The following is a 57,671-nucleotide window of genomic DNA, read 5'->3' as shown; positions in this document are numbered from 1 at the left end:
CCAAATAATGTATACTATTGTATATACAGGTGTTTTGCTTACTTTAATATATCATCCGAATTTTCAATAGTCAATATATTTAAAAGACAAAAAATAAGAGATTTTTTAGAAAATAATTTCTATTTCGACAATAGCCTGAAACTACCGACTTGTAATTAAGGAAAGTTACGTTTTATAATATGATATGTTAGAATGTTTTTTTGGAAAAAGACGGTTGTCCTTCGCTGAAAATGGCAGGTTTTATTATAACAGAAAGGAAAACAATATGATGAAAAAAGTTCTATTTCCAAGCCAGAATAAAGAAATCTTATGCCAGGAGAATGACACGGTCGCTGCTGCCTGTTCAGGCCTTGGATATCCACTTGATCTTGTATGCGGAGGAAAAGGTACATGTAAAAAATGCACAGTTGAAATAGAAAGGGACGGCATACGGCAGGAAGTATTGGCGTGTCAGGAACCAGTAAGCGACGGCTTGATCGTTTATCTTAAATATGAAGACTATAAACATGAAGCCTCAATTTTAACAGATCGTATTGAAACAGAGCTAAACATCGATCCGCCAGTTAAAAAGATCTTTATCGATAAGAAGTTTCTAAGAACTCCGTTCTATTACGGGGACTGGGAACATATTCAAGCCACGGTTCCATTCCGGATTAATACGCCAGCTTTATGCCTTCTGCAAAAATTATCACTGCTGATGCAGAAACAGGAAATGACAGGCATTACTTTGGTCTTAAGAGACGAACAGCTGCTTGATATTGAGCAGGGCGACACCTCAGCCAGCAATTATGGATTTGCCGTTGACCTTGGGAGTACCTCAGTTGTGGCCTACTTATATGACCTTAATAGCGGCAAAAAAGTAGGGGTATATTCCGGCTTAAACGGTCAGATTACGGAAGGTGCGGATGTTATATCCCGCATTATGGCGGCGATAAATAATCCTGAAGGGCTAAAAATTCTTCAGCGTAAAGTAGTAGAGACCATTAACACCCTGATTCTGGAAGCGATACAGCAAAACCAGATCAGCGCTGAAAATATCTATACGATGGTGATTTGCGGCAACAGTGCCATGCAGCACCTCTTTTTAGGTTTGTATCCTGGATCTCTTGGCAGGACGCCTTACACCAATACGATTTTAAGTGAAGTGTTAACAACAGCACGGGAGTTGAGCCTTAACATTCATCCCAATGCCATTATTGATTTTTTACCTTTGATCGGGGGCTTCGTCGGAGCGGACACTTTGGCTGTCCTACTGGCTTTGCCTGAAGGGGAACGTCAAGGGAACAGATTGATTATTGATCTTGGAACAAACGGCGAAATTTTATTGGGGAACGAGAAGAAGTGGCTAGCCACTTCAACTGCTGCCGGACCGGCCCTCGAAGGAGCAACGATCCGCTTTGGAATGCGTGGAACAAACGGAGCCATCGAACGGGTAAAACTGTCGGAAGGTAAAATTAAATTAAAAGTGATTGGCGGAGAACAGCCCAAAGGGATTTGTGGCTCCGGTATCGTTGATGCAGTTGCTGAAATGTTGAAAGCCGAGCTGATCAGTAAAGAAGGCAGACTGCTGCCTCCCGACAAATATTTAAAAATTTGCCGGCCGGAAAATCAAAGATTTGCTGATTATCTGGCAAAAATTGACGGGGTCAGCGTTTTCTACCTGATGGATGAGGGACAGTCCGGTGATAACGACCGAATTTACATCAGCCAAAAGGATATTCGTGCTGTACAGCTAGCCAAAAGCGCCATTTATACAGGATGTATGCTATTAATGAAAGAATATGGGCTGAAAGGAGAAGATCTCGAGGAAATTCTGATTGCCGGGGCCTTCGGCAACTATATTGACGCTCCAAGTGCTCAGGTACTCGGTCTGTTTCCCGATTTTTCGAATGTACCCATCCGGTCCATAGGCAATGCGGCAGGAGCCGGAGCATTGAATTTTCTACTGTCCAGAAATATACGGATGAATACTTTGATATTATTGGCAAAGGTAACCCATTTTGACCTGGCGGCAAATCCTGCTTTTCAACAGGAATATCTGCAGAATACAGGTTTTTGAAGAAAGTAAATAAGTTAGTGGCTTAAAAAATATTGATGGATTTATTAATCTGTTCCTATGTATAATATATGATAACTAAATAATTGCCGAGGAGTAAGAAGATGGAATTACCAATCTATCAACATATTATTGAAGAGATAAAGAAAAAAATCAAAGAGGGTGTTTTGAAGCCGGGAGATGCGATCCCTTCAGAAAATTCATTGTGTGATACCTATGGCGTGAGCCGGATGACGGTCCGCAAGGGTCTGGCAATCTTAGTGAATGAGGGATATATCACCTCTATCCCTGGCAAGGGTAGCTTTGTGAATGAACCGGATTCCAAGAAATACATCTTATATTACAACGAGATGGCAAATCTGATTAACACCATCGATACGACCAAGCTGATTGAAGTTAAAATTATCCTGCCGACACCAAGACTCATTGACAGTCTGAATATACCCCAAAGCAAAAAAATAATTATGGTTAAACGGATCCATTGCAGCAATGGAGAAGCAGTCGCGTATGATGAAAAATACCTGATTTACTACAAGGGAATGCCTATCGTTGAAAAAGAAATCAAATACAATACTTTCCCGGAAATTGTTTCTCGGTATACTTCTCTGTTTGCGATTAAGAAAGAATTAACAATTTCTGCCCAAATGCCTGATGAAAAAATATCAAAATACCTGTCCCTGTACAATGCTCTCCCACTTTTGGTTGTTGAGCAAAGACTGTTTAATACACAGGATAAGCCAATCGGGCTGGGTATTACTTATTATCGAGGAGACAGCTGCAAGCTATCCGCATCCTGGCCGTTTACCGATATGGAATAGACCATTTAACTTAATAAGACAGTTCGTCATCCATCCTGTCTCTAAACAAAACTAGGGAAGCTATCGTCTGGTAGTTTTAGGGCAGTTACATGCCCTTTTTATTTTTAACATCCATGGACGGCAAGGAGTGGCAAATCTTTGGGTCATTATTTATTATTAGGAGAAAAATAATGTTGCTTATTCTTTATTTAGCTGCCATCATTATTGCGAATATTATTACTGCAGCGCTGGCACCTTTGCAGATAGGACCGTTTTTAATTCCTTACGGAAGCTGGCTGATCGGGGTGACGTTGGTACTTAGGGACATTATTCAGCGCAAGTACGGGCGAAAAGCTGCTTATCTGGCGATTACCACGGCTCTTGTCCTATCGGCTGTTTCCTCCAAACTTCTTGGAGATACTTTGACCATTACCTTGGCTTCAGCCATTTCCTTTTTGATATCGGAATCGGCAGATACGGAAATTTATACGAGGCTTAAAGGCTCTTTCCTGCGTAAAGTGTTTGCGAGCGGGATTGTCAGCAGTTTTCTCGATAGTTTAGTCTTTATATTAATCGGTCTGTCCCCGCTTATTTCAGGCATCCTGATCTGGGATTTTGTACCGAATGCAGTACTCGGGCAGTTTGCTGTTAAGAGTCTGATGCAAGTGCTCGGAATAAGCATTCTGTTTATGATTAAGAACCGTTGGGAGGTTACCGTAAATGAAAAACAAGGAAACTGAGGACCTGTCACTTCTGGGATCGGGACAAACACGCTATGTTTTTGATTATGATCCGGACATACTGGAGAGTTTTGCAAACAAGTATCCCGATAATAATTATTTTGTCCGCTTAAATTGCCCTGAATTTACCAGCCTGTGTCCGATTACCGGCCAGCCGGATTTTGGAACGATGATTATCAATTACATTCCGGATCAAAAATTGGTAGAAAGCAAATCGTTGAAGCTATATCTTTTCAGTTTCCGCAACCATGGAGGTTTCCACGAAGATGTTGTCAACATCATCATGAAGGACCTGATCCGGCTACTTGAACCTAGATATATCGAAGTTATAGGAGAATTCAGCCCCAGAGGAGGGATCTCCATTCATCCTTACAGCAATTATGGACAGCCGGATAGCAAATGGGTAGAATTTGCCGTGAAGAGGCTGCTTAAGTACGGGAAATAGACGAGCGGGGACATGGGAGCGTTTCTTTTGTTCCCGCTGCTGTCCCAGAGAGCAGCGGTACAAAGCGGCAGTAGTCATCCCAGCTGTCAATATAGCCTTCCGGATTTGTATTGGTCTTTTGTCTGACCAGCAAACGCTGACAGGCTAGCCCTTCGCCGGCTTCAAGCGGGACAACGATTTTTCCGTCGACATCGAGCTGTTCAAGCCAGCAAGGTCCAATGACCGGTGTTGCTGCCGTTACGAGGATTCCCCGGTACGGTGCATTTGGTTCATAACCGTTTCGGCCGTCGGCAATGATACTGCAGATTGGATAGTTCAGCTGTTCAAATAATACTCGAACTTTAAGGGCGAGTGCTTCGATTCTTTCGATGGTTGTCACGGCCATACCCATCTCGGCCAGCAAAGCAGACTGATAGCCGGAACCCGTACCTATTTCAAGGACTTTGTCACCAGGTTCCAAAGCCAATAGCTCGGTCATTTTAGCGACAATAAAGGGCTGAGAGATCGTCTGCTTCTCTCCGATCGGAAGCGGTTCATCATCATAACTGTAGGGCCATAAATCTTCAGGAATGAACAAATGTCTGGGGATTTTTTTAATGGCGTCCAGGATGCGTTTGTCATGAACTCCTTGAGGAGCTACATGCTCATCAACGAGTATGGCTGCTTTTTCCTGCCAGTTTTGCATAGTCTGACACTTCTTTCCTCAGATAATTCTGGTTGCCGTGTTCATCTATTCAGCTTAATCGGGTACTGATTGGAACTATTTTGGCCTGTTTTCTCATTAATTATAGTATAATAAAATTATTTGCGAAAAGTATTCGGGCTTTGGCTCATTAATGAACTGGTTAATGGAGGAACACAAATGGTTCAAAAATATATTATTGCGCGATCAGGGGACAACAAGCTCACGGGCTGTCATTTTTAACCATGAAGGAATGATCGTAGGTAAAGCCCAAAAAGAGTTTGCCCAGATTTATCCGTTCCCGGGGTGGGTTGAACATGATCCTTTGGAAATCTGGGACACCCAGCTGGCTGCTATCAGAGAGGTTCTGGATCAGACGAACATAAATCCGGATGATATTGTTGGGCTAGGGATAGCAAATCAAAGGGAGACGACTGTGGTTTGGAACCGTTTTACCGGCAAACCTGTCTATCATGCGATTGTCTGGCAATGCCGTAGAACGACGGAACTTTGCGAGCAGATACTGAACGGTACCTTGAACGAGTATATTTCAGATGCGACCGGCCTTGTTGCGGATGCTTATTTTTCCGGAACGAAAATTCGCTGGATCCTGGATCATATCCCGGATGGTCAGGCGATGGCCGAAAAAGAGGATTTGCTTTTTGGCACAATTGACAGCTGGCTCGTCTGGAATCTTACCAAAGGCCGGCTGCATATTACGGATTACAGCAATGCCTCCCGGACCATGCTCTATAATATCAGGGAACTAGCGTGGGATGACAAAATATTATCTTATTTGGATATCCCCAGACCACTGCTGGCGGAAGTCTGTCCGAGCAGCCACTGTTACGGTGTAACAGATTCTTCGATATTTGGAGCTGAAATACCGATAGCTGGCATAGCCGGTGATCAGCAGGCCGCACTTTTTGGGCAGGCCTGCTTTACAGAAGGAATGGTCAAAAATACCTACGGTACGGGTTGTTTTATCCTGATGCATACCGGTAGAAATATGATCCGGTCTCAAAATAAATTGCTGACGACAATTGCCTGGGGAATTGACAACGAGGTGGAATATGCGCTGGAAGGCAGTGTGTTTATTGGCGGAGCAGTCATTCAGTGGCTTCGTGATGAACTTGGATTGCTGAAAACTTCTGCCGAAAGCGAGTATTATGCAACTCAGGTCAAAGATACGAACGATGTCTATATTGTTCCGGCCTTCGTCGGACTCGGCGCACCATACTGGGATATGCATGCCCGCGGCATAGTGACCGGACTTACCCGGGGCGCAAACCGTTTCCACCTTGTAAGAGCCGCGCTGGAGAGCATTGCTTATCAGACAAATGATGTTCTTACGGCAATGGCTAAGGATGCCGATATCCCTCTTAAGGCCTTGAAAGTAGACGGCGGTGCAGCTGATAATAATTTCCTGCTGCAGTTTCAGGCGGATCTCAGCGGTATTCCGGTTGAACGGTCAGAAATTTGTGAGGTTACGGCTTTGGGAGCAGCATATCTGGCAGGTTTGGCAACCGGATACTGGAAGGACAAGGAAGAGCTGAAAGACCTTAGTAAAGGGCGCCTTATTTTTGCTTCGAACATCACCGAATCTGAGCGCCAACAATACCTGAGCGGGTGGAAAGTGGCAGTCAGCCAGGCAACCTATCGGACGGTATGACGGGATTATGAACGAAAAATACAAATAAAAGATATATTCAGATAATATTTATTGGCGTAAAGGTTTCTTTTTTTCCCTTAATCGTAGTAAAATAGTCTTGCTCGATTTTTTGCACAGGGCAATATCATTATTTTCGGGAGTAAAGTGGAAGGCAAAATGGAATACCTTCGTATAGGCAAAAGGCAAATTGAATACGAGCTTCGAAAAAGCAGCAAAGCAAAAAGATTGATTGTTACCATCAAACATCAGAAGTTAAAGGTTTCTGTTCCTGCCGAAGTTACTTTCACCCAGGCCAGACGATATCTGGAAAACAATAAAGACCTGATATTGAAGTACATCGAAAAACAAAATTCAGCAGCAGGGGAAACTGCTGCGAAGGAATATGTTTCAGGTGAAAAACTACTGTACAGGGGCAGGCATTATCCTCTGCTGATCGAGGAAAAGGCCGGACCCGGAAGCTCCTCAGCATCGTTTATTGGAAGCAGGATCGTTGTAACCGTTCCACCGGGGTTATCAAAAGAGAAAAAAAGTCAATCAACCAAAAAGATACTGGAAGAATGGTATATCCGACAGGCCCAAAAGCTTCTTCCTGAACAGGTTGAGTATTATGCCAGACAGCTGGATATTATCTATCAAAAACTTAGAATTAAGGATCAAAAAACAAAATGGGGAAGCTGTTCAAGCAAAGGATACATCAACTTAAATTGGCGCATTATCATGGCACCGAACCAGGTTGCGGCTTATGTGATTATTCACGAATTAGCCCATCTTAAGTACATGAACCATTCCAAGGAATTTTGGGCATTCGTGGAACAAATTCTGCCGGACTATAAGAAGTGGAAAAACTGGTTGAAAGAACATTGTAATGAATTGATGGACGGATGGGACTAAAGCAGCTCCGATTTTCGAAATTCTACCAGGTTATGCCGATAGCGCTGGGGGACAAAATGGGATTGGAGCTTTTTATTTTTGCGGTTTTCGATGCTGATACGGGTAAAATATTTAGCCCAGAGCTCTTGGTAAAATTGTTCTGTCTCTGAATCAGGAATGGCTGCTTCCTCGGAGGAATCGGAAAGGTACCATTCTTTTTTATTGCAGATAATCGCAAGATTTCTTTTTTTGTCATGAATAATGAAACGTTCGCCTGCTAGCCTGTCAGCAAAATGGTCGGCCAGAAGAATTAATATATTATGATCCGGCTCCAGAACCGCATAAAGATAACTGCCGGTATCCGTAAAGCGAAGCAGCCCTAAAAAGCGTTCTGCTTCAAAAGATACTTTCTTGGCTGTTTGCCGGATCGGCAATACCTCGGGATGAGAATGAATGCTGTCAATTTTCGGACCTAATTGAAAGCCGAGCTGAAGGTATTTTAAGATAAGGTTTTCTTTGGCGGGATTGTTCGAGAGGTATACATAATAGATCTGCATTAAGGAGTAGACAGAAATTTTTCTGTCTATCGCATCATAAACCCTGGCAGCAAGCACAGGATCACTTTGGATAACAGTAGATGGCGTGAACATATTGAACTGATACGAAGCTTCAGGATAGATTCCATGGGCTTTTTGTTCATAATAGCTGTAATATATTGAAGTCAGTAAACCGTCAAAGCTTCCGTCATATAAATAATCCATTTTCAACAGTCCCTCATTCTTCGGAAGACTCCTAGAACCTTGTCAACCCTAAAATGATCATATATGTTTACAGGATAAATCAAAACAAACATAGCTGAACGGGTTTGGCCACAGGTGTCAGGGCCTGGCGCACCAAGGCACTTTCTGCAGGGATGCCTCCGTAATAACAGCCCTGACACGTGATAAAATATTTAGCGCGCTTAAGAACCACCCCCATTTTTTTAAGATGATTATAAGAAATATTACCCAGCCTGCGCTGCCGAATGATTCTCTGGGCGGAAGTCACGCCTACGCCAGGAATTCGAAGCAGCTCTTCATAAGAGGCTTGGTTGATTTCTAGAGGAAATAACTGCATGTTTCGAAGCGCCCAGGAAATTTTGGGATCAAAATCGGTATCCAAAAACGGACTCTGTTCATTGACGATTTCATCCGCTTTAAAGCTGTAAAATCTCAGCAGCCAGTCCGCCTGATAGAGCCGGTGTTCTCTAAGCAAAGGCGGAGAAGTGGAAAGAGCAGGAAGATTTGGGCCCTCATTAACGGGAACATAGGCCGAGTAATAGACTCTTTTCAACTGAAAACGGTTGTAAAGGGTTTCTGTGGCTTTAATAATGGAAAGGTCGCTGTCTTTGCTTGCCCCGACAATCATCTGGGTCGACTGTCCTGCTGGAACAAATTTTTGGACGTGCCGGAAAATCTTTCTTTCGGAAGCGTTTTGCGTCATCTGATGATGAATTTGATTCATCGGCGCAAATAGGACGGGCAGTGTCTTTTGCGGGGCCAGGAGTTTGAGGCTCTGCTCTGTAGGCTGTTCAATATTAATGCTCATCCTGTCGGCGAGCAATCCGGTCTTGTTGACCAGTGCCGGATCGGCGCCGGGAATCACTTTGACGTGTATATATCCGTAAAAGTGATATTCATGCCTCAGAATGTCAAGAACCTGATAAATCCTTTCCATGGTATGATTTGGACTGCGCTCAATACCCGAGCTCAAAAAAAGACCTTCAATATAATTCCGCCTGTAGAATTGAATCGTCAGGTCGGCAACTTCCCTTGGCGTGAAACTGGCTCGCGGGATATCATTCTGATTGCGGTTGACGCAGTAATTGCAGTTATAGATGCAGTAGTTGGTCAGGAGAATCTTTAAAAGCGAAACACAGCGGCCATCAGCAGACCAGGTATGGCAAATGCCAAATGATTTGGAGTTGCCGATACCGCCTTGATTATGCTTATTTACCCCGCTTGACGCACAAGAGACATCATACTTGGCTCCATCAGCGAGGACTGCAAGTTTTTCCAGAGTACCCATGCTCATCACCCAAATTAATTCTAGCACAGGATAATGAATAAAGCAAACATATGTTCGATAAAGTCGTGCTGTCCCCTTTTTTCGTATGAGAATCCCACATTCTCTAGATGATGGCTTAATGAACGAGATATTAACGACATGGTACTGTTCGCGCCAAGTGGAGCTCGGATGCGGAACGCGACTGTTTGTGCCATGGATGGCACAACAGCCGAAAAGAGGATGGCACCATGTCGTCAACCTTAGCCTAGCTCAAAAAATGCTGATAACAGTCAAAAACCATTAGCAGCATCATATTGGTTTAGAGTTACTCTTGTTTTGGGGTTCACCCCAACATTTGACATAGAGCCTAAAAAAATACTGCCAATAGCATAACACTATTAGCAGTATCCTATCGGTCATTTTTTTGTACAGAGATACAACTCAGCGGTCAAAACTGTTCCAGCCCTCTTCAAAAGCTTTCAGATTGACCTCAAGCAGTTTGGAGGGGACTGTTTCCCGGATAACATCAAGCCAAGTTTGCTTGTCGATCTTCAGGCATCTGGCCAGCAATCCCAGCAAAACAACGTTGACTGCTTTAGCGTTACCAGCTTCGACAGCCTTTTCGAGTCCGTTGATGATGAAAACTTCTTTACGTTCTTTTTTAATAATATCCAACACATCGGAAGGATATTGCGCTGCTCCGACGACTACCGGCATAGGATCGATCCTTTGGTCATTAATTAAGATGCTGCCATCCTTTTTCAGATAGGGCAGCCAGCGGAGAGCCTCCAGCTTCTCAAAAGCGAGTATAATATCCGCTTCACCTTCAGGAATGATCGGGGAGGCGACTTCTTTGCCGTATCTTACCTGGGTAACCACACTCCCGCCCCGCTGAGCCATCCCGTGAATCTCCGAGACCTTAACGTCCTGGCCGGTCATTTGGACGGCGCCCGCCAGTACTCTGCTTGCAAGGATTGTTCCCTGTCCCCCTACTCCAACAATAAGAATATTCGTGATATCAGTCATTGGCGCTACCTTCTTTCCTCATTGCTTCGCTGGGGCAGACGGTGGCACAAAGCCCGCAGCCTACACACTGGGCAAGATTGATCCTGACTTTTTTCCCTTCCTTGGCAATACAGGGACAGCCTAACTTAAGGCAGCGTAGACAGCCGGTACAAGCTCCCGGGGATACGCTATAAGGGTTATTCCTGCTTTTATCGATCAGGGCGCAATTCCGTTGGGTGATTATGACTGAAGGCTCTTCTGCAGCCAGTTCTTCTCCGACAATTTTTTCTAGCCCCTCCAGCTCAAACGGGTCAACAACCCGTACCCGTTCTACGCCGACGGCCTTGGCCAGAAGGACGAGATCAATTTCTTTGGTAGGCTCTCCTTTAACTGTAAACCCGGTCGTCGGGTTATGTTGGTGGCCGGTCATTGCCGTGATGCGGTTATCCAGAATAATTGTCGTTGTTGTTGCTTTATTGTAGACAACGTCAACAAGTGCAGTTATTCCCGAATGAATGAAAGTAGAATCTCCAATCACAGCGACCAGGCTGCGTGCAAAATCCTTACCTCTGGCTTTCTCCATACCAATAGCAGTACCGATGCTTGCTCCCATACAAATGGTCGTGTCAATGGCTTTAAGCGGAGCAAGGCAGCCAAGCGTATAACAACCGATGTCACCGGCGACAGTGACTTTAAGCTTATTAAGTACATAGAAAAGACCTCTGTGCGGACAGCCGGGACATAGGACAGGAGGACGCGGAGGAACTTCATATTGCAGTTGATCTGGTTCGGCCGTCTCGCGGGGAGAACAGTCCCCAAGCGTCTGTACCATTTTGGCGGCAATCGTTTCCGGCAGTAATTCTCCGATCAGCGGAAAAGTATCCTTGCCATGAACATCAAGACCCCAGGATCTTACATACTCTTCGATAAAAGGTTCCAATTCTTCGACAATATATAACTGATCTACTTTGTCCGCAAAGTCCATAATCATTTTTTGGGGCAGCGGGAAGGTCATGCCAAGTTTTAAGATTGAAACTTCCGGTAAAATTTCTTTGACATACTGGTAGGTTACGCCGCTGGTAATTACTCCGATTTTTGTATCGTTCCATTCAACACGGTTTAAATCGGTACTTTCAGCGTAGTTTTTTAGTTTTATCAGCCTATCCTCAACAACTACATGGCGATGACGGGCATTTGCGGGAATCATCACATATTTGGAAGGATTTTTCTGATATTCCTTGATTCCTTTCTCCTCACGGTCAGCAAGTTCGACCAGGGACTGGGAATGTGCCACCCGTGTTGTCGTTCTGAGCATAACCGGAGTATCAAACATCTCGCTGATGTCAAAAGCCAATTTGGTAAAATCTTTGGCCTCCTGGCTGTTGGCCGGCTCTAGTACCGGAATTTTTGCTGCCCGTCCAAAATGACGGTTATCCTGTTCATTTTGAGAACTATGCATGCCCGGATCGTCAGCAGATACAAGTACCAGTCCACCGTTAACACCGGTATACGAAAGTGTAAACAAGGGATCTGCTGCTACGTTTACCCCAACATGTTTCATGGAGACAAGCGCTCTTCCGCCGGCAATCGCAGCACCCAAACCAACTTCGAGTGCTACTTTTTCGTTCGGGGACCATTCCGCATACATCTCATCATATTTTGCTGCGTTTTCTGTAATTTCCGTACTGGGGGTTCCTGGATAAGCCGTGCATACTACAACTCCGGCTTCCCAGGCACCTCTTGCAATCGCTTCGTTGCCTGTCAGAAGCTTTTTCATTGTCTCCATCCTCTCAAATTTTAGATCTGCATTTATAAGATATCATCAAATGTTATAGGTTGTTTTCGGTGATATAAGATTCATTATAGTATGAATAAAGAAAACAGTTCAAGCAAAATCCAAGCTATTTTTTTGAAAATATCTGGATGATTGCCAAACTGTTATAATTTATATAACTGTTCAATTTATATATAGGAATCAAATTTATTGGTTCGTCATTTAGTCATTTGATTCGCTTTCAAGATCCAGGCCTTCGAGGTCTTCACTTTCAAGGAAAATATTGATTTCATCGTCAGAAAGAGCATTTGTTTTCAGGGAGGCATAATTATCCTGGAAATGGGGCGAATAGAGCGGAGAACTGATATTCTGACCAGAGGCGACCATATCTCGGATGCGCATTAGTTCCGAATATTCATGGATGGAGATGATGACAGCCTGGGGTTTATTATTTTTGACGATGATATAGGGATTGCCTTCATCTTCAACGGCCTGAATAACTTTTGAAGCTTGTCCGCGGCCTAACTCCGAAACGGAAATCATACAGTCAAATACCCGGCGCAAATCCATGCGAAAATCTCCCCTCCCTCAGCAGATCACAAATGCCATGCTCAGACAAACGTCCAAAGACATTTTGATTATAAGCTGGAAACTGGAATAATGCAACAAGCGGCTGAATGATTTTAGTGGTAATTAACATGCATATCTGCATGAAAATAGTCGAAGAAACGACAATCCTTATTAATAAGGGAAATAAATCAATGAGATTTGTCAAACTTTTTTTCCTGAACTGCCCTGAACCATCAATTGAACCTTTTAAGGCAACAGGCAATAAAATGAAGCGTGAACATATTATTCATTGAGGAGTGTCGGTAAAATGAAAGGAAACATGAAACATGTATTTCCGGGCGGAAATACCTCAGAGGGATTTTTTTCGTACTATTCGTTTCTGCTGGAAAAAGGTACGAAACGGATTTTTGTGCTCAAAGGAGGACCTGGTGTCGGAAAATCAACGTTGATGAAAAAAATTGGGAACAGAATGGCAGAAATGGGTTATGATGTGGAATTCCACCACTGCTCTTCCGATCATCACTCCCTGGACGGAATAGCAGTTGTGGATGCCGGGGTTGTGATGGTTGATGGAACTGCACCGCATATTGTGGATCCGAAGTATCCTGGAGGTCTGGATGAAATCATCAATCTGGGAGAATTCTGGGATACGGATGCCATACAGCACAATGTAAAACATATTATCGCTTCAACGAATGAAGTCAGCCGTCTGTTTGCCAGGGCTTACCGTTTGTTAAGTGCAGCCAGAGCTGTCGCGGAGAATATGATGGCCATAACCAGGCAGTCTATGGATTTTTTTGCGTTGAATATGGAAACATCGCGTTTGGCAAAGAAAATATTTGAGGGTGTGTACATGGCGGAAAGCTCCTGTAGGACCGGCGTGGCCAGACATCTGTTTTCCTGTGCGTATACACCGGAAGGTTTTGTTGATTTTACAGATTCTATTCTGCAGGAAATCCGGGAAATTGTTTATCTGGAAGGCGAGATGGGTACAGGAAGATCCGTTTTTATGGAGAAAATTGCCGCTAAGGCCATGGAAAATGGTTTTGATGTAGAAATCTATCACTTACCGCTGATCCCTTCCAAGATCGGAACGATTGTGATCAAAGAACTGCAGGTCGCCCTGACGTCGAGCGAATATTTCCGAAACAATCATCAAGAGTCCGTTAACCTGAACAGGCATGTCCATACAGAGCTTTCTTTATCACTGACACAGGAACGGAACAGTGACCTGGATTTGTTTGGTCATCTTATGCTCAGCGGAATGGACTGTATTCACCAGGTCAAACAGGAGCACGATGCTTTGGAGCAATATTATGTGCCGTATATGAATTTTAAGGCTGTCGAAGAAAAATACGAGGAGATCTTGAGCAGGATTTTGGATATTGTGGACAGTGAGGCCTGCGCAGCAGAAAAACAACTGCATTAAGACATACCGCGGAGAGGGGGGACAAAAGGATACGTTCCTCCTTTTGTTTTCAATCTTCCTGATGCGGTTCTTTGGAGTGATTTTTTGTTTGATGATTGGTTATGATAGAATAGGAAAATATCCTATCATGAGGTTTTTATGGAAAAAGATCTATATATGACGATTTCCAGCAAAACAAAACAGCTGCTGGTCAAACAGGAAGGTTTCGATGCGGATTTCAAAATGACAGTTAAAGGCATTCAAGCCACAGATTTAGTAGCATTTGCGAATTCAGAAAATGGAGGAACCATTTTAGCTGGCGTGGGTGAGATTGAAGATAAAAACAGCATGCAGAAAGGTAGAATTATAGGCTGTCCGGTTGGTGACAAGGAAAGACTCTTTATTTTAAGTAAAGCGGAGAGTTGTGTTCCGCCCGTTGAAGTCGCTATAATAATAGAAAACTATGCCAGAAAACCAATCTATCGAATTGAGATTCCCTCCGGTAAAGAAAAGCCGCACTGCACGGCTGGGGGCACATACAAGATCAGAGGGGACGGCCGGACCAACACGCTGCTTCCCGGAAGGCTGCTGACTCTTTACATCGAAAAACAAAGCGAAACATTTTTTAACCGCTTTCGCGAAGCAACGAAAGAACTGGGGAAAGATATTCTGGCTTCGGACACACTGCTTCAGAATGCCTTAAACGAGCTCAGACGCAAAGTACTGCAGATTGAAGCTGCCATTGAGAGCAATCAAAACAGCCTGGGAAAAATAGTGGCTATTGATAAGAAGATAGATAAGCTTTTGTCGCTGCAAGCTAAAGGAGAATGAAATGAATTTCAACACAAATACGGGTCTTGATTATGAGCCGCTGATCGTGGTCGAAGGAAAAAACGATGCGCATGCAGTCAGACGTGCCCTGGGCAAAGTTGACGTCATCTGGACGGAGGGGTTTGGATTGACCGAACAAAAGCTGGAGTATATTGCGGAGATGGCAGAGAGACGCGGCGTTATTGTCTGTACGGACCCTGATTTTGCCGGAAAACAGATTCGGGAGCGGATCAATAAACGGATCCCGAAAGCCAGGCATGTTTATCTTTCTGTCGAGGTAGCCCGCAATCCGAAAGATCATGATATTGGCCTGGAAAACGTTTCTTCGGAGGAGATCAGGAAAGCGTTTTCCAAAATACTCGAAGTAAAGATTTCGAATATGGACAGCAACGATGGAGTGAAAATTGCTGAGAAGATGAATACTGAGGCGGTAGTAATGGCTGATTTGCGGCAAAGCGGCCTGGTTGGGCAAAGCTGTTCGGCTGCAAGACGGTCCCGGCTCGGGAGAATTTTGGGGATTGGGGATACCAACGCCAAGCAATTTTTATTTCGCGTCAACCGTTTTGGGATAACCAAAGACGAATTTTATTCCGCAGTAAAGCAGATGGAAGGGAATGGAAAGTAAGTGACGGAAGCAAGATGGGAAGATACGACGTCCTATATCCGCAGAGTTGTACGCCATGGCGTCCGGGCCAAAAAATCTTTGGGTCAGAATTTTTTAGTTGATGACAGTATTATTGAAAGAATTGTACAGGAGGGCGTGCCCCGGACCGATCTGCCGCTGGTCGAGATTGGACCGGGACCGGGCGCACTTACAAGGATGCTTGCCCCGAAATACCCTAAAATGTGGGCGGTAGAACTTGATAAGGAAAAGGTTGAGCTGCTCCAAAGAGAATTAAACGCCTACCCGTTTGTTCTGCTGCATATGGATGCCCTGAAGCTTAAACTAGCCAATCTCTGGGGACAGGAAAAAGGCTGGCTGATTGGCAATCTCCCATACTACATCACAAATCCGCTACTGATGCATTTTCTTGACCAAGCGGAATCGCTGCAGGGCATGACCGTAATGGTCCAGAAAGAAGTTGCCGACCGAATGTGTGCCCTGCCCGGGGGAAGGGATTATGGGATATTATCGATTGCCGTTCAGTTATCAGCCGAGGTCAAAAGGCTGTTCGATGTTCCCCCTTCGGCCTTCTGGCCTCAGCCGAAGGTCACATCGACGGTGCTAAGACTGGATATCCGGCCATATCCAGGATTCTCATTGGAAAAGAGAGACGTCTTTTTCAAGGTTGTGCGGGCGGCTTTTGCGCAGCGAAGGAAGATGCTGCTGAATACGCTTTCCAGCGGACTCTCCTTACCCAAAGAGCAAACTGCGGAGATACTCAAGGCTGCAGGAGTAGACCCGAAGCTCAGGGCTGAAGATGTCGGGATACTTGATTATCAGAAGATTGTAGTCGTCTGGGAGGCGCAAAGAAATTGATTCTAAGGATACCGGTTTGGGAACCGGTATTTTTTTATGTCATAAAATAGAGTAAATCAGAAAATATAGATGCGGCTATTTTTAAAGGAGTTTGCGAAGAGCAGGAGGGTTAGACATGTTTAAGACAGGAGATATTGTGGCCCGCCTTTCTTATAACCAGGATTTATTTCTAAAAATACTGGCCCTGAATAAAAGGCGCAAGAAAGTAACGGCAGTACTCGGTGGGCTCAATTACCGATTAATCGCCGACGCCGATGTCGATGACCTTATTTTCAAGGATGATAAGCAAATTGTCCATTATCAGCTGGCCGATTCTCAGGAAGTTTATAAAAAATTCCGTAAGGTTGTCTACGACCGCAAATTCAACGTTGAAGAAGAGTACTTTGAAATACCGGGCAAAATTCTTCATTTGGACGGAGATCAGGAATATTTGGATCATTGTCTAAAAACGTATAGACAATTGGGACTTCAGGCCAAAGGAATTTGTAAATCGGAAGCGGAACAGCCCAAGGCAATTGCCGGGTCTTTGCGAGATTATCCGGCGGATATTCTGGTTTTGACAGGTCATGACTCTTTGCTTAAAGGGAAGAGTAATTTGAAAAGTCTGGACAGCTACCGGAGCTCGGGCCATTTTGTGCAGTCCGTTACAGAAGCAAGGCGAATTCAGCCGAATAAAGATCAGTTGGTTATCTTTGCAGGCGGATGCCAGTCTAATTTCGAAGCAATTATTGAAGCCGGTGCAAACTTTGCCTCTTCGCCAAGGCGAATGCTGATTCATGCCTTAGACCCTGTGTTTCTGGTGGAAAGCATTGCCTATACGCCAATTGACCGTACCGTTTCTCTCAAAGATATTATTCGGCATACAGTTACGGGTGTAGACGGTGTAGGCGGAATTGAAACAAGAGGACAGCTCAGAAGAGGTTACCCCAAAGTAGAGCATTGATCCATGAATAAAATACAAGTTTAGGAATAATTTACGCAGATTTCCACAAATTAAGCTCGGAGGGATGCTATGACCGAGCATATTATGGGAAATCTGCTTATTATCGGCGGAGCAGAAGACAAGGAAAAAGACTGTAAAATTTTAAAATATTATTACCGCGAGGCAGGAGAAAAAAGATCCAGGATATGTGTGATTACTGCAGCTTCAGAGGACGGGGAGCAGGCGGGGATCATTTATAGAGACCTTTTTATGAGGTTTGGCTGCTCAAATATAGACGTGATTGCCATTCAAGACAGAGCGTATGCCAATGCAGGTGAAAATATTGAAAAGATCGTTCAAGCCAGCGGTATTTTCTTTACAGGGGGGGACCAGCTCAGGATCACAGCGATGATCGGCGGGACTGCAATGGGTATGGCCTTGCAGCATCTGTATGAGCAAGGGGTTATTATCGGAGGGACCAGTGCCGGAGCATCCGTAATGTCTGATACAATGATTATCGGCGGACAGGGAGATACGCCTGGTGAAGACTTAATTCAGATGGCCCCCGGACTAGGACTTTTGAAGGGTGTCATTATTGACCAGCATTTTGCCCAAAGAGGAAGGATTGGACGGCTAATGACGGCTGTCTCTTTAAATCCGTACTTTTTAGGAATGGGAATTGATGAAGATACATCTGTCCATATCAGAAAAGACGGGACCTTTCGGGTGATCGGGCGCGGAACAGTACTTATTGCCGATGCTTCATGTGCAGTGATCAGTAATGTGGACGACTTAAATAATGGGAAGCCTCTGGCCCTTGCCCCGGTCAAAGTACACGTTTTGAGTGAAGGCTGGAGATTTAATATTACTGAACGGACCAGCTTTCTGAGTGAGGCTGAAGGATTCAGTATGAATCATTCGGAGCTGTCTAAAAAGGAAATGAAACAGGAGGCTACATCTTCATGAAGATACATCAGGTGAAAGCAATTGAAGGTGCAAACTTTTTCAGTTACAGGCCCGTGATCCGCGGAATCGTCAGTATTGCCGAATGGCAGGGGAAAATGACCCATGAGCTTGGCGATTTCAATCAAAGATTGTTAAAGGCGCTACCTTCACTTGCCGACCATACCTGTTCCCGTGGAAAACCCGGAGGGTTTGTTGAAAGACTGGAAGAAGGAACATTGCCTGGACATGTATTGGAGCATGTCAGTATAGAATTACTGACTTTAGCCGGAGAAAAAAGCCGTTACGGCAAAACGCGTATTCTGGTTGAAGAAATGGAAGAATATGAGGTGATCTATGAATATGAATGCAAGGAAGCAGCGATTGAGGCACTTTATGCTGCAGCCGGTTTTCTCAACCGGCTGCGCTATGGGGAAGAGCCGAATGCTGAGCCGTTGGTCGCTCAATTAAAAAAACTTCGTTCAGCGTATATGCCTGGGCCGTCCACGCAAGCCATTCTTCAGGCTTGCCTTGACAGAGGTATTCCTTACGATAAGCTCGGGGATGGGAATCTTTATCAGCTTGGCTATGGCCGTCTGCAAAAAAGAATACAGGCGGCGATGACAAGTGGAACGAGCTGCATCGGAACAGATATTGCAGCAGACAAACAGCTTACGCGGCTAATACTCAGTGAATCTGCCATACCGGTTCCACGCGGAAAGATTGCTTCTTCGGAAGAGGAGATTCTGAAGCTGTTCCGACAATTTGACGGCAGTGTGGTTGTCAAGCCTTGTATGGGCAATCAGGGGAAAGGTGTATCTCTCAATTTAACGAAGGAAAGTGAGATTGTTAAAGCCTGCCGCCTGGCGCAGATCTACAGCACAAAGGTGATTATCGAAGAATACATCAAAGGAAACAACTACCGGCTTCTTGTTGTTGGGGGCAAATTGGTGGCGGCGGCCAGGAGAAGACCGCCGATAGTTGCCGGAAACGGCAAATCGAGCATTGAAGAGCTGATCGAACAGGAAAATAATAATCCTCTAAGGGGAACGGGGCATGAAAAATATTTATCAAAAATCGCGGTTGATCCCGTTCTTATTTTAGATCTCAGCCGGCAGGGATTTTCGCTGAAATCTGTTCCACATCTTGGAGAAAAAGTCGTACTCCGGCAAAGTGCGAACCTCAGTACCGGATCAACGGCAGTGGACGTGACAGATTTGGTGCACAGGGATAATGCTGAGCTGGCTGTTTATGCAGCAAGCGTACTGGGACTCGATATTGCCGGGATAGACTTTATTCTGGAAGATATCAGGCGTTCTTACCGGGAGCAGGATGGCAGAATTATTGAGGTCAATGCAGCTCCGGGTTTAAGGATGCATTTGCTGCCCAGTGCCGGCCAAAGCAGGAATATCGGCAGGGATATTGTCAATATCCTCTTTCCGCATGGAAACGGCAGAATCCCTATTGTCTCGGTGACAGGAACCAATGGCAAGACAACTGTCGTCCGTCTTTTAAGTAAAATGCTCCGGAAACAGCAGTTAACAGTAGGGATGACTTCCACGGAAGGAATCTATATTAATGACAGACTGCTCAGCAAGGGTGACCACAGCGGACCTGCCAGTGCCAGGACTGTCCTGAGACACCCCGATGTCCAAGTTGCAGTCCTGGAAACAGCCAGAGGGGGGATTTTACGGGCGGGTCTCGGTTATGATTATGCGGATGTCGCGATTATCACAAATATTTCTGAGGATCATCTCGGTCAATACGGTATTGATACTATTGAGGATTTGAGCAAGGTGAAGAGTCTGGTTGCTGAAAGAGTACAAAAGCATGGTTTTGCCATTCTAAATGCGGATGATCCTCAGGTTGTGAACCTGGACCAAAAAGCCAGTGGCCATGTTATTTACTTTAGTACCGAAATCCAAAACAGAAGAATCTGTAAACACCTGGCGTTTGGAGGGGTTGCCGTGGTCGCAGATCAGAAGAAGATATGGATTTACCAGGGGACCTGCGGCTCAACTGTTTGTAACCTGAACAAAATCCCGATTACCTGGGGAGGAAAAGCGAGGCATAATGTTCAAAATGTCCTGGCAGCTGTTGCAGCTTGCTACGCTTTGGGATATACTGCTCCGCAAATCAGGAGGGCGGTAAGCGGCTTTGGGCAAAATCCTGAAGATAATCAGGGAAGGCTCGAATATTATGAAATGGATGGCTTTAAGGTAATTCTGGATTACGGTCATAACCCCGCCGGTATTAAAGAGGTTGTCCAAACACTTCAGACGATTGGGCACAAGAGGATTGTAGGGTGTATCGGCTTGCCCGGTGACAGAAGCGACACCACAGTAAAACAATTTGCCAGGGAAGCTGCCGCAGGATTTGATCTACTGTATATTAAGGAAGATGCAGATCTGCGAGGCAGAAAATCAGGAGAAATTGCGCATATGATCTATGAAGAGGCTTTAAGGGAAGGGAAAAAGGCAAGTTCAATAAAGATCATTCTTAAGGAAGAGGAAGCCTTGCGCGAAGCTCTGGCAAAAGCCAGAGAAGGAGATATTGTTGTGATCTTTTATGAAAAAGCAGAGCCGTTAAGAAAAATCATTAATGATCACCTCAATTTAATCCTGCCGGAAATAAGAAATTTGGCGGATTAGAATATTTTTCTGGCAGGATGAGGGTGTAATACGCTATAATATTAGGAAAATAATTCTATCGTATCAAAGGTAAAAGAACTTGGTAAATATGAAAGAAAATTCTGTGGTTGTTTTGGCACCGGCCAAGATAAACCTTGCGCTGGCTGTCAATGATATCAGGGCTGACGGATATCATAGTCTTGAAACGGTCTTTCAATCTGTGTCTCTGTTTGACCGGGTTGAGATCACACTTCAAGGTGGCGGGATATCTTGCCTTTGCGGCGAATTAAGCGGCGAAAAAAATCTCGCTTATCAGGCTGCCGGGCTTTTTCTGGATGAATATAAGACCAGGACGTCAGGTGCCATTCCCGGAGTTGAGATTAAGATCGAAAAACATATTCCGTTGCAGGCGGGGCTTGCCGGGGGAAGCAGTGATGCCGCAGCTGTTCTTATAGGATTGAACAGGCTACTGTCAAATCCTTTCTCCTATGAACATTTAGTGGGGCTGGCTAAACAATGTGGTTCGGATACGGCATTTTGTCTGCTTGGAGGAACAGCATGGGGGGAAGGGACCGGTTCTGAACTCCAAGAACTCCCCCCGGCACCCGAGATGGATATCATCCTGGTTAAACCGGAGCAGGGGGTAAGCACTGCAGATGCATATCGATTGTTTGATAAACGCGCTGAGTTTTCGAAGCTCAATCAACAAAGATGGGTGAGTGTTCTAAGTGCTGCCAGGATCGATACGATTGGCAGAATGCTTTCTAATGATCTGGAGAATATTGTTTTTGATCTTGTCCCTAAGATTTCTGTCTTAAAACGGCTGTTGCTGGAAGGAGGCTGCCTTGGAGCTCTGATGTCCGGAAGCGGGTCTACAATGTTCGGAATCGTAAAGGATTATAGTCAGGGGGAAAAGATGCGCAAGGTTCTGGCTGAGAAGGGTTATCATCAAACCTGGTTAGTAAAAACGATTGGTTCTCGAAATATTAATCTGGAGAAAAGGAGTGATTTTTGGTGGAAAGACGTTTAGTACCGGTAAAACTTGATAGTTATAAACCTCTGAGGGAAATTGTGCTTGAGGCCCTACGGGAGGCTATCGTCAGTGGAGTCCTGGAGCCAGGAGAACGCTTGATGGAAATCCAGCTGGCAGAAGAAATGGGCGTAAGCCGTACACCTGTAAGAGAAGCGATCCGCAAACTTGAACTGGAGGGCTTCGTGGTCATGGTTCCGCGAAGGGGCGCTTATGTGGCAGGGGTCTCTCATAAGGATGTTAAAGACGTATTTGAAATTCGCGCAGCCCTGGAAGGACTGGCAGCAGGACTCGCCGCCGAGAAGATTACAGAAGAAGAAATTGACGAGATGGAACGGATTTTATATTATGAAAAAATGCCTGATTCTCTGGATGTTATTGTCCAGTCCGATATAGACTTCCACGCTCTTTTGTATAAGGCAAGCAGGAATGAGAGGCTGATTCAGATTCTTGCGAACCTGAAAGAGCAGACACAGCGGTTCCGGACAACATCTTTGGCAGTTCCGGGAAGGGTTAAAAATACGATTCAGGAACACCGGGCGATCATTGATGCTGTGGCAAGGCATGATGTGGAAGAAGCGCAAAAGCTTGCAGCGGCACATATTGAAAATGCCGGGAATGTCATGTTTGAAGCTTTAAGGGGTATGTCGTCGAGCCGCAAAAGCGAATAACAGTTCCTGCATAGTGTTTTATGAGATGAAATAAAAGAGATGATTGCATGAAAAGAATTGAAAGAATGATTGCGTTAACAGAAATCCTGATTTCCCACCCGAATGAGCTTTTGACTTTGGGTTTTTTTGCCGACCGTTTTGACACTGCGAGATCGACCATCAGTGAAGACCTGGTCGCGATTAAAGAAAGTTTAACGCTCACGGACAAGGGCAATTTGGATACAATTTCAGGGGCGGCCGGAGGTGTCAAGTATTTGCCCGGAATCGGCAGAGAAGAAGCAAAAAACTTCCTGACATCTCTTGCCGGAAATTTAAATGCGGGCGACAGAACGCTTCCTGGCGGATTTCTTTATATGTCTGATATTCTCTATAATCCGATCATTGCCAGGAAATTAGGGCTTATTTTTGCGAGCGTTTTTCGGAAAAGAAGTCCTGAAGCCGTGATAACGATTGAAACAAAAGGAATTCCGCTGGCCCTGATGACTGCTGATGCGCTGGGTGTACCTGCTGTTGTGGTGCAGCATGGCAATAAGGTGACGGAAGGTTCTTCGGTTAGTATTAATTACATATCCGGTTCCTCCAAAAGAATTCAGACCATGTCTTTAACCCGCAAGGCTTTGGGTACCGGGAAAAAAGTGCTGATCATTGATGATTTCATTAAAGCCGGGGGCACAGCCAAAGGGCTGATCGACCTTATGCAGGAATTTGATGCCAAAGTCGTAGGCCTTGGCATTTTGATGGAAGATACACTCTGGAATAACTCAAGGCTAGTCGAAGACTACCTTGCTCTTCTGCAGCTGGAAATAGATTCTTCAAAAGGCAGGACGTTTGTCAAGGCAAATGACCCAAAAATGATGTAGAATATTTTGAATTGGAAATTTTTTTTGCTAAAAAGAAGGAGTTTTTTGCCAAATAGAGAATAAAAAAAGAAGATTTTTCTGGAGGCGAAAGAGAAGGGTGGTGATTCTCAGCATGGAGATTACTGACGTCAGAGTCCGAAAGGTAAATGCCGAAGGCAAGATGAAAGCAGTCGTATCGGTTACATTTGACAACGAGTTTGTTGTTCACGATGTAAAAGTGGTTGAAGGGACGAATGGTTTATTTGTGGCGATGCCCAGTCGAAAGACCCCGGAAGGCGATTTTCGCGATATTGCCCACCCGATTTCATCTGCGGCAAGAGAAAAAATCCAGACTAAGGTACTAGAAGAATACGGAAAGGGCATTGAATAATATTTGATTTTGCTGAGGAGAGACCATCATTTGAGAGGTCTCTTTTTTATCATATTAAATAAAACTGCAATAATATAGGCGGAATACAAAAAAATATCTGTAATTTCTTTTTATTCTTGGCAATAATTCGTTATAATAATGAAGTACGACTATGCGAGTATCTGCTCATCCATTATAGGATATTTTAAGGTTGATAAGGTACTTGATCACTTTGGAGGATAAATAAGGAAATGTCTCATTTTACAGCAGTCATTTTGGCTGCGGGAAAAGGTACCCGTATGAAATCGGAATTACCGAAAGTGATGCACACTCTGGCTGGCCGTCCGCTGATTGACCACGTTCTGGAGAAGGTTGCAAAACCGGGAATTAATGATGTCATTACGATTGTCGGTCATGGCCGCGAAATGTTGTCGGAACACCTTGGGGAACGAACCAGGGTGGTTGTTCAGGAAGAACAATTGGGTACAGGTCACGCCATGATGCAGGTATTGCCATTGGTCGATGAAGACAGTAGCATTCTGGTCTTAAGCGGGGATCAGCCGCTTTTAGCGGGGCATACGCTTCAGTCATTAATGGAGATTCACCAAAAGACGGGCTCTTCAGCCACAGTACTCACGGCAATCATGGAGAATCCTTCTGGTTATGGAAGGATATTGAAAGAGAACAATGTTTTTCAAGGCATTATCGAAGAAAAAGATGCAGATGCTTTGCAAAAAGGGATTAAGGAGATCAATACAGGCACCTATTGTTTCAACGGAGCAGCCTTGAAATTTGCGCTTCAGAAGATTACGCCTAAAAATGCCCAGGGCGAGTATTATCTCACTGATGTCTTTGATATCCTACTTTCGTCCGGTCAAAAAATTGAGGTCTTTTGTACGAACGACCCGTCAGAAGCTTTAGGCATTAATAATCGGGTTCAGCTGGCTGAAGCCGAGGATATCTTGTATGATCGAATCAGAAAATACTGGATGATGGAGGGAGTAACGATCATCAATCCTCCATCGGTTTTTATAGATGCGGAAGTTGTTCTTGGGAAGGACGTCATCCTTAATCCTTTTACGATAATTAAAGGAAATACCAGGATTGAAGAAGGCGCGAACATTGGCCCCTCGACAACACTGATCAACTGTGTTTGTCAGAAGGGATGTCAAATCGAGCACTCTGTTGCGCGAGACGCAGTGATCGGAGAGAATTGCCTTGTGGGACCGTATGCTTACCTGAGACCCGGAACGGTTTTGGGTAAAGAGGTTAAAGTTGGTGATTTCGTAGAAATTAAAAACAGCATCATTGAAGAGGGAACCAAAGTCCCTCACCTGAGCTATATTGGTGATTCCAGATTGGGCAAAAATGTGAACATAGGTGCCGGAACGATTACCTGCAACTATGATGGTGAGAATAAGCATCAGACCATTATTGAAGACCGTGTTTTTGTCGGCAGCAATACAAACTTTGTTGCTCCGGTATCCATCGGCAAAGAAGCAGTCATCGGCGCCGGGTCAACAATTACGAAAGATGTTCCTGGTCAGGCTCTGGCGATCGAAAGATCACAACAGCGAATTATTGAAAATTGGCACTCGGCCAAGAAAAAGTAGGGGGAAAATTATGGCTACGAAAGAACTTAAAATTTTTTGCGGAAACGCAAATAGGGAACTCGCGCAGGAGATTGCCGATTATCTTGGCATTTCCATGGGGGTTGCCAATGTCAAAACATTTATGGACGGCGAAATCAACATCGGAATTGATGAAAGCGTAAGGGGTGCCGATGTGTTTGTTGTTCAGCCGACCTGCGCGCCAACCAACGATAGTATTATGGAACTGTTAATCCTTATTGATGCCTTGCGGAGAGCGTCAGCCTATCGGATTACGGCAGTGGTCCCCTATTACGGCTATGCCAGACAGGAAAGGAAGACAAAGGCCAGGGAACCGATTACGGCGAAACTCATGGCCAATCTTATAACGACTGCTGGAGCGGATCGTCTGGTGGCTATGGATCTTCATGCACCTGCAATTCAGGGATTTTTCGACATTCCAGTTGATCATCTCCCCGGAGTACCGATCCTCGCGGAATATTTTATGGAGAAGAAACTCGAAGATATTTGCGTTGTATCACCTGATATCGGAGGAGTCGGCAGGGCCAGGAATTTTGCGGAACGAATCGGGGCATCGCTCGCAATTGTGGATAAACGTCGGCCTGAACCGAATGTATCAAAAATAATGCATGTCATCGGTGACCTGCAGGGAAAAATAGCAGTACTTATTGACGATATCACAGATACCGGCGGTACGATTACCCAGGCTGCAGCTGTACTGATGGAAAAAGGAGCCAAAGAGGTCTATGCCTGCTGTACGCACCCGGTATTATCTGGTCCTGCTATCGGCATTCTCGAAAAATCCGTTATTAAAGAATTTGTCGTAACAAATACCATTCCTTTAACCCCGGAAAAGAAGATTGATAAGATTAAAGTGCTTTCTGTTGCTCCTTTATTGGGAGAAGCTATCGTTAGAATCCATGAGGATTTATCCGTCAGTAAATTATTCAGTTAGTTCTTCAGAGCACTCAGATAAGGCCGTCTTTGGGACCCTTGTCTGCATTGGTGGCTTCTTCATTCTGCCCCTCGCAGAAATTATCCGTAACAGACGTGCTGATTTCTGCTGTGACAGGTTGAATTGGCTTGTCTGTATCATCCGGGAAATCTTCGTTTGTTTCAGCGTCCTTATTCTTTTTCCAGAATCTGTTCAGATCCTGACTTTTTCGGCTTGCCTTTTGGGAAGCAACCTGGATCATGGATTTGACATTATCATTGATGCCTTTCGTAAAAAGTTCAAGTCTTTCTTCACAGCCTTTGACCACCACGACGACATCGGAACCGATGGTAAGAATATCGTCCGCTTTCAAGCTGGCTTTTCCCTTGAAAAGACCCTCTATTTTACCTCCGGAGATATCAAGACTTGATATCATGCCATTTTCGGTATCGATATAGAACTCTTCAATGATACCGAGGGTTTTGCCGCTGGCAGTAATGACTTTTGTTCCAATGATCGCCGTTTTTTCTTTGAGAAGTTCTAAAATATCAGGTAAATTTGTGGCTTTTTCCGCCTGATTCTCAGTGCTGACGGTGATGACGTTTTCACCAATGCTGACAACCCTGTTATAAGGAATAATACGCTGTTCTTTGAAGAACCCCTTGGGGTCGACCATCAATGCGGCAACAGCTTTGGCTTTCGGGTCAATGACGATATTGCGCACAAACCCGATTTGTTGGCCTTCTTTTAGAGAAATAATCGGCAGGGATAAAATTTTTTTACTGGGCAGCATAGGATTCCCTCCTTTTTAAAGTCTATCAGGAAAATGCTAACAGCTTTCCGATAGATCTAAGTGCAACTAAGGCTACCGCCAAAGCTTGGCGCCAGCCAAGTTTTCAAAAAAATAATCTATATAAAATTAATCCTTGATTGATGCTGTTCTGTCTATTCAATTTATGCTTAGGACTTAAACGATATGCCGATAAGGAGAATTTATGAGGGCTGTAATCGGTCTCGGGAATCCGGGAGTTAAATATAGCGAGACAAAACATAATGCAGGGTTCATGCTATTGGACAGAATTGCTGCTCAGGAAGGATTGTCTTTCCGTAATGATTTTCGCGGCAAAGTGGCTGAAATAAGAAACAAAGATGAGCGGATATTCTTTCTGAAGCCAATTACCTATATGAATCTAAGCGGTTTAGCCGTTGGGGAACTGATAAGTTATTATAAAATAAATACGCAGAATATATTGGTGGTCCATGATGATATGGATCTCCCCCTCGGCAGGATACGATTAAGGTCCAAAGGGAGTGCAGGGGGACACAACGGACTGAAATCCATCATTGCGGAATTGGGGTCACAGGATTTCTGGCGTCTTAAAATCGGCGTTGGAAGACCAAAGGCAGAATTTGATGTGGTTAACCATGTACTCTCAACGTTTGCCAAAGAGGAAAAAGCAGTGTTGGATGGTACCCTGGACAGGGCACAGCGTGCTGTGGGATTGTGGATAGAGGGCCACGGGGATGAGGCCATGAATCTATTTAACCAGGAGAAACAGTCACTTTAAATAAAGCTGAAGCGTATAACCTTGGATTGGATAGGCAAGCATATTACTCAGGAGGTGTTTTATCCTATGTATATGCTGAAAATATGCCGTTGCTGTGATACCATCGTTGGTGAACTGGAGATGGATGACACCAGGCCACTCAGGATGGATTTTTCTATTGAAATTAAAGGCAATGTTGCCTATACACTTTGCTCAAAATGCATGAGGGAACTGGATATCAGCGGAGTGACGTACTATCAGTAAATATGGTTTGCTCAACCCGAATACTCGGAAAACAGGTATTTTCTATCCTGACCAGAGATATGATAAGGAATGAGCCACTTTTTGCAGGAGGGCAGCAGATGCCTACGATTAATGATTTTTTGTACAAAGGTTTGGATATTGGGGAAATAAGCGCTGCCTTAAGCAGAAAAGAGTCCCCGCAAATGATTTACCAAATAACCGGCAGCGAAAAAGCTGCGTTTGCAGCCCAGGTCTCCTTGCTGAAGCAGCAGGCTCTGATCATCACCTATACAGATGAACAAGCCCAAAAATGGGCAAGAGATCTGGAGGCATGGCTTCCGGGAAAAAATATTATGCTTTTCCCGACAACAGAGTGGCTTCCGTTTGAAGTTTTCAGCAGAAGTCACGAAATTACGGCAGAGAGAATCCGGGTCCTGAGCACCCTGCTCCCATTCAACCGGGAAACAGACAGCGAAACAATTGTCGTTGCGCCCGTCCAGGCGATCATGAGGAAACTAATTCGCCCGGAAAAGTGGCTGATACATTGTATCCTTTTTAAGGTCGGGGAACAGTATGCAGTTTCTGACCTTATGCGCTTATTGGTAGAGGCCGGCTATGAACGTGAAGAAACCATTGAGGGCAGAGGCCAGTTTGCTTTGCGCGGTGGGATTCTCGATATTGCACCACATGACAGAGATCCTGTCAGGATAGAATTTTTTGATGAGGAAGTAGATTCTATCCGGGTATTTGATTTGGAGACCCAAAAATCGCTGGAAAGTATTTCTGAGGTCCTTATTGTTCCTGTTCAGGAGTATGTTATTGATACCAAAAGGCAGCAGGATCTGAAAGGGGAAATCAAAGCCAGAGCCCGCAAAGCCGTCGGTCGTTTACAGCGGCTGGATCGGGTAGAAGCTGTTAAGAGACTTCATAAAAAAGTAGAATATCTTGAAAACCGGCTGAACACGGGAATTCTTGATGAAAGCATTTATCCTTACCTGAGTCTGCTGTCCGAAGAGTATGTTCCTTTCTTTGAATGGCTCGATCACGATTGTCTTGTATTTCTCGATGAACCGCTCCGGCTTAAGGAGCAGCTGGATTTTCAGTCCAATCAGCGTCTTACTGAATTTACGGACAACCTAGAAAAGGGAGAAGAGTTTGTTAATCCCGATCATTTATTTATCAGCTTTGAAGATTTGCTCGCCAGCGGAAAGCGTCCTTTGCTGGGCCTGTCGAATTTATTGCGGGAAATACCCGGGTTTGACCCTAAAAGAGTGACGAACATGATTGCCCGCCCTTTAGCCGGGTATGGTAAGACTTCAATCCTGGTGGAAGAGATCCAGCGGTGGAAGTCCATCGGATACGTGATTGCACTTTTTGCAGGGAACGAGGAACAATCTCAGCGGCTTGGGCAAGGGTTAAAGGACAGAAGCATTAATGCCAGTCTGGTCAGGATGGAAGATCCGATCAACCAGGGCGGCGTTTATATTTATCCGCTTTCGATCAACCAAGGCTTTGAACTGCCTGTAAGCAAAATGGTTATTTTTTCAGAATCAGAGATATACCGAAGAGAACGAAAACACCAGGCAAAACCCAAAAAAAGCCCAAAAGAAACAGATATTCTTTCTTTCAGCGACCTTAAACCAGGTGATTACGTTGTGCACTTTTACCATGGAATCGGCAAGTTTACCGGAATTGAAACCATTGAGGTCGATGGTATTGAAAAGGATTATTTTGCGATTCGTTATGCCGGTGAAGATAAACTGTATGTGCCGCTTGATCAGCTGCAGCTGCTGCAGAAATACCTCGGAACAGAAGAATCAAGCACACCCAAGCTGAACAAACTGAACGGCAATGAATGGAACAAGGCGAAAGCCAGGGCACAGGGTGCTGTTAAAGAGATGGCCATCAATTTGCTTGAGCTTTATGCGAAAAGGGAAGGGGCTGTGGGATTTGCTTATCCGGAAGACAGCTACTGGCAGAAAGAGTTTGAAGACCGCTTTCCATATGAAGAAACACCAGACCAGTTGCAGAGTATTATGGAGGTCAAGAACGATATGATGAAGTCCCGGCCGATGGACCGGCTTCTATGCGGGGATGTGGGGTACGGTAAAACTGAAGTTGCTCTGAGAGCCGCATTTAAGGCGGTAATCAGCGGCAAGCAGGTTGCAGTCATGGTACCGACGACCATCCTCGCCCAGCAGCATTATAATACGTTTAGAGAACGCTTTATGGATTATCCTGTAAAAATCGAAATGCTAAGCCGTTTTCGCACAGCCAAGGAACAGAAGCAGATCATTCAGAGTCTGAAGGACGGATCGCTTGATATCGTGGTCGGTACCCACCGTCTCCTATCGGAAGGGGTTAGCTTCAAGGACCTGGGTCTGCTTGTTGTCGATGAAGAGCAGCGTTTTGGTGTTGCTCACAAAGAAAAGATCAAAACCCTGAAGACCAATGTGGATGTTTTAACTCTTTCAGCTACGCCGATTCCCAGAACCCTGCATATGTCTCTAGTTGGCTTAAGAGATATGAGCGTTATCATGACGCCTCCGGAAGATAGGTTCCCTGTTCAAACATTTGTTGCCGAATTTAATGCGGATCTGGTAAGAGATGCAATACGCAGAGAATTATACAGGGGGGGCCAGGTGTTTTTTGTCCATAACCGGGTTGAGACACTGGATAGAGTGGTCAGACTGCTGAATTTGATTATCCCGGAAGCCCGTTGTGGGGTTGTGCATGGGCAGATGAGTGAAACCCAACTCGAGAAAGAAATGATTTCCTTTTTGGAAAAAGAGAAAGATATTCTAATTTGCACTACCATCATCGAAACAGGTTTGGATATGCCGAACGTCAATACACTTATTGTCGATGGAGCGGACAAATTTGGCCTGAGCCAGCTTTATCAGCTCAGGGGCAGGGTGGGCAGGTCAAACCGGAAAGCGTATGCCTACTTTTTATACCAACCGCAAAAAATTCTGACAGAAGAAGCAGAAAAGAGGCTGACTACAATCAGGGAATTCACTGAATTTGGTTCCGGTTTCAAGATTGCCATGCGTGATTTGGAAATAAGAGGAGCAGGCAATTTTATCGGGGGGGAGCAGCATGGGCATCTTGCAAGCATTGGCTTCAGCCTTTATGTCAAGATGCTGAAAGAGGCAGTTCAGCAATTACGTGGTGAAACAGTGGAAGAAGTCGCTGAGCCAGTCATAGATATTCAGGTCAAGGCGCTCCTTCCTGATGAATATATCGTGGATAAGCAGATTAAGGCTACGCTTTACCAGAGAATGCTCGGCATTTCTAGTGAAGAACACTTAAGTGACTTTCTGGATGAACTGGTGGACAGATTTGGAAACCCGCCCGATGAAGTTGAAAACCTGGCTAAAATTATCAGGATAAGAATGAAAGCCAAACAACTGGGTCTCGAACAGGTTGTTCAGCATAAACAGAATATCTCCCTGCGGTTTGCCGCTGATCCCGAAATATCCGGAGAACAGCTGATGAGTATTGCCGCAAAATTTTCTTACCCGTTGTCATTTGCAGCTGGGGAACAAGGTAATCTTGAATTGAATCTGCGGCTTAGGGTTTCGAGTATAGAAGATATCTTTAAAGCCATATTTAAATTATTTGATATTTTAGAGGAATATGTGATGCATCCGGCAGCAGTTGCCAGGACCGTATCCGGTACAGTTTAAATTGCTTAATAAATCGTAACTTGGTATAATGACTTCATCCGAGCGAAAGGGAGATAGGGATTAATGAAAAAAATAACAATAACAATGATCATCATGCTGCTTGCTTCGCTGCTTATGCTCAATGGCTGCGCCAAACAGGAATTTGCAGTTAAAGTGAATAAGCAAAGTATCCCCATGACGACTTATGAAGAAAAGTTAAATGCCAGCAAAACCTATTATGAGAAGCAGGGTATGGACTTTAGCACGGATGAGGGCAAGGCCAGTCTGGAAAGCATCAAAAGTTCCGTCCTCGAAAATATTATTATGACAGAATTAATTCGACAGGAAGTTGAGAAGAATAAATGGGATACAACCAATCCAGAAGTTACAAAGAAAATAGATGAGCTCAAAAGTACGCTGACCAATCAGGATTACGCAAGTTTTCTGAAAGAACAGGCGATGACCGAAGAAGAAGTGGCCAATTTTTATGCTTTTTCGTATTACGTTGGTAAAGATGTGACAGTTTCGGATCAGGAAGTCCAGCAGTATTTTGAATCGCATTACTCCGATTTTGGTGGACAGGATGAACAGGTCAAGGCCAGCCACGTTTTGGTTGCGACTGAAGCGGAAGCCAATAAAGTAATCCAGGAGTATAAGGATGGTAAAGATTTTTCCGAACTGGCCAAGGAATATTCTACAGACACCGGCAGTAAGGATTCAGGCGGGGATCTCGGTTATTTTTCCCACGGAGAAATGGTGACTGAATTTGAAGAGGCTGCTTTCAGCCAAAAGGTAGGAACCATTTCAGAAGCACCGGTTAAGACGAAATATGGCTACCATGTCATTCTGGTTGAAGACCATAAAGAGGCTGTTGTGCCTGACTTTGAAAAAGTTAAAGCAAGCGTTCAGGAAGATGCTCTCGAAAATGCCAAAAATCTGAAAGTATCAAGCTATTATTCGGAACTTAGACAAGCGGCTGAAGTCGAATACGCCGAAGAATTGAAACCGGCAGATACAACTGCTAAATAAGCAATAGGATTGTTTAATCTAATCAAACCATAAGAGGGAGTAACAAAACTTCAGTTTTTGTTACTCCTCTATTTATTTATTCGTAAGTCTGCAACAGACCAAGAATATTTTAGCACAAGACAGATCGGTAATCCCGGATTATTCTTTTTTGCGTGTATGGAAAAATATGAATAATAAAGCAGTTCAAGATATATACTAAGATTGAATTAGTCGCTTTGGAAAAAGGAGGGAGAACTTAATGAAAGCAACCGGAATTGTCAGAAGAATAGATGATCTTGGCCGAGTAGTTATTCCCAAGGAAATCCGGCGGACTTTGCGGATAAGAGAAGGAGATCCACTGGAGATTTTTGTGGACAGAGAAGGGGAAGTGATACTAAAGAAGTATTCGCCCATTGGTGAGTTGGGAGACTTCGCCAAAGAATATGCGGATTCTTTATTTGAATCAACAGGACACATTGCCTGTATCGGAGATAGAGATGTCATCATCGCGGTGTCAGGGGCTTCCAAGAAAGACTACCTAAACAAATCTCTTGGTGCTGTAGCCGAGCAGGCCATGGAAGAAAGGAGAACCATTTACAATACGGGAGAATCTTCTGTTTTGAAAGAAACGGAAGGAGAGGAAAAAGTCAAAGCAACAAATCAGGTCATTGCACCGATTATTGCTGAAGGTGATCCAATTGGGGTAGTCGTACTCATGTCCAAAGAACCGAACATCAAGATGGGAGATTTGGAAATCAAACTTGCTGAAACTGCAGCGGGCTTTTTAGCCAAACAAATGGAACAGTAATGTTTAAATGCAAAGAATAAAAATTGAAAGGACTGTTAACAGCATGTTGACAGTCCTTTTCTTAATGGTGCGTGCTCAGATAAGCGCGCATTACCTAATTGGTGAAAGTCCAGTTGGGGTAAGTACCAAGGAGGCGTCCCGAGATGCTTGCCAAAGATCTTCCTGCCATTTATAGTATTATTGGACAAGCAACGAGTGCCTTGTCAACCTTAATATAAAACAGGAGGAAAGCAAGTGAACCCGATATTAAATATTCTGGGCCTCGGAGACCAAGGACTTGATTCTTTGTCTCTTGCCGCCTATAAATTATTGAAAGGTTCAGATCTGATATTCCTGTGGAATGCCGAACATCCGGCAGCTTCAGATCTGATTCGGGAGGGTTTTCCGTGCCAGGAAATATTCGCAGCAGCAGAAAAAACGGAAAATATCCTTTTAGACCTAGACACAGGACTCGATTTGATTGCAGAAAAGGTTATGACGGTGTCCGGTAAGAAGCAAATAACACTCGCTTTGCCGGGTTTCCCAATCGCGGAAGGCAGGATCACAGCCGGACTTTACCAAAGGCTTGGAACCTCTTTTACTCTGAAGGCGACAATGATCAGGGAAAATAGTGACCGGCTGGAAAGGCTCACTGCAATTATGGCCGAATTGCGTTCTGCTTGGGGGTGTCCTTGGGATAAGGAGCAGGATCATGAGTCGCTGAAGAAATACCTGATTGAAGAGGCCTATGAAGTGTTGGATGCAATTGATTCCAAAAATATGAATAATTTATGTGAGGAATTGGGAGACTTATTATTACAAGTCGTGTTCCATTCCCGCATTGCAGAGGAATCCGGGCGATTCAGCCTGAACGATGTCATAAAGGGCATTTCGGATAAACTGATACGCCGGCATCCTCATGTTTTTGGGTCAGTTGAAGTAGCATCAAGCCAGGAAGTTCTGGTAAACTGGGATGAAATTAAAAAAATGGAAAAGCTGACATCCCAAAGTCCGGAAAAAGAAACGGAAAGGAATTTCTTTGATATTCCAGGAGGGCTTCCAGCGCTGCAATTCGCTGAAAAGACTCAAAAAAAGGCTTCTAAAGCCGGTTTTGACTGGGAGGATCACCGGGGCCCCCTTTCTAAAATCTATGAAGAGCTCGCTGAGCTTGAAAAGGAAGTGGGAAAAAGTCCAAGAATAGAAGAAGAACTAGGCGATTTGCTCTTTTCTATTGTTAATCTGTCGCGCTTTCTCGGAATAAACGCTGAAGAAGCCCTGCGGCAGGGGACGAAGAAATTTCAACAAAGATTTTATAAAATGATGCACAAAATAGATTTGGAAGGACCTAACAGAGGAGGAATGAGCATGGAAAACATGAATTTTTTCTGGGAAGTGGTAAAAAGTGAAGAAAAAACTGGGGTTTGAGGTTTATTTTAGCATTTCCAAGAAGGAGAATGCAGTTTCATAGCGAATATAGAGGCTATTAGTTTATTATTGGGAGGGAGACTTTTGAATAAAGCGGAACTCGTTGCTGCAGTAGCAGAAAAGACCGAATTCACCAAGAAGGATGCCGAAAAAGCGGTAGCCGCAGTCTTTGACACAATCAGTCAAGCAATGGCAAGTGGTGAGAAAGTCCAATTAGTTGGTTTTGGTACATTTGAGGTTAAGAAAAGAGAAGAGCGTGTCGGTAGAAATCCTCAGACAAAAGAGGAAATTGTCATTCCCGCATGCAAAGTACCTGGCTTTAAGGCAGGAAAAGCTTTAAAAGAGTCAGTACAGTAAGTTCTTGAATTTTTTAAGTTCATAGCTTGATTGCGAAAAACCAGGTTCTTTTTGAGCCTGGTTTTTTAAGATGCATTTCAAAATAAGGAGTTGTTTTGTTTGAGACTGGACAAATATCTTAAGGTATCAAGGCTTATCAAAAGGAGAACTGTGGCCAAGGATGTCTGTGGAGGCGAAAAAGTCAGTGTTAATGGCAGAGTTGCCAAACCTTCGGCAGAAGTAAAGCCTGGAGACATTATTTGCATTGATATGCGGAATCATATCCTTGAGGTCAAGGTGCTGTCGACGCCACCAAGTGCCAAGGCGGAAGAAGCTGAGACACTCTATCAGCTGATTAAAGATGAAAAAAAATGATGTCTAAACCCCCGACTTTCTGAATAAGTATTTATTCAGAAAGGGCTTTGGGGGGATGGAAATGACAGGCCAACGGGAAATTGAGCATAAGATTGTTATCAAAGACAGAAAACTGCTGACGGTTTCAGGGGTAAAAAAGGTAAAATCGTTCGACCCCAAAGAGATTACGCTGGATACCACAAAAGGTAGGGTAACGATTAAGGGGCGGGACCTGGGTGTAAACAATCTTAACCTCGAACAATCAGAGCTGGAGATTGAAGGCCAAATTGACATGCTGACTTATGCTGCGAGTGGATCTGGAGAATCCTCCAAAGGAGTATGGGAAAAAATTTTCAAATAGCCTTTTGAAGGGGGCGAAATCGGGATTAGCGAGTTTGCTGTTTTGATTAGCATTGTCCTAAGTGGATTACTTGTTGGGATATGTTTTGATTTTTACCGAATGTTACGCTGGCATTTGGGCCTAACAAAGATACAGACGTTTTTGGGAGATTTGCTTTTCTCTGTTGCTGCGCTTGGAATTATTTTTTACTTTGCGCAAAAAGCAAATTACCTTGAATTTCGTTTTTATCTGTTTCTGGGAAGTTTGCTGGGTCTTTTGCTCTATATTGCGATTTTTAGCCGATATGTTAAAAAATTTTTTGATGTGTTATTTCGCTTGATCCGTTACGTTAGCCAATTCATCAGAAAGCTTATCCAGGCGTTTTTGCGGGGCGTTTACATCGGAATTGCCGGAATGATGCGGATTCCCTATGGCATTCTGCGCTGGCTGGGGATGCTTCTGTATCGGATCGGTGAAGCGATAAGCCGGAATACTTTGATCAAAAAAAGCAAATAGTATTGATTTTGACTAGCTTTAATTATATAATAACTATACTTATAATATTTTTGTAGTTGATTTGTACAGAATATGTAGCTGGTATGTAGATGAAGTTTTGTCTTTGTTGGTAAATTGACAATAAGGAAAAGAAGATTTTGCACTGGGAAATACGAGGATTGGAAAAACTGAGTTTCCGGGAGAGACAAGCTGTCATGCTTAAAGAAAGCGGGCGTTCCAGCGAGGATATCGCCAAGGTTTTGGGGATAAGCGGCAGTTCTGTTTCAACCATGCTCGCAAGGGCCAAGACCAAAGGATATCAGATCATCGGAATCATCCAGGATCATGAATTAGGGCTGAATTATCCACTGGAGGATGATGAGGAAAATGAGAAATAGCAAAAAGCATACAAGAAAGAGAATAAAAAAGATAAACCCAATATTCGTAATTGTTTTGGGGATTGCTTTGATGTTAGGCGGAAGCTGGTCCTATCAGCTGCTTCAGTTGGATCGTTCCATTGAGCAGCAAAAAGCAGAGCTCGAGAGTAAAAAGCTTCAGATTATTGCTCAAAATGGTCAATTGCATGAGGAAATAGAGAAGTTAAATACCCCGAGTTATGTGGAACAATTAGCCAGAGAAAAACTTGGACTGGTTCGTAAAGGAGAAATTTTAATAGCTCCCAAAGAGTCGGAAAATTAATCTATAAATGATAAGTGTATTTGATAAGCGCTGCCGCACAACGAATTATTTTTAATTTGTTAACGGCAGCGCTTTTTGATCAGGTAATATCATGTCAATTGGGCGGTGATATTCGTATATGATACAATGTCAATAGTTTTTTTGCTGAAGCAAGAAAAATGATTGCCAATGGAGATTCCCGAATTAGACAAGCTTCGCGGCCACCATCAGCTATAATAATTCCATTAAGTGGAAGAGGTGGCATTATGGCTGAATGGGCAACACTCAAAGCGGAAAAAATCATTAACCGATTTTCTGACTCGCTGGGAATACAATGTCTAATTGTTATCGGAGGTTTTTTAACAGCCCGGGCAAACCTATTGGGTATTTATCCATTTGCTATTGCCTATCTTGCAGTTCTCAGCATGAATATGAAAAAATGGATTCTGCCGGGTCTTACCGGAATCACGGTCGGTCTGGTATCTGTCCAGGATTTTTCAGTGTTTCTGGAAGTTATGCCGAGCGCGGTTCTAGGTGTTCTGGCAGTTCAGATGATCAAAGAGAGCAAGGGAAAAATACTTCTTCTCGCCGTGCTTACGGCACTTGGAACCTTACTGCCCGGATTAGGCGTATCAAGGTTTACCAATGGCTTCGGAGTGGAGTCTATCTTGCTGGTAATGGTCCAAAGTATTATTGCCGCAGGCTTTTCAATTATTTTTTTCTTTGCGTTTCTTCATAAGGAAAGCCTTATGAAGGGCAATTTCAAGGGCGAACAAGGTATGGTGTGGATTTTAGTTCTGGCAGTCTGCTTAAGCGGCTTACAAGGGCTCGCTTTTGGGAAAATCAATTTACAAATCACATTTCTGGGGTTCTTTCTGCTTTTTGTGGCCTATAAATACGGAGCCGGTTCAGCTGCAGGTGTCGGAGCAATTTTAGGCTTTTTGTTAAAATGGAATCTTGGAATCGATAACCTGATTGATGCGGGACTCTACAGCTTACTCGGGTTTATGTGCGGAGGGTTTACTCGTTTTGGCAAGATGGGAGTTGCGGCTGCCTACAGCGCCTCTATTTTGATGGCCTCTTTTTTTGTCAATGAGACATTTTTGACTTCTCATCTTTATTCGTCCGCGCTTGCGCTTCTTATGTTTTTCTTATTACCCGGAAAACATGAAAAATTTTTTCTGAAGAATAAAGTAATGCCAGAAATCGAAACAACAGTAAGTAAAGTCAAAACTGTTGGCGACCTATTTGATCAGCTTGCTTATGGTTTCCAGGCGGCAGGACTTGAATCCAGGCTGCAGCCGGAAGTACCGGAAATGATGAATAACCTGGTGGATAAGATATGCCGGCATTGCCCGGATTCAAATTATTGCTGGCAGCAGGATTTTCACCAAACCTATCATTTTATGTATGACTTGTTTGCCTATGAAGAGAAAAGAATTCAAAGAAACCAAACCGGTGAAGCTTCAGATCAAATCAATCAGGAGAAAGTGCCTGACGAATGGGGAAAATGCAGTAAACTTGAAGAAGTCATGCTAGCGGCTCAATTTATTCTGGAGCAGGAAAAAGACAAAGAGGTTTGGCAAAAACGTCTGGCCATAAACAAAGAAGCCTTAGCTGGCCAGTACAGAAGTGTATCTCAGGTGATCGGGCACCTCGCCCAGGAGCTTCATTCTCAGCATAATCACGAAGACGGAAAACCTCTGGTCTGGTCCCGCAAGCATAAACTGGTTTTAGATCTGGGCATCGGCTCTTTTATTAAAACCGGTAATGGCATAAGCGGCGATAACTTTAGTTCGGTTTCGTTATCTTCATCCAAAAATGCGCTGATTATCTGTGACGGTATGGGCGCAGGGGAAGAGGCGGCCAGGATGAGTTCAGCGGCACTTACAATACTGGAACAGCTTCTAAGTACTGGATTTGAACCGGAGAGTGCCATCAAAGCGCTTAATTCAATCCTGGTTTTACGTTCTCCGGAAGAGAGCTTTGTCACCGTCGATATGGCCGTGTTGAATATCGAGGCAGATCAAGCCAGGTTGATTAAAATTGGAGCAGCACCGACCTATATCATCAGCAGAAACAAAGTAGATGCAGTAAAAACATCAAGTCTGCCGGCTGGTATATTGAACGATATTGATATCCCGGCGATTGATATTCCTTTTAAAGGCGAGACGCTTGTCATCGTAACAGACGGAATCTTGGATGTAGCTAAAAGAAAGGACGATTGGCTCAAAGAATATCTGAAGAACAACAGAAGTTTGTCTTCACAGGATCTGGCCGATAGTATTGTCAAAGAAGCACGAAGACTGTCCGGGGACTGTCTGGAGGATGACGGGGTTGTCCTGGTTGTGAAGAGGAAGGACTTGGCCGGAAACGATGCCAAAAATTAAACCCGGTTTTAAGCTGTTGTTAAGATTTAACCTTTATATTAAAAATAAAAATAGGAATGCTTTGACAAATCGGCAAAATCTGGAGAGAATAGTATTAATACGATTTTTAGGAAGGCTACGGAGAAAATAATGTATGAAAGCTTGAGCTCGGAGGTATTGCCGCAACAAATTCCGTCTCAGTCCAAGGTGCTTGTAGCTGTTTCGGGAGGACCGGACTCGGTGGCCCTGGCTCATGTCATTTACCGCTATTCGTGCGAAAATCAAGATAAGAATATTTCTTTTGTTATTACGCATGTCAATCATAAGGTCAGGAGAGAAGCCGAAGAGGAAGCGGAGCTTGTTAAGAATCTTGCTGGGGAATGGAAAGCAGGATTTATTTTGCATGAATTTGATGCGAAACGTAACGCTTCAGCATGCCGCCAAAGTTTTCAGGAAGCATCAAGGGAATGGCGCTATGCTCGCTGGAAGGAAGACATGGAAGCGTGGGGCTGTGATTTACTGGCCACTGCCCACCATTTGGGAGATCAGGCGGAAACTGTTCTCTACCGTCTCTTAAGAGGAAGCGGAACAACAGGACTCGCAGGCATTTATCCTGTTAAAGACAAAATCATCCGTCCACTTCTTTCGGTAACAAAAGAAGAAATCCTGGAATACTGCAAAGTTCAAAATCTTCCCTATTCAATTGACAAGAGCAATCTGGAAACGGACTATTACAGGAATAGGATCAGACTCGAGCTAATTCCTGAACTGGAAAGCAAATATAATCAGAGGATTACCGATGCTTTGGGACGAACAGCGGAACTGCTGCGCTGGGACGAAGAATATATTTGTGCCCAGACGGAAGCTTTGTGGCCCAGGTACTGTCTCCGGGCAGATCATACCGGAGTCCTGCTTTCGCACGAAGCCTGGAAAGAACCGGAGGCAATCCTTTCCCGCCTGCTCAGGAAAGCGGCTTCGCAGGTATCGGGAGAAACAAGAGGGCCAGCGTTTAAATTTGTTAAGCGTTGGATGCAAAAGGGGCAACAGACCGGATGGCGTCAGGATCTTCAAGGTTTTAAGGTAGAAGTTGTCAAGCAAGGCCTTTTCTTTTTTAACGTAGAGCGAGAATCAAAAGAGTATATTTCCGGGAAAGATAGAATTGAAGAGTTCCCGCTTTTTGTCAAGTTACCCCTTGCTTTGAACGTTTGGAATAAAATTACGGAGTTAAAAGTACAGGTGGGAATTTTTGATTTCTATCCGGAAGAACAGCATGTTTTGTGGAGTACCGAGCTTGATCGGAGCCAAATGTCTGTTCAGACTAAGCCTTTGGTATGTAGGACGAGACAGGCCGGAGACCGTATTTATTTTAAGAATTTAGGGCATAAAGCAATTAAAAAGGTTTTTCAGGACAAAGATATTCCTGCTGGGGAACGTGATAAGATTCTGTTTTTTGCTTTTGGCGATCTCGTCGTCTGGATCCCAGGTGTATGCAGGGGAGACAGCCTTTTGCCGGCTGGTCCGCAATCTTCCAGACTGTATTTGGTTGCGGCTGAAATATAAGGTTTTCTACTATTTTGGATTGATTGTAAAATAGGAAACCACATGATATAATATCTCATAGTTTTTCAAACGTCCGAATAATGTACGTTAAGTATTGACAATATGTTTCCATCAATGAGAGGAGGATCTCCGGATTGAAAATACTAAAAAATGTCGCGATCTATTTGTTGATTATTCTTCTTGCAGTTTTGCTTATCAAATGGGCAAATCCTCCTGAAGCAAAGGATACCAGTCTAAAATATAATGCTTTTAAGCAGGCTATTGCTTCGGGCGGTGTCAGTGATGTTTCCGTTCAGGTCAATGATAAATACTACGTCTATACCGTTACCATGAAAGACAGCAAGATCTACGAAGTCGCCGGTCCCTCAGGAGATCAAACCCTTCTGGATCAAATGGAAAAACAGAATATCAACCTTACATTTGAGCCTCCGGCCACTGTACCGTGGTGGGTTTCTGTCCTGCCGACCCTCCTGATGTTCCTGTTTATTTTTGGGTTGTTCTTCTACATGATGCAGCAAACCCAAGGCGGCGGAAGCAAAGTCATGCAATTTGGCAAAAGTAGGGCACGGTTGGTAACAGATGAACACAAATATACGTTTAAAGATGTTGCAGGCGCAGATGAAGTTAAGGAAGAATTGGAAGAAATCGTAGAATTTCTGAAATCACCGAAAAAATTTAATGAGATTGGAGCTAAGATTCCGAAAGGGGTACTCCTTTTTGGCCCTCCCGGAACCGGAAAAACTTTGTTGGCGAAAGCCGTTTCCGGAGAAGCCGGAGTTCCGTTCTTCAGCATCAGCGGTTCCGATTTTGTGGAAATGTTTGTTGGCGTTGGAGCTTCAAGGGTGAGAGATCTTTTTGAACAGGCTAAAAAGAATTCCCCCTGTATCGTTTTTATCGATGAAATTGATGCTGTGGGACGTCAGCGCGGTGCCGGCTTGGGCGGCGGCCATGATGAGCGCGAGCAGACCCTAAATCAGCTTCTGGTCGAAATGGACGGATTTAACGGTAACGAAGGTGTCATCGTCATTGCTGCGACCAACCGTTCGGATATCCTGGATCCGGCTCTTCTCCGTCCTGGGCGTTTTGACAGACAGATTGTTGTCACTCTCCCGGATATCAAAGGAAGAGAGGAAATTCTGATGGTCCATGTCAAGGGTAAACCGTTAGCTTCGGATGTTAACCTTGAAGTTTTAGCGCGCAGAACCCCCGGCTTTACAGGGGCTGATCTTGCCAATCTGGTCAATGAAGCTGCTTTGCTCTCAGCGCGGCGTAATGAGAAGAAAGTCGATATGAAGGCGCTGGAAGATTCGATTGAAAGAGTCATTGCCGGTCCGGAAAAGAAAAGCCGGGTGATCAGTGATTTTGAAAAGAAACTGGTTTCTTACCATGAAGCCGGCCATGCGCTTCTGGGAGAATACCTTCCGCATACGGATCCCCTGCATAAGGTTTCGATTATACCAAGAGGCCGGGCAGGAGGCTATACGCTGCTGCTGCCGAAAGAGGACCGCAACTATATGACGAAGTCCCAGCTGCTTGACCAGGTCACCATGCTTTTGGGTGGCAGAGTAGCTGAAGCCCTGGTTTTGCATGAGATCAGTACCGGTGCTTCCAACGACCTGGAACGTGCGACAGGCATCGTAAGAAAAATGATTACCGAACTCGGGATGTCGGAAGAGCTCGGACCGGTAACTTTCGGCCATAAAGAAGAACAGGTTTTCCTGGGACGTGATATTGCGCGTGACCGTAATTACAGTGAATCTGTAGCCCAGGCGATTGATCATGAGGTGCGCCGTATCATTGATGAATCTTATCAGAAGGCACAGGATATCATTTCAGAGAAAATTGAGATTCTGCATGCGATTGCTCAGGCACTGATGGTCAATGAAACGCTGGAGGCAGACTCTTTCCAGGATATCATTGCCAAATATGATGAGTCACGCATAGGTGATCCTTATGACACGCCTCTGTCCGTAAACGGTGACAGTACGGAAAATAATGAACCAAAAGAAGAAAGTGAAAACGCTTAAGGTTGACAAGATACTTGCTCAGATGAGCTCAAAATATCTTATAATAGACATTTAAGGAGGATTCCCGTGGAAAGAACTTTTCTTATGCTTAAACCGGACGCCATTCAAAGAGGTCTGGTTGGTGAAGTGATTGGCAGATTTGAAAAGAAAGGATTTAAGCTTGTTGGCTTAAAGTTGATCCAGGTAGACAGAGCCTTGGCGGAAGAACACTATAAGGAACATAAGGGTAAAGGTTTTTTTGAACCTACCGTTCAGTATATTATGTCCTCGCCGGTTGTGGCGATGGTCTGGGAAGGCAAGAATGTAGTCGCTATAGCTAGAGAAATGATGGGGGCGACCAATCCTGCAAATGCCAACCCTGGTTCTATCAGGGGCGCCTATGCGATGGACATCAGCAGAAACGTCATCCATGGCTCAGATTCTGTGGAAAGTGCCGAGAGGGAAATTTCCTTGTACTTCAAACTGGCAGAAATTCTTAGTTATACTAAAGCCGGTGAAGAGTGGCTTAGCGAGTAAATACAAGGACACCCATTCGGGTGTCCTTTTTACAGTCTGTCAGAAAAACTCAAAGTACTTTCTGAACCAAGTTTTGTTTTATATGTCAGAATAAGCCGGGGTGAATCAGATGCAGGATAAAAAGAAAATGGCATGGATGATGATCAGTGTGGGGATGCTGCTGATCGGTGTTTTTCTTGTAATTGTTATTAAATCCTATATGGCTGATCAAAATGCTTCTTCACAGGAGAAAAATCTCCCGAGTCTTCTTCAGCTGGAGATGGAGAATGAACAATTGGCCGGAGAAAATGACAAACTGCTGGAAGAATTGACGAAGTATCAGGCGGGGGAAAGCGCTGCGGCCCTGGCTTCCGAACAATTGGAGAAGGCGAAGATCAGTGCAGGGCTTGTGTCCCTCAGTGGCCCGGGCATTATGATCGTTCTGGATGATTCTGATCAGAAGCGAAGTACAAGTAATGGAAGCATTGGGAATTATTATATCCATGAGGAATACTTGCGGGCAATCGTCAATGCACTGTGGAACGGTGGGGCTGAGGCCATTTCGATTAATGACCAGCGGATTACTTCTAATACAGAAATATTCTGCAGCGGTTCTTATATTAAGATCAACAACACAAGACAGATGCCACCGTATAACATCGTGGCGATCGGCAATCAGGATAACTTAAAGTCGGCTCTTCAGTTTTACGTATGGGACATGCTCGGGGAATATCAGCAACAATACGGCATAACCCGTAAACTGGAAATACCTAAGGGATCTGTCACAGTGCCTGCTGCTAATCAGTACAGTTATAAGTATGCACAGCCTGTCAAGGAGGGTTAGACTTGATAAACAAACATGTCATAACAGTTGCGACGATTGCTGCCGTAGCGATTGGCTTTTTGATTTCCCTTCAGTTCCAGGCGCAAAGAGAAGTGGACAGTGCGGAAAAAATTCAGCAGCAAAGAGTTGAGCAGACCGATACAGTGATGAAAACCTTGCAGGATGAAAACAATTCTTTGCAGGAAGAATATAATCGAATATCTGCAGAGCTGGAAAAATATAGGAATAGAAACAGTGAGAATCCCTATCTTAAGGCAAGACTGGATCAGCTTAAAATCGCTGACGGAACCATCGCTGTTACCGGATCTGGGGTTAAGATGATTGTCAAAGACAGCGGTCCGGATACTGATGCAGTTATTCCACTGAGTACGGATGAGCTGCGCGGGATCGTGAATGTCCTGCGACTGGCAGGAGCAGAAGCGATCAGCATTAATGGTCAGCGGATTGTTGCTTCGACTTCGATTGTTATCAGCGGGACAGCGACAATCCTGGTGAATTCAGTTCCGATCAGCAGGATTGGCGGAACCACGTATGAAATCCTGGCTATTGGCAAGCAGGATGATCTACTCGACTATTTGACGAATATGGTCGCGATTGATTTGAAACAATTTGGCAGAAAAGTTGAAATAACCCGCGAAACGGTGACAATTCCATCCTTTAAAGGAAGCTATACCTTCGAGTACGCTTCGGAGGTAAAGAAGGGATAACCTGATAACAGGTGAGCGCCTGAAAAATGAATTCATTAATTAAGGCGGAAAAGGAGTGAAGGATTTGAAGGCGTACAATTTGCGATGGCTCAAAATAGATAGCCTGCTGCAGGCTGAAAGAGCCCTCAGCCAGGTTGGCGTTGATCTTGGTGGTCTTCCATATATGAATGGCAAGGCTTTGACCAAACCGATCAAGCTGGAGAATGTACCAGCTCCGGTAGCTTTGATTCTGAAACAGGAAATGCTCTCCTTAGGTGGGGATGCAGCTGTCCATAAAGATTTGCTCGACAGCGGATCACCGGAAGGCGATGTATTACTTCTTGGTAACTATAAGCAGTTAACCAAACTTGCGGACAAACTGGCGACGATGTCCGCGGAGTTCCAGTCCCTCGCTCAGTCCTTACGCAAGCTAATGGCCTATTTGGAGGAACCTCCGGCCGGAACCATCGATTGCAGGGGAAAAAATCTCATTTGGGGTCAAAAGACTCTGATCATGGGAATATTAAACGTAACGCCGGATTCTTTTTCCGACGGCGGAAAATTTGACAATATCGAAAATGCTTTAAAGCAGGCGGAAAAAATGGTTGCCGACGGTGCTGATATGCTTGATATTGGTGGAGAGTCCACCCGCCCGGGATATGGGGGGATCAGTGCCGAAGAAGAGTGGGCAAGACTTGAACCGGTACTTAAAGCTCTTATTCCGGTCAGTCCGGTTCCAATATCGATTGATACCCAAAAAGCAGCTGTTGCAGCCAAGTCTTTGCGGTTGGGGGCCCATATCATTAATGATATCTGGGGTTTGCAGAAAGATCCTGAAATGGCCCGCGTTATTGCAGAATATCAAGCTCCGGTCGTGATAATGCATAATCAGGATCATACAGAATATAAGAATATGATGGGTGAAATATTGTCATTCCTGGAGCGTAGCATTGAAATGGCTCTAGACTGCGGATTGACGCAGAATCAAATTATTGTCGATCCCGGAATTGGGTTTGGAAAAACACCGGAACAGAATATGGAAGTCTTAAGCCGGATGGAAGAATTCAAATCGCTAGGGTGTCCTCTTCTTTTGGGAGTATCCCGCAAATCCGTGATTGGACGGACCTTGAACCTTCCGGTTGATCAAAGGCTCGAACCGACGATTGCTCTGGGGACGCTCGGAATTGTTGCCGGAGCAGATATTCTGCGTGTGCATGATGTTCCCGAAAACAAAAAGGCTGCGCTTATCACTGACCTAGTGATACGTCGAAAAAGAGGAGAAGATTATGAAGGAAAGTGATGTCATTCACCTGCGTGGTATGGAGTTTTATGCTTACCATGGGGTGATGGAGGAGGAGCGGGTTCTTGGCCAAAGATTTCTGATTGACGTGGACATCTTCCTGAAAAAACCGGTCAGTATGCAGGACAATCTGGTGGAGACTGTCAATTATGCTGAAGTCTATCAAGTAGTCAAAAATTGTGTCCTTGATCAGCGTTATCAGCTGATTGAAACACTTGCCGAAAAAATAGCCTTGGAAATTACAACCGGATTTTGCTGTTCAGGCGTCCGGGTAGAGGTACATAAGCCAAATGCCCCGGTTTCCGGAATTCTTAAGGATATATCCGTAGAAATCATACGGGAGAAAAAAGATGAGAGCATTTTTAAGTTTGGGGAGCAATGAAGGAGACCGCAAGGAATATTTGGATCGGGCACTCAATATGTTGATGGATACTTCAGGGATTATGATTCAGCGTATTTCCAGCCTCTATGAGACTGAACCCTGGGGCAATGTTGACCAGTCACCTTTCCTGAATATGGCCATTGGCATTGAAACGGAGCTGGATCCTTACGAACTGCTTGAGGTCTGCCAGCAAATTGAAATGTCTCTAGGAAGAAAACGACTGACTCATTGGGGGCCGCGCACCATTGATATCGATATTCTTTCCTATCAGGATTACGTGATTCAGACTGAAAAACTGACAATTCCACATCCCTTTATGGAACAAAGAGAGTTCGTACTGGCTCCGCTAAGAGAAATAGCACCGGATTATATTCTGCAGTCAGGAAGAGTAATCGGAACTGTTCAAGGCGAAGGACTTATTAAAAAAATTAAAATATAGGTATAAATAAGATCAATACGTGTTAAGTAAAATTATTTTTCTTTATTATTTCTCTTCTTTATCATATACTAAAGAGTAAGCTGCAGACGACATCTGTATAGGGTTGTACCGTAGCAGTTCGGCTATTTTTTATGACTGATCGGATCGTGCATCAACCGCTTGGATTATTACTACTGGGACGGTGAAGGCAGGGTAGTTGTTGAATTCGTTTATAACAATACACCTTCACCATGTGAGGTGTATTTTTGTTGTCAGAAAATACGATAAAATTTGGAATCATCGGAACTGGCGTGGTCGGGACATCTCTGGCGATTCTGTTGGAGAAAGCAGGGCTGGAGTGTATCGGAGTCCATACCCGCGGCAAAAGGTCATATGATCATTTTCGGAGATACTTGCCAAAAGAGCAGCTTGGATTGAGGCAGCTTGTGATGGAGTCAGATCTGATTTTTATTACGACTCAGGATTGCAACATTGAAGAAGCAGCAGCCAGACTTTCTCAGGAGAGGGATATTAAACCAGGTCAAATCTGGATCCACTGCTCAGGGTCTTTACCTTCGGGGGTCATGTGTCAGGATCCTGTACTGCCTGTCGGCTACCTGTCTCTGCATCCACTGCAGGCCTTTGCAAATATTGATACCGCGGTTTCCGTCATGAAGGGAACCTATTTTGGCATAGAAGGCAGCAGTCCGGAGGTTGAGCGCCAAGGGGAGAAACTGGTTATGTTATTAGGCGGAATCCCGCTAAAAATTAATCCGATGAAAAAAAGCCTGTATCATGCCGGAGCAGTTGTTGTCTCAAACTATCTTGTTTCGCTGGTCCTACTGGCAGTCAAACTATTTGAGCAAGCCGGAATAGAGCGCGAAGACGCCTTGGCTGCCTTATTGCCGCTGTTAGACGGGTCCTGCCGGAATATAGACAAACTGGGGCTGCCTGGGGCGCTTACAGGGCCAATTGCCAGGGGAGATGCCGGAGTGGTCGCAAGACATCTCCAGAGCATGCCTGAAGAGATGAGGACGGTCTACAGAGAGCTTGGGAAGTTGGCCTTGGAATTGGGAAAAGAAAAAAAACTGTTGGATAGGGTATCCTATCACCCAGAAGGTTTAAATGACCTGGAAGAACTTTTGAATGACTTAGGAAAGGAAACAAAGCAATGATCATTGCCGAAAAAATAGCTGAAACAAGAGAAAAAATAGCATCAGCCAAACAGCAGGGAAAAGCTGTTGTCCTTGTACCCACGATGGGCTTCTTGCATGAAGGCCATCTGTCCATGGTCAAAATAGCCAGAAATCAGGATCCGAATCACAAAAAAACCTATATTGTGATGAGTATATTTGTGAATCCCTTACAGTTTGGTCCCAATGAGGATTATGAGAAATATCCGCGTGATCTTGCCAGGGATTCGGGACTCGCCGAACAGGCAGGAGTAGACTTGTTATTTGCTCCTTCGGTCGCGGAAATGTATCCGGACGGAAAAAGCCTTACGGCAGTTCAGGTATACCAGATCACCGAGGTCCTCTGCGGAGCCAGCCGTCAGGGACACTTTCAGGGAGTAGCAACTGTTGTGACAAAACTTTTTAATATTATTCAACCTGATGAAGCCTATTTTGGCTTAAAAGATTACCAGCAGGTTGCTGTCATCAAACAAATGACAAAAGATTTAAATAGCTCTGTTAAAATCGTGGCCTTCCCGACGGTCCGAGAAAGCGATGGACTCGCCAAGAGTTCCAGAAACGCTTATTTGAGCAGTGAAGACCGGAGGCAAGCCCCGGTGTTGTTCCGTTCATTGCAGGAAGCGGAGGCACGAATTATTGAAGGTGAGACCTGCGCTGAAGTTGTCAGAGAAGAGATCAGACAGAGAATAAGCAGTGAATCAAACGGGAAAATTGATTATGTAGAAATAAGAAAAGCGGACAATCTTGCAGCTGTCGACAGTATTGACTGCCCTGTTGTGATTGCTCTTGCCGTACGTTTTGGCACAACGCGCTTGATTGATAATATTGTCGTGGAGGTGTGAGAAAAAATGTTCAGAAATATGATGAAATCAAAGATCCATAAAGCCAGGGTTACTGAAGCCAACCTGAATTATGTGGGAAGCATAACGATAGACCGCAGCCTGATGGAGCAGGCCGATATTCTGGAAAATGAGAAAGTTCAGGTCGTTAACCTGAATAATGGAGCAAGGCTGGAAACGTATGTTATTCCAGGAGAGGAGAATTCCGGAATAATCTGTCTAAATGGAGCAGCAGCCAGGCTGGTCCAGGTCGGGGATCAGGTGATTATTATTTCCTATGGGCTGTTTTCCGATGAAGAAAGCAAAGGATATACACCGAAAATTGTTTTTGTCGACGAAAAGAACCAGCCGGCCAGAATCGATGATGTTGAAGTGCACGGCGTACAGGCTTGACACATTTTATGTCGAAGAATAGAATTAGAAAAAGGTCTACGAGCGAAAGGAGAGGCTGATAAATGGATAATGGCGAACGCAAAGATCAGCTGATCAATGATATAAATGCTCTGCGCAAGCAAAGAAAAGCGGTAATTCTTGCCCATTATTACCAGCCGGGGGACATTCAGGATATTGCGGATTTTGTCGGAGATTCACTTCAGCTCGCCCAGCAGGCTGCCCGGACAGATGCAGATGTCATCGTATTCTGCGGGGTCCATTTTATGGCAGAAAGTGCTGCAATCCTATCCCCGGAGAAGACTGTCCTGCTTCCCGAACCTTCGGCCGGCTGCCCAATGGCTGACATGGTCGAAGCAAACCGGCTCAGAGAGGCGAAGGCCAAATTGCCCGGTGTAAAGGTGGTCTGTTATGTTAATTCATCCGCAGAGGTGAAAGCCGAAAGCGATATTTGCTGTACATCATCCAATGCAGAGAAAATTGTTCAATCTCTTGGAAAAGAGGAGATCCTGTTTGTGCCTGACGGCAACCTCGGCGGATATATTGCAGCCAAAACGAACAGAAAGATTAACCTGTGGCCGGGATTCTGTCCGACCCATCATAGGCTCGCCAGGGAGGATATCTTAAAGGCGCGGGAGGAACATCGGGGAGCAAAAGTTCTGGTTCATCCTGAATGCCGCGAGGAAGTCTGGCGGGAAGCCGATTATGTTGGCTCTACTGCCGGAATTATTAAGTATGCAGAAGATTCGACGGACACCGAATTTATTATTGGAACGGAATGTGGCATTTTGCATGAACTTACTAAACGCTGTCCTGGAAAACAATTTTATATGGCTTCAGCATATATGATCTGCCCGAATATGAAAAAGATCAGCTTGCAGAAGGTCAAGGATGCCCTTTCAAACATGGTACCGGTCGTTACTGTGTCAAAAGAAATCAGAGAGAAGGCGGTCTGCGCGCTGGAAAGAATGCTGGCCGTCCAATAATGAACATATAACATTGAGGATGAGTAAGAGATATGAATGAGAATGAATATCTGATTCCCTGGGACAAGGATAAGCTTGAGATCTTTCAGACCGAAGTGCTTATTCTCGGAAGCGGAATTGCGGGATTGTTTGCAGCAATCAAACTTTGTCCCAAATATGAAGTAACCGTTCTGACCAAGAAAGATGTGATGGCAAGCAACACTGAGCATGCCCAGGGAGGTATTGCCGTTGCTCTTAATGAGGATGACTCTCCTGAATTTCACTATGGCGATACCATTAAAGCCGGAGCAGGGCTATGCAACCTGAAAGCAGTCAAGATCCTGGCTGAGAAAGGACCGGAGTGTGTCAGTAAGCTGATTGATTTTGGCACCAAATTTGATGAAAGCAATAATAAACTGGACTTTACGCGGGAAGGTGCCCATAGCAAAAGCAGGGTACTACATGCTCACGGTGATGCCACCGGCGGAGAAATAGAACGTGCCCTGGTAGAAGTTGTGCATTCCAGCCCGATTACCGTTAAAGAAAACTATTATTTAATTGACTTTGTTAAGAACAGTAAAGCAGAGGTCTGCGGAGCTCTGGTGCTCAACAATATTACCTTGGCAATGGAAATATGGCTGGCTAAAGCCGTTATCCTGGCCACGGGCGGTGCAGGTCAGATGTATAAGCATACGACCAATCCTGCGGTTGCGACAGGAGACGGGATAGCTGCTGCTTATCGGGCAGGAGCCGAACTTATGGATATGGAATTTATTCAATTCCATCCCACGGCCCTGCTGCTACCGGGAGCACCCAATTTTTTAATTTCGGAGGCAGCCAGAGGAGAGGGAGCTGTACTGGTGAACTCACGTGGAGAACGTTTTATGGAGGGTGTTCCCGGTAAAGAGCTTGCTCCGAGGGATGTTGTATCAAGGGAGATCTGGAAGCAGATGCAGACAGGACAGGTCTATCTCGATTTCAGCCCGATGGGACACTCCAAAGTCGAACAAAGGTTTCCAGGAATCTATAAAACCTGTCTGAATTATGGCGTTGATATTTCTACAGATCCAGTACCGGTTGGCCCTGCTGCGCATTACTTAATGGGCGGAGTCCGCATCAATGAATTTGGTGAAACGAATTTGCCAAATCTTTTTGCTTGCGGTGAATGTGCCTGTAATGGCGTTCATGGTGCCAACAGGCTCGCCAGCAACTCCTTGTTGGACGGATTAGTATTTGCTTCAACCATTTCTGATACAATCAATCAGAAGATTGGCGAAATGCCCAACCCGGAAGATGTTTTGCCGTATGAAGGCTACCCCGGTGAATGTGATGTCCGGGATTCCGCTGCAGACCCGGCTACTCTGAAAGAAGAACTGCAGAATATTTTATGGGATAAAGTCGGAATCATTCGGGATGAAGAACATTTGCGGCAGGCACAGGCGGAATTAAATCAATTGATGGAACGGTTTAACCCCCATTCTGAAGTACCGGAACTCGAGCTTGGCAATATGCTTGCGATTGGAATGGTGATTATCAAGGCTGCTTTGGCACGTGAAGAAAGCAGAGGGGGTCATTTCCGACGGGATTTCCCGAATGCGGAGGAATACTGGCAAAAGCATTCTGTCTATATGAAGGGGGATCATCATGTTCGCTACGTTTCAATATGAAGAATTGATTGAACGTGCTTTAAAAGAAGATATTGGTACCGGAGATATCAGTACGCTGATCATTCCTGAAGATTACCAGAGTGAAGCCAGAATCTATGCCAAAGCACATGGGATTGTCTGCGGCCTTTTTATTGCTGAGATGACTTTTAAGAAGATAGATCCGTGCCTAGACGTTCAGATACAGGTTGAAGACGGAGACAGTATCGGACCAGGGACCCTGATCATGAAAATTAATGGTTCACTGGCAGGAATCCTTCAAGCTGAAAGAACTGTACTTAATTTCATTCAGCATCTTTCAGGAATATCTAGTATTACAAGAAGATTTGTCGAACTTGTATCTGATTTAGGCGTTAAGGTCACAGATACGCGCAAAACGATGCCGGGTATGAGAAACTTGCAGAAATACGCTGTCAGGGTCGGCGGAGGAACGAACCACCGTTTTGGTTTGTATGATGCCGTTATGCTTAAGGATAATCATCTGGACGCAATCGGAAATCTGGCTGAGGCTGTTCAAAAAATTAAAACAAAAGTTGGCCATATGGTTAAAATAGAGGTTGAATGTGAAACGCTGGAACAGGTACGGGAAGCCGTTCTGAGCGGCGTTGACGTGATTATGCTTGATAATATGTCCCTGCAGGATATGAAAACAGCGGTTCAGTATATTAACCACCGGGTTGTCGTAGAGGCGTCTGGAGGAGTTAGGGAAGACACAGTGCGTCAAATTGCCGAGACAGGAGTGGACATTATTTCAGTAGGCAGGCTTACGCATTCGGTCGAAGCGATTGATTTCTCAATGGTCGTTGATGATTTTAAACCGTCTATTCAGAAGCACCTTCATTCTACTGAAAAAATATAATCTGCACTTATCCGGTTGTAAAGGAGGCGGGTACAATGATTCTGGTCATCGATATCGGGAATACGAATATTGTACTTGGTGTTTACCAGGACCGTGAGCTTATGCATTACTGGAGAATTTCTACGGAAAAAAACAATACATCGGATGAATATGCGTCGACAATTAAAAATTTATTTAGTTTTCACGATTGGTCTTTCAGCAATATATCTGGGGCTATTATTTCTTCGGTTGTACCGCCTGTGACGCCTGCGCTGGAACAGATGATCAAAAAGTATTTCAGCGTAACCCCTATTATTGTTGGCCCGGGCGTGAAGACGGGCATTTCCATTAATATTGATAATCCCAGGGAGCTCGGTGCAGACAGGATTGTCAACGCTGTTGCTGCCTATACCAAGTATGGCGGGCCATTAGTTATTGTTGATTTTGGTACGGCAACAACTTTTTGCGCCGTCAGTGAAAAGGGAGAGTACTTAGGAGGCGCGATTGCACCTGGAATCGGGATTTCCACTGAGGCGCTCTACCAAAAAGCTTCAAAATTGCCTAGAGTAGAGATTATTAAGACCAAAAACGTCATCGGCAAAAATACAGTCAACGGTATGCAAGCGGGAATATATCATGGATTTTGCGGGCAGATTGACCGTATTGTCGAGCTGATGAAAAAAGAACTTGGCGGAAAAATTAAAGTTATTGCAACCGGGGGTCTGGCTGAACTGATTGCCGGGGATTCCAAAATGATCGATATGATTGATCCTTTTTTAACGTTGGAAGGACTTTTGTATATTTATGAAAGAAATTTACGGTAATTATATACATTGAGGTAAAAATGAAATTAGGGAAGTATTATTTGTCAGATAAGCCTGTTTTTATGGCCCCGATGGCAGGGATAACGGATAAGGCCTTTCGGGAAATCATCCGGCTCACAGGCGGCAAATACGTCATAACGGAAATGATCAGCGATAAAGCACTGCTGCATCATAATGCCAAGACATTTAAAATGCTTGATCTAAAAGGAGAAGAAGAACCCCGAATTGTTCAGCTTTTTGGATCCGAACCTGTCCCAATGGCCAGAGCAGCTGAAATAGCTGAAACATATGGAGCTGATATCATAGACATTAATATGGGATGTCCGACACCAAAGATTGTGAAAAATGGTGAAGGAGCATCCCTTCTTCGAAACATTCCGTTAGCGATAGAAATTGTCTCCGAAGTGGTAAAGGCTGTTAGGGTTCCTGTTACCGTTAAAATCCGCCTGGGATGGGATAGCTCCACTATCGTTGCGCTTGAACTGGCGCCAATGTTAGAGCAGGCAGGAGTCAGCATGCTGACAGTTCATGCCCGGACCAGAGAACAATATTATTCCGGCAAGGCTGACTGGGAATGGATCAGTAAAATTAAAGCAAGAATTGGCATACCTGTGATTGGGAATGGGGATGTTCTATCTCCGGAAGATGCGCTGAAAATGATTCAGCTTACCGGATGCGATGGAGTCATGATAGCGAGGGGAGCTTTAGGAAATCCATGGCTGATTGGCAGATCCCAATATTATCTCGATACGGAAACACTTCCACAGGAACCTGGCAATAGAGAAAAACTTAGAATACTTATTCAGCATTTTGAAAAGATTATTGAATATAAAGGCGAAAGAACCGGCGTACAGGAGATCCGCAAACACGCTTCCTGGTATATCAAGGGTATGAGGAAAGCAGCAGAGTACCGGAACCAGATCATGAAAATCAAAAGTTACCAGGAAATGAAGACGTTGTTTTCAGGCATTTACGCGATGGAATGCCCGGACCATTGATCCGGCTATCAAAATATTAAGTAAATTTGCTTGACAATAAAATGGAGGTTCCTTATAATTACGAGTATTAAAAAGCTAGGAAGAGATTTACAGTGTATATTTTATTTTACTTGTGTATATAATGTCTCACATAAAAGGATTCAAAAAAATTACCTCATAAGAGAAAGAGGGAGGGGTATTTTTTATGCCCGAAAAAGAAGTCATTTTAACACTTGATGGTTTGAAGAAACTGGAAGAAGAACTGGAGATTCTAAAGACCCAAAGAAGGAGAGAAGTTGCTGAAAGGATTAAACAAGCCATTGAGTTTGGAGATATATCCGAAAACTCAGAATATGAAGATGCTAAAAATGAACAGGCTTTTATCGAAGGCAGGATCATTACTCTCGAGAAAATGCTGAGAAATGCCAGAGTCATTGACGACAATGATGAAAAAGACCATGTTGCCATAGGAAGTACAGTACTGTTAAAAGATGTTGAATATGGGGACGAAGAAGAGTATACCATCGTCGGCTCGGCAGAGGCAGATCCGGCAGTCAATAAAATTTCCAATGAATCACCGGTTGGCAAAGCTGTTCTTGGACAAATTAAAGGCAGCGTTGTTGAGGTTAATGTTCCGGCAGGAATGCTTCGTTATGAAATTGTAGATATCCGCTAGTTTATTTGCTGCTTTCTATTAAAAATTTGTTCGTTCAATGGTCCATTTCAACAAAATGAAGCTGAATTTTAGCCCGTAATACCGCGTGATGGTGTTACGGGCTGGATAGTGTTTACGGGGTACTAGTTGGATAGCCTCGTTTGGTATAATATAGTATTGAACTGAAACAGATGTTGGGGGAAAAAACGATGGAAAATCTGGATATTAATGAACTGATGCGTATTCGCTTGGACAAGCTGGACAATCTCAGGGCGAAAGGTATTGAACCCTATGCAGACCATTACTTGAGAACCCATTTATCACAGGGCATTATTGAGAATTTTGATGAGCTGGAAGGGCAGGATGTCAGCGCGGCCGGAAGAATCATGTCCAAAAGAGATCAAGGGAAAGTTCTTTTCGTGCACATTCAAGACCTTCAGGGGAAAATCCAGATCTATATTCGGGTTGATGCGTTCGGCGAAGAAATGTTTGACACGATAAAGACGTTTGATATTGGTGATATTATCGGCGTCCGCGGCAGCGTTTTCCGTACCAAAAGAGGCGAGATTTCAATAAAGGCTGAGGATATTACATTGCTATCAAAATCGCTGAGACCGCTGCCGGAAAAGTTTCATGGGCTTACCAACGTCGATATCCGTTACCGTCAGCGTTATCTTGATTTGATTATGAATGCAGAAGTGAAGGAAACATTTATCACCAGAAATAAAATTATCAGAACGATGCGTGAATACCTGGAAGAGAAAGGATTTCTGGAGGTTGAGACGCCTACGCTGCTTCCGATCGCAGGCGGTGCGACTGCAAAGCCTTTTATTACGCATCATAACGCGCTTGATATGCAGTTATACATGAGGATAGCTCTGGAACTTCCGCTTAAGAGGCTGATTGTGGGCGGTTTTGAAAAGGTATTTGAAATTGGCCGTAATTTCCGAAATGAAGGAATTTCAATTAAGCATAACCCTGAATTTACCATGATGGAACTATATCAGGCTTATGCAAATTATGAAGATATTATGAACCTTACAGAGGATATGATCGTTTATATTGTGGAGAAAGTTCTTCATACCCAGGAAGTTACTTATCAGGGTGAGAAGATTAATTTCGCGAAGCCCTGGCGCCGCTTGCCGATGCTTGACGCAATTAAAGAGTATGCTGGAATAGATTTTACCCAAATTGAAACCGATGAAGAAGCCAGAAAAGTTGCCATGGAGAAAGGGCTGCAAATTAATGCCCTGGAAACCAAGGGCAAAATTATCAATGAGGTTTTTGAAGAATTTGTTGAACCAAAACTTATTCAACCAACTTTTATCATCGGTCATCCTGTAGAAATTTCTCCTCTCGCTAAAAGAAATGCAGAAAATCCTGAGTATACGGACAGGTTTGAGGTATTTATTTATGGTAGAGAGGCAGGAAATGCGTTCTCGGAGTTAAATGACCCCATTGATCAGAGAGGGAGATTTGAAAAACAGGTTCTGGAAAGAGAAAAGGGTGACGATGAGGCGCACATGATGGATGAAGACTTTCTTCAAGCGCTTGAATATGGACTTCCGCCTACAGGCGGACTTGGCATTGGGATTGACAGGCTCGTCATGCTTCTGACAGATTCAGCCTCTATCAGGGACGTTATCTTATTTCCTACCATGAAATCCAGAGAAGATTAATATAAATGAATATTTAATTAAGAAAATGATTATCCTTTAGATATTCGTAGAATTTTGTAGAAAAAACGAAGCATTCTTGACCTAGTGATGTTTAAACTGGGATTAAGATGCTTGAAAGGTTCCGGTAACTTTGTTATTATAACTAAGCGCTCGGGACACAGCGAGCCAAAAGGTCATTGAAAACTGAACAACAAGAATGAATTAAAAAGCTAGACTCGTCAATGAATTTTAGTAAAACAAGAGCTGAATCAAGCTCCGTAAATAGTTTTTATGGAGAGTTTGATCCTGGCTCAGGACGAACGCTGGCGGCGTGCCTAACACATGCAAGTCGAACGGAGCTACGCCTGACACCGAGTGCTTT

General features: G+C 44.3%; 57 protein-coding genes and 1 rRNA gene. 51 read left to right on the top strand and 7 right to left on the bottom strand.

What is annotated here, in order from left to right; translation table 11 throughout:
- The first annotated feature begins 265 nt into the window (after nucleotides 1–265).
- From NC238_03865 to queF, 4 genes are all read left to right on the top strand, one after another.
- On the top strand, nucleotides 266–2,059 hold the full coding sequence (locus NC238_03865) for an ASKHA domain-containing protein (GenBank protein MCM1565094.1): 1,794 nt from the start codon (nucleotides 266–268) through the stop codon (nucleotides 2,057–2,059).
- Nucleotides 2,060–2,160: 101 nt separating this feature from the next.
- Entirely contained in the window at nucleotides 2,161–2,874 is a 714-nt protein-coding gene (locus NC238_03860; protein ID MCM1565093.1) for a GntR family transcriptional regulator, read from the top strand.
- A 170-nt stretch (nucleotides 2,875–3,044) separates the two neighbouring features.
- A complete protein-coding gene (locus NC238_03855; GenBank protein MCM1565092.1) occupies nucleotides 3,045–3,593 on the top strand; it encodes a VUT family protein in 549 nt (182 codons plus the stop codon).
- Nucleotides 3,574–4,038: a preQ(1) synthase gene (gene queF / locus NC238_03850; GenBank protein MCM1565091.1), complete on the top strand. Its 465-nt coding sequence runs from the start codon at nucleotides 3,574–3,576 to the stop codon at nucleotides 4,036–4,038. Before NC238_03855 ends, queF begins: the two co-directional genes overlap by 20 nt.
- Here the strand turns inward: queF and NC238_03845 are convergent.
- Nucleotides 4,022–4,723, bottom strand: coding sequence for a protein-L-isoaspartate(D-aspartate) O-methyltransferase (locus NC238_03845; protein ID MCM1565090.1), 702 nt, complete (start codon nucleotides 4,721–4,723; stop codon nucleotides 4,022–4,024). The genes queF and NC238_03845 overlap by 17 nt on opposite strands.
- A gap of 151 nt (nucleotides 4,724–4,874) precedes the next feature.
- Between NC238_03845 and glpK the strand changes: the two genes are divergently transcribed.
- Complete coding sequence (gene glpK, locus NC238_03840; protein MCM1565089.1) at nucleotides 4,875–6,392, top strand: glycerol kinase GlpK; 1,518 nt, start codon at nucleotides 4,875–4,877, stop codon at nucleotides 6,390–6,392.
- 156 nt (nucleotides 6,393–6,548) lie between these two features.
- Nucleotides 6,549–7,283 (top strand): M48 family metallopeptidase, encoded by a 735-nt coding sequence (locus NC238_03835; GenBank protein ID MCM1565088.1) that lies wholly within the window; start codon nucleotides 6,549–6,551, stop codon nucleotides 7,281–7,283.
- On the opposite strand, the gene NC238_03830 is transcribed toward NC238_03835, so the two are convergent.
- From NC238_03830 to NC238_03810, 5 genes are all read right to left on the bottom strand, one after another.
- Entirely contained in the window at nucleotides 7,280–8,023 is a 744-nt protein-coding gene (locus tag NC238_03830) for a TIGR03915 family putative DNA repair protein (GenBank protein MCM1565087.1), read from the bottom strand. The two genes, NC238_03835 and NC238_03830, sit on opposite strands and share 4 nt — an antisense overlap.
- 79 nt (nucleotides 8,024–8,102) lie before the next feature.
- A complete protein-coding gene (locus NC238_03825; protein MCM1565086.1) occupies nucleotides 8,103–9,329 on the bottom strand; it encodes a putative DNA modification/repair radical SAM protein in 1,227 nt (408 codons plus the stop codon).
- 420 nt (nucleotides 9,330–9,749) lie between these two features.
- On the bottom strand, nucleotides 9,750–10,334 hold the full coding sequence (locus NC238_03820; protein MCM1565085.1) for an indolepyruvate oxidoreductase subunit beta: 585 nt from the start codon (nucleotides 10,332–10,334) through the stop codon (nucleotides 9,750–9,752).
- Nucleotides 10,327–12,090, bottom strand: coding sequence for an indolepyruvate ferredoxin oxidoreductase subunit alpha (gene iorA / locus NC238_03815; GenBank protein MCM1565084.1), 1,764 nt, complete (start codon nucleotides 12,088–12,090; stop codon nucleotides 10,327–10,329). Before iorA ends, NC238_03820 begins: the two co-directional genes overlap by 8 nt.
- Before the next feature lie 219 nt (nucleotides 12,091–12,309).
- The gene (locus tag NC238_03810; protein ID MCM1565083.1) at nucleotides 12,310–12,657 is read right to left on the bottom strand and encodes a type II toxin-antitoxin system Phd/YefM family antitoxin; all 348 of its coding nucleotides are present in this window, start codon (nucleotides 12,655–12,657) and stop codon (nucleotides 12,310–12,312) included.
- 307 nt (nucleotides 12,658–12,964) lie between these two features.
- Here NC238_03810 and NC238_03805 point away from each other — a divergent pair, with 307 nt between their 5' ends.
- From NC238_03805 to NC238_03745, 13 genes are all read left to right on the top strand, one after another.
- Nucleotides 12,965–14,086 (top strand): ATPase, encoded by a 1,122-nt coding sequence (locus NC238_03805; protein ID MCM1565082.1) that lies wholly within the window; start codon nucleotides 12,965–12,967, stop codon nucleotides 14,084–14,086.
- 138 nt (nucleotides 14,087–14,224) lie between these two features.
- The gene (locus NC238_03800; protein MCM1565081.1) at nucleotides 14,225–14,896 is read left to right on the top strand and encodes an ATP-binding protein; all 672 of its coding nucleotides are present in this window, start codon (nucleotides 14,225–14,227) and stop codon (nucleotides 14,894–14,896) included.
- A 1-nt stretch (nucleotide 14,897) separates the two neighbouring features.
- The gene (locus NC238_03795) at nucleotides 14,898–15,521 is read left to right on the top strand and encodes a DUF4093 domain-containing protein (protein MCM1565080.1); all 624 of its coding nucleotides are present in this window, start codon (nucleotides 14,898–14,900) and stop codon (nucleotides 15,519–15,521) included.
- Complete coding sequence (gene rsmA / locus NC238_03790; protein MCM1565079.1) at nucleotides 15,522–16,376, top strand: 16S rRNA (adenine(1518)-N(6)/adenine(1519)-N(6))-dimethyltransferase RsmA; 855 nt, start codon at nucleotides 15,522–15,524, stop codon at nucleotides 16,374–16,376.
- Between the two features lie 115 nt (nucleotides 16,377–16,491).
- Nucleotides 16,492–17,319: a sporulation peptidase YabG gene (gene yabG, locus NC238_03785; GenBank protein ID MCM1565078.1), complete on the top strand. Its 828-nt coding sequence runs from the start codon at nucleotides 16,492–16,494 to the stop codon at nucleotides 17,317–17,319.
- Nucleotides 17,320–17,388: 69 nt separating this feature from the next.
- The gene (locus tag NC238_03780) at nucleotides 17,389–18,264 is read left to right on the top strand and encodes a cyanophycinase (GenBank protein MCM1565077.1); all 876 of its coding nucleotides are present in this window, start codon (nucleotides 17,389–17,391) and stop codon (nucleotides 18,262–18,264) included.
- Nucleotides 18,261–20,891: a cyanophycin synthetase gene (gene cphA, locus NC238_03775; GenBank protein ID MCM1565076.1), complete on the top strand. Its 2,631-nt coding sequence runs from the start codon at nucleotides 18,261–18,263 to the stop codon at nucleotides 20,889–20,891. Before NC238_03780 ends, cphA begins: the two co-directional genes overlap by 4 nt.
- Nucleotides 20,892–20,979: 88 nt before the next feature.
- Entirely contained in the window at nucleotides 20,980–21,900 is a 921-nt protein-coding gene (ispE, locus tag NC238_03770; GenBank protein ID MCM1565075.1) for a 4-(cytidine 5'-diphospho)-2-C-methyl-D-erythritol kinase, read from the top strand.
- Entirely contained in the window at nucleotides 21,885–22,571 is a 687-nt protein-coding gene (locus NC238_03765) for a GntR family transcriptional regulator (GenBank protein MCM1565074.1), read from the top strand. Before ispE ends, NC238_03765 begins: the two co-directional genes overlap by 16 nt.
- Before the next feature lie 47 nt (nucleotides 22,572–22,618).
- A complete protein-coding gene (gene purR / locus NC238_03760; GenBank protein MCM1565073.1) occupies nucleotides 22,619–23,431 on the top strand; it encodes a pur operon repressor in 813 nt (270 codons plus the stop codon).
- A gap of 112 nt (nucleotides 23,432–23,543) precedes the next feature.
- Nucleotides 23,544–23,801: a septation regulator SpoVG gene (gene spoVG, locus NC238_03755; GenBank protein ID MCM1565072.1), complete on the top strand. Its 258-nt coding sequence runs from the start codon at nucleotides 23,544–23,546 to the stop codon at nucleotides 23,799–23,801.
- A 230-nt stretch (nucleotides 23,802–24,031) separates the two neighbouring features.
- Nucleotides 24,032–25,393 (top strand): bifunctional UDP-N-acetylglucosamine diphosphorylase/glucosamine-1-phosphate N-acetyltransferase GlmU, encoded by a 1,362-nt coding sequence (gene glmU, locus NC238_03750; protein MCM1565071.1) that lies wholly within the window; start codon nucleotides 24,032–24,034, stop codon nucleotides 25,391–25,393.
- A gap of 10 nt (nucleotides 25,394–25,403) precedes the next feature.
- Nucleotides 25,404–26,345, top strand: a complete 942-nt coding sequence (locus tag NC238_03745) for a ribose-phosphate pyrophosphokinase (protein ID MCM1565070.1) — start codon at nucleotides 25,404–25,406, stop codon at nucleotides 26,343–26,345.
- Nucleotides 26,346–26,358: 13 nt separating this feature from the next.
- Here NC238_03745 and NC238_03740 read toward each other — a convergent pair whose 3' ends face one another.
- Nucleotides 26,359–27,117 (bottom strand): PRC-barrel domain-containing protein, encoded by a 759-nt coding sequence (locus tag NC238_03740; GenBank protein ID MCM1565069.1) that lies wholly within the window; start codon nucleotides 27,115–27,117, stop codon nucleotides 26,359–26,361.
- A gap of 202 nt (nucleotides 27,118–27,319) precedes the next feature.
- Between NC238_03740 and pth the strand changes: the two genes are divergently transcribed.
- From pth to NC238_03580, 32 genes are all read left to right on the top strand, one after another.
- On the top strand, nucleotides 27,320–27,892 hold the full coding sequence (pth, locus tag NC238_03735) for an aminoacyl-tRNA hydrolase (GenBank protein MCM1565068.1): 573 nt from the start codon (nucleotides 27,320–27,322) through the stop codon (nucleotides 27,890–27,892).
- A 66-nt stretch (nucleotides 27,893–27,958) separates the two neighbouring features.
- Complete coding sequence (locus NC238_03730; protein ID MCM1565067.1) at nucleotides 27,959–28,135, top strand: hypothetical protein; 177 nt, start codon at nucleotides 27,959–27,961, stop codon at nucleotides 28,133–28,135.
- A 98-nt stretch (nucleotides 28,136–28,233) separates the two neighbouring features.
- Nucleotides 28,234–31,803, top strand: coding sequence for a transcription-repair coupling factor (gene mfd, locus NC238_03725; GenBank protein ID MCM1565066.1), 3,570 nt, complete (start codon nucleotides 28,234–28,236; stop codon nucleotides 31,801–31,803).
- Nucleotides 31,804–31,866: 63 nt separating this feature from the next.
- Complete coding sequence (locus NC238_03720; protein ID MCM1565065.1) at nucleotides 31,867–32,811, top strand: peptidylprolyl isomerase; 945 nt, start codon at nucleotides 31,867–31,869, stop codon at nucleotides 32,809–32,811.
- A 238-nt stretch (nucleotides 32,812–33,049) separates the two neighbouring features.
- On the top strand, nucleotides 33,050–33,598 hold the full coding sequence (gene spoVT / locus NC238_03715) for a stage V sporulation protein T (GenBank protein MCM1565064.1): 549 nt from the start codon (nucleotides 33,050–33,052) through the stop codon (nucleotides 33,596–33,598).
- A 234-nt stretch (nucleotides 33,599–33,832) separates the two neighbouring features.
- Nucleotides 33,833–35,002 (top strand): nucleoside triphosphate pyrophosphohydrolase, encoded by a 1,170-nt coding sequence (gene mazG / locus NC238_03710; protein ID MCM1565063.1) that lies wholly within the window; start codon nucleotides 33,833–33,835, stop codon nucleotides 35,000–35,002.
- 84 nt (nucleotides 35,003–35,086) lie between these two features.
- Complete coding sequence (locus tag NC238_03705) at nucleotides 35,087–35,359, top strand: HU family DNA-binding protein (protein MCM1565062.1); 273 nt, start codon at nucleotides 35,087–35,089, stop codon at nucleotides 35,357–35,359.
- Between the two features lie 99 nt (nucleotides 35,360–35,458).
- On the top strand, nucleotides 35,459–35,713 hold the full coding sequence (locus NC238_03700) for an RNA-binding S4 domain-containing protein (protein ID MCM1565061.1): 255 nt from the start codon (nucleotides 35,459–35,461) through the stop codon (nucleotides 35,711–35,713).
- Between the two features lie 61 nt (nucleotides 35,714–35,774).
- Entirely contained in the window at nucleotides 35,775–36,053 is a 279-nt protein-coding gene (gene yabP / locus NC238_03695; GenBank protein MCM1565060.1) for a sporulation protein YabP, read from the top strand.
- Nucleotides 36,054–36,152: 99 nt separating this feature from the next.
- Nucleotides 36,153–36,548, top strand: a complete 396-nt coding sequence (locus tag NC238_03690; protein ID MCM1565059.1) for a spore cortex biosynthesis protein YabQ — start codon at nucleotides 36,153–36,155, stop codon at nucleotides 36,546–36,548.
- Nucleotides 36,549–36,685: 137 nt separating this feature from the next.
- Nucleotides 36,686–36,925 carry a LuxR C-terminal-related transcriptional regulator gene (locus tag NC238_03685; GenBank protein ID MCM1565058.1) on the top strand — a complete coding sequence of 80 codons (240 nt, stop codon included), beginning with the start codon at nucleotides 36,686–36,688 and terminating at the stop codon, nucleotides 36,923–36,925.
- Nucleotides 36,915–37,226: a septum formation initiator family protein gene (locus NC238_03680; protein MCM1565057.1), complete on the top strand. Its 312-nt coding sequence runs from the start codon at nucleotides 36,915–36,917 to the stop codon at nucleotides 37,224–37,226. Before NC238_03685 ends, NC238_03680 begins: the two co-directional genes overlap by 11 nt.
- Before the next feature lie 245 nt (nucleotides 37,227–37,471).
- Nucleotides 37,472–39,595, top strand: a complete 2,124-nt coding sequence (locus NC238_03675) for a SpoIIE family protein phosphatase (GenBank protein ID MCM1565056.1) — start codon at nucleotides 37,472–37,474, stop codon at nucleotides 39,593–39,595.
- A gap of 129 nt (nucleotides 39,596–39,724) precedes the next feature.
- A complete protein-coding gene (gene tilS, locus NC238_03670; protein ID MCM1565055.1) occupies nucleotides 39,725–41,134 on the top strand; it encodes a tRNA lysidine(34) synthetase TilS in 1,410 nt (469 codons plus the stop codon).
- Between the two features lie 134 nt (nucleotides 41,135–41,268).
- On the top strand, nucleotides 41,269–43,161 hold the full coding sequence (gene ftsH / locus NC238_03665; protein MCM1565054.1) for an ATP-dependent zinc metalloprotease FtsH: 1,893 nt from the start codon (nucleotides 41,269–41,271) through the stop codon (nucleotides 43,159–43,161).
- A 66-nt stretch (nucleotides 43,162–43,227) separates the two neighbouring features.
- Complete coding sequence (ndk, locus tag NC238_03660; GenBank protein MCM1565053.1) at nucleotides 43,228–43,677, top strand: nucleoside-diphosphate kinase; 450 nt, start codon at nucleotides 43,228–43,230, stop codon at nucleotides 43,675–43,677.
- Between the two features lie 109 nt (nucleotides 43,678–43,786).
- On the top strand, nucleotides 43,787–44,500 hold the full coding sequence (locus NC238_03655) for a DUF881 domain-containing protein (protein ID MCM1565052.1): 714 nt from the start codon (nucleotides 43,787–43,789) through the stop codon (nucleotides 44,498–44,500).
- A gap of 2 nt (nucleotides 44,501–44,502) precedes the next feature.
- Nucleotides 44,503–45,207 carry a DUF881 domain-containing protein gene (locus NC238_03650; protein MCM1565051.1) on the top strand — a complete coding sequence of 235 codons (705 nt, stop codon included), beginning with the start codon at nucleotides 44,503–44,505 and terminating at the stop codon, nucleotides 45,205–45,207.
- Between the two features lie 55 nt (nucleotides 45,208–45,262).
- Nucleotides 45,263–46,486: a dihydropteroate synthase gene (folP, locus tag NC238_03645; GenBank protein MCM1565050.1), complete on the top strand. Its 1,224-nt coding sequence runs from the start codon at nucleotides 45,263–45,265 to the stop codon at nucleotides 46,484–46,486.
- Entirely contained in the window at nucleotides 46,473–46,868 is a 396-nt protein-coding gene (folB, locus tag NC238_03640; protein MCM1565049.1) for a dihydroneopterin aldolase, read from the top strand. Before folP ends, folB begins: the two co-directional genes overlap by 14 nt.
- Entirely contained in the window at nucleotides 46,837–47,307 is a 471-nt protein-coding gene (folK, locus tag NC238_03635) for a 2-amino-4-hydroxy-6-hydroxymethyldihydropteridine diphosphokinase (protein MCM1565048.1), read from the top strand. The genes folB and folK overlap by 32 nt, the downstream gene beginning before the upstream one ends.
- Nucleotides 47,308–47,555: 248 nt before the next feature.
- Nucleotides 47,556–48,461: a DUF2520 domain-containing protein gene (locus NC238_03630; GenBank protein MCM1565047.1), complete on the top strand. Its 906-nt coding sequence runs from the start codon at nucleotides 47,556–47,558 to the stop codon at nucleotides 48,459–48,461.
- Nucleotides 48,458–49,321: a pantoate--beta-alanine ligase gene (gene panC, locus NC238_03625; GenBank protein ID MCM1565046.1), complete on the top strand. Its 864-nt coding sequence runs from the start codon at nucleotides 48,458–48,460 to the stop codon at nucleotides 49,319–49,321. The genes NC238_03630 and panC overlap by 4 nt, the downstream gene beginning before the upstream one ends.
- A gap of 6 nt (nucleotides 49,322–49,327) precedes the next feature.
- Nucleotides 49,328–49,711, top strand: coding sequence for an aspartate 1-decarboxylase (locus NC238_03620; GenBank protein MCM1565045.1), 384 nt, complete (start codon nucleotides 49,328–49,330; stop codon nucleotides 49,709–49,711).
- Between the two features lie 62 nt (nucleotides 49,712–49,773).
- A complete protein-coding gene (nadA, locus tag NC238_03615; protein MCM1565044.1) occupies nucleotides 49,774–50,694 on the top strand; it encodes a quinolinate synthase NadA in 921 nt (306 codons plus the stop codon).
- 32 nt (nucleotides 50,695–50,726) lie between these two features.
- The gene (gene nadB / locus NC238_03610) at nucleotides 50,727–52,340 is read left to right on the top strand and encodes an L-aspartate oxidase (protein ID MCM1565043.1); all 1,614 of its coding nucleotides are present in this window, start codon (nucleotides 50,727–50,729) and stop codon (nucleotides 52,338–52,340) included.
- Nucleotides 52,318–53,196: a carboxylating nicotinate-nucleotide diphosphorylase gene (gene nadC, locus NC238_03605; GenBank protein MCM1565042.1), complete on the top strand. Its 879-nt coding sequence runs from the start codon at nucleotides 52,318–52,320 to the stop codon at nucleotides 53,194–53,196. The genes nadB and nadC overlap by 23 nt, the downstream gene beginning before the upstream one ends.
- Before the next feature lie 35 nt (nucleotides 53,197–53,231).
- Complete coding sequence (locus tag NC238_03600; protein MCM1565041.1) at nucleotides 53,232–53,999, top strand: type III pantothenate kinase; 768 nt, start codon at nucleotides 53,232–53,234, stop codon at nucleotides 53,997–53,999.
- A 20-nt stretch (nucleotides 54,000–54,019) separates the two neighbouring features.
- A complete protein-coding gene (gene dusB, locus NC238_03595; protein ID MCM1565040.1) occupies nucleotides 54,020–54,997 on the top strand; it encodes a tRNA dihydrouridine synthase DusB in 978 nt (325 codons plus the stop codon).
- 184 nt (nucleotides 54,998–55,181) lie between these two features.
- Complete coding sequence (gene greA / locus NC238_03590) at nucleotides 55,182–55,652, top strand: transcription elongation factor GreA (protein MCM1565039.1); 471 nt, start codon at nucleotides 55,182–55,184, stop codon at nucleotides 55,650–55,652.
- A gap of 188 nt (nucleotides 55,653–55,840) precedes the next feature.
- Entirely contained in the window at nucleotides 55,841–57,310 is a 1,470-nt protein-coding gene (gene lysS / locus NC238_03585; GenBank protein MCM1565038.1) for a lysine--tRNA ligase, read from the top strand.
- 267 nt (nucleotides 57,311–57,577) lie between these two features.
- Nucleotides 57,578–57,671 (top strand): 16S ribosomal RNA (locus NC238_03580); the annotation flags it as partial.

The sequence above is a fragment of the Dehalobacter sp. genome (genome assembly GCA_023667845.1).
In the GTDB taxonomy this organism is placed as follows: domain Bacteria; phylum Bacillota; class Desulfitobacteriia; order Desulfitobacteriales; family Syntrophobotulaceae; genus Dehalobacter.
The sequence above is the reverse complement of the archived record's forward strand: the minus strand, read 5'-3'. Positions and strand labels throughout refer to the sequence as shown.

Excerpts from the sequence above, each read along its gene's own strand:
- NC238_03865 (MCM1565094.1), top strand. The coding sequence starts at position 266 with ATGATGAAAAAAGTTCTATTTCCAAGCCAGAATAAAGAAATCTTATGC.
- NC238_03860 (MCM1565093.1), top strand. The coding sequence starts at position 2,161 with ATGGAATTACCAATCTATCAACATATTATTGAAGAGATAAAGAAAAAA.
- NC238_03855 (MCM1565092.1), top strand. The coding sequence starts at position 3,045 with ATGTTGCTTATTCTTTATTTAGCTGCCATCATTATTGCGAATATTATT.
- queF (MCM1565091.1), top strand. The coding sequence starts at position 3,574 with ATGAAAAACAAGGAAACTGAGGACCTGTCACTTCTGGGATCGGGACAA.
- NC238_03845 (MCM1565090.1), bottom strand. The coding sequence starts at position 4,723 with ATGCAAAACTGGCAGGAAAAAGCAGCCATACTCGTTGATGAGCATGTA.
- glpK (MCM1565089.1), top strand. The coding sequence starts at position 4,875 with ATGAACTGGTTAATGGAGGAACACAAATGGTTCAAAAATATATTATTG.
- NC238_03835 (MCM1565088.1), top strand. The coding sequence starts at position 6,549 with ATGGAATACCTTCGTATAGGCAAAAGGCAAATTGAATACGAGCTTCGA.
- NC238_03830 (MCM1565087.1), bottom strand. The coding sequence starts at position 8,023 with ATGGATTATTTATATGACGGAAGCTTTGACGGTTTACTGACTTCAATA.
- NC238_03825 (MCM1565086.1), bottom strand. The coding sequence starts at position 9,329 with ATGGGTACTCTGGAAAAACTTGCAGTCCTCGCTGATGGAGCCAAGTAT.
- NC238_03820 (MCM1565085.1), bottom strand. The coding sequence starts at position 10,334 with ATGACTGATATCACGAATATTCTTATTGTTGGAGTAGGGGGACAGGGA.
- iorA (MCM1565084.1), bottom strand. The coding sequence starts at position 12,090 with ATGAAAAAGCTTCTGACAGGCAACGAAGCGATTGCAAGAGGTGCCTGG.
- NC238_03810 (MCM1565083.1), bottom strand. The coding sequence starts at position 12,657 with ATGGATTTGCGCCGGGTATTTGACTGTATGATTTCCGTTTCGGAGTTA.
- NC238_03805 (MCM1565082.1), top strand. The coding sequence starts at position 12,965 with ATGAAAGGAAACATGAAACATGTATTTCCGGGCGGAAATACCTCAGAG.
- NC238_03800 (MCM1565081.1), top strand. The coding sequence starts at position 14,225 with ATGGAAAAAGATCTATATATGACGATTTCCAGCAAAACAAAACAGCTG.
- NC238_03795 (MCM1565080.1), top strand. The coding sequence starts at position 14,898 with ATGAATTTCAACACAAATACGGGTCTTGATTATGAGCCGCTGATCGTG.
- yabG (MCM1565078.1), top strand. The coding sequence starts at position 16,492 with ATGTTTAAGACAGGAGATATTGTGGCCCGCCTTTCTTATAACCAGGAT.
- NC238_03780 (MCM1565077.1), top strand. The coding sequence starts at position 17,389 with ATGACCGAGCATATTATGGGAAATCTGCTTATTATCGGCGGAGCAGAA.
- cphA (MCM1565076.1), top strand. The coding sequence starts at position 18,261 with ATGAAGATACATCAGGTGAAAGCAATTGAAGGTGCAAACTTTTTCAGT.
- ispE (MCM1565075.1), top strand. The coding sequence starts at position 20,980 with ATGAAAGAAAATTCTGTGGTTGTTTTGGCACCGGCCAAGATAAACCTT.
- purR (MCM1565073.1), top strand. The coding sequence starts at position 22,619 with ATGAAAAGAATTGAAAGAATGATTGCGTTAACAGAAATCCTGATTTCC.
- spoVG (MCM1565072.1), top strand. The coding sequence starts at position 23,544 with ATGGAGATTACTGACGTCAGAGTCCGAAAGGTAAATGCCGAAGGCAAG.
- glmU (MCM1565071.1), top strand. The coding sequence starts at position 24,032 with ATGTCTCATTTTACAGCAGTCATTTTGGCTGCGGGAAAAGGTACCCGT.
- NC238_03745 (MCM1565070.1), top strand. The coding sequence starts at position 25,404 with ATGGCTACGAAAGAACTTAAAATTTTTTGCGGAAACGCAAATAGGGAA.
- NC238_03740 (MCM1565069.1), bottom strand. The coding sequence starts at position 27,117 with ATGCTGCCCAGTAAAAAAATTTTATCCCTGCCGATTATTTCTCTAAAA.
- pth (MCM1565068.1), top strand. The coding sequence starts at position 27,320 with ATGAGGGCTGTAATCGGTCTCGGGAATCCGGGAGTTAAATATAGCGAG.
- NC238_03730 (MCM1565067.1), top strand. The coding sequence starts at position 27,959 with ATGTATATGCTGAAAATATGCCGTTGCTGTGATACCATCGTTGGTGAA.
- mfd (MCM1565066.1), top strand. The coding sequence starts at position 28,234 with ATGCCTACGATTAATGATTTTTTGTACAAAGGTTTGGATATTGGGGAA.
- NC238_03720 (MCM1565065.1), top strand. The coding sequence starts at position 31,867 with ATGAAAAAAATAACAATAACAATGATCATCATGCTGCTTGCTTCGCTG.
- spoVT (MCM1565064.1), top strand. The coding sequence starts at position 33,050 with ATGAAAGCAACCGGAATTGTCAGAAGAATAGATGATCTTGGCCGAGTA.
- yabP (MCM1565060.1), top strand. The coding sequence starts at position 35,775 with ATGACAGGCCAACGGGAAATTGAGCATAAGATTGTTATCAAAGACAGA.
- NC238_03690 (MCM1565059.1), top strand. The coding sequence starts at position 36,153 with ATGTTACGCTGGCATTTGGGCCTAACAAAGATACAGACGTTTTTGGGA.
- NC238_03680 (MCM1565057.1), top strand. The coding sequence starts at position 36,915 with ATGAGAAATAGCAAAAAGCATACAAGAAAGAGAATAAAAAAGATAAAC.
- NC238_03675 (MCM1565056.1), top strand. The coding sequence starts at position 37,472 with ATGGCTGAATGGGCAACACTCAAAGCGGAAAAAATCATTAACCGATTT.
- tilS (MCM1565055.1), top strand. The coding sequence starts at position 39,725 with ATGTATGAAAGCTTGAGCTCGGAGGTATTGCCGCAACAAATTCCGTCT.
- NC238_03655 (MCM1565052.1), top strand. The coding sequence starts at position 43,787 with ATGCAGGATAAAAAGAAAATGGCATGGATGATGATCAGTGTGGGGATG.
- folB (MCM1565049.1), top strand. The coding sequence starts at position 46,473 with ATGAAGGAAAGTGATGTCATTCACCTGCGTGGTATGGAGTTTTATGCT.
- folK (MCM1565048.1), top strand. The coding sequence starts at position 46,837 with ATGAGAGCATTTTTAAGTTTGGGGAGCAATGAAGGAGACCGCAAGGAA.
- panC (MCM1565046.1), top strand. The coding sequence starts at position 48,458 with ATGATCATTGCCGAAAAAATAGCTGAAACAAGAGAAAAAATAGCATCA.
- NC238_03620 (MCM1565045.1), top strand. The coding sequence starts at position 49,328 with ATGTTCAGAAATATGATGAAATCAAAGATCCATAAAGCCAGGGTTACT.
- nadA (MCM1565044.1), top strand. The coding sequence starts at position 49,774 with ATGGATAATGGCGAACGCAAAGATCAGCTGATCAATGATATAAATGCT.
- nadB (MCM1565043.1), top strand. The coding sequence starts at position 50,727 with ATGAATGAGAATGAATATCTGATTCCCTGGGACAAGGATAAGCTTGAG.
- nadC (MCM1565042.1), top strand. The coding sequence starts at position 52,318 with ATGTTCGCTACGTTTCAATATGAAGAATTGATTGAACGTGCTTTAAAA.
- NC238_03600 (MCM1565041.1), top strand. The coding sequence starts at position 53,232 with ATGATTCTGGTCATCGATATCGGGAATACGAATATTGTACTTGGTGTT.
- dusB (MCM1565040.1), top strand. The coding sequence starts at position 54,020 with ATGAAATTAGGGAAGTATTATTTGTCAGATAAGCCTGTTTTTATGGCC.
- greA (MCM1565039.1), top strand. The coding sequence starts at position 55,182 with ATGCCCGAAAAAGAAGTCATTTTAACACTTGATGGTTTGAAGAAACTG.
- lysS (MCM1565038.1), top strand. The coding sequence starts at position 55,841 with ATGGAAAATCTGGATATTAATGAACTGATGCGTATTCGCTTGGACAAG.